The organism is Rhodospirillaceae bacterium, from assembly GCA_018662005.1.
Classification (GTDB): domain Bacteria; phylum Pseudomonadota; class Alphaproteobacteria; order Rhodospirillales; family JABHCV01; genus JACNJU01.
On record JABJHA010000019.1, the window covers coordinates 1 to 46,218 of the forward strand.

Genomic DNA, 46,218 nt, shown 5'->3' on the forward strand with positions numbered 1-46,218 from the left:
AATGTGGGGACATCGACAGAAATGATTAATACTCATTATGATCATGTTCTAAATGAACAGAAGACAGAGATACTGACGTCCACAAAAAGACAAAAGAAGTAGCCAGTTATCTCATTTGAAATGAGATAATTCGTAATTACTGAAAACCGTTAGCTTCCTAATTTCATAGAGCCCCTCTCACACCTGCATATTTTCGCTCGCCAGGAGCGCCAAATTTTTAAGCAGTACCAAACGGCATATTCCTCAATTTCAGAGCTGTGGGGAGGAATATGCTGCTGGTGAACATGGTTTGTGCGAAATATTAGGCTGCATGAGCGAGAAAAAATCACACTCACCAAAATCACCTTCCAAAATCTGAAGAAAGTGGCTGCCTCAGCGGAGAGATGGCGGTAAATGCCATTAGTAGACTAACTTTAACTGGAGATTGAAAATGGCTTATCTAAACAAACTGAAACTGACTGATACCGCTCGTAACCGTACTATAGACCCTGTCATGCGTCGGCGGGAAAAGTTGATCGAAAAACTTAATGAGCAACGTGAATCAGCAGTGCATTCCATCGATAATACGCCGTATCTGCCAACAAAACGTGCGTGGGTTACGGATGGTGTGACTGGTGAGCGCAATCTGATCGAAAAGCCCAAAAAGGTTCGTCAGTGGTTTTGGGAAGCTGGTGGCGTATGGCTTTTCCAAATCCGTTATGGCGCTAATGTGCTCGAACTGGCGAAGGGGAAACCCACCATTGAAGTTGGCGATAAAGCAAAATTGCCAGATGTGATCGAACTCTGCATCAACGCCGTTAAAGATGGCGAACTGGATGCCCAGTTAAATGAGATGGCGGTGCAAACTGGAGCCAAACTGCGAAAGTCAAAAGCCGCTTAAAACAAAACCATGTGCAGCATCAAGCTGTACATGGTCCACCTGGGTACAGAATTCTGCCCAGATCCCTATTTTAACATGTTACCCTACTGGCCAGGTCAGGCAACTAAAATGGCTAATAATATGGTTTGACCTTTAGGAAATTATCTCATTTAAAATGAGATAAAGCGGACATTAATGTCTGGATTACCCCCTAAAAACGGACATAATCGGTAGGTGGCTGGAACTTCCGCTAATAGCCAAAAGCGGACTTAAGAAAATGGTCTTTATTTGAGTTAAAAATTAGCTCTCTGTATTGAAAAAAAGGATAGTTCACATGTTAACGTGACAGTCTCGGGTGCATCCCATATTATTATTTGAACAATCAAGACTTGGGAGCCTTGAATAAAATGCCGGATAAGGCAGCGCGTTTTGTCAGTCGCCTCACTCACAACACGCTTGCCCTCGTGCTGGCTGGAGGGCGAGGCAGCCGCCTGGGTGTATTGACCGATTGGCGGACCAAGCCCGCTGTTCCTTTTGGCGGCAAGTTCCGCATCATCGACTTCACCCTTTCCAATTGCCTTAACTCCGATATCAGACGGATTTGCGTGCTGACACAGTACAAATCGCATTCCCTGATCCAACATCTGCTGAAGGGATGGACCTATCTCAATTCGGAACATGGTGATTTCCTGGATATCATACCCGCCCAGCAGTGGCTAGATGACGACCAGTGGTATCAAGGAACGGCAGATGCCGTTTACCAGTCACTCGACATTATTGAGGGTTACGGACCTGAATATGTCCTGATTTTGGCTGGTGACCATATCTACGGCATGGACTATGGGGAAATGTTGGCGGCTCACGTCGAATCCGGAGCAGCCTTCACCATCGCCTGTAATGCCGTCCCTATGGCCGAAGCCAAACATTTCGGAGTCATGCAAATTAACGATGATGGGCGCATTATCGACTTCGAGGAAAAACCCGAATCCCCCAAGGCAATGCCGGATAACCCGGACATGGCGCTGGGAAGCATGGGTATTTACGTCTTTTCCCTGGATTATCTTAACAAGCAGTTGGTGCGGGATGCCTCCGACGAATCTTCCGACCACGATTTCGGCAAGGATGTGATTCCTTACGCCCTTGCTCAAGGAGACCATGTGCAGGCCTATCAATTCCAGAGCCCGACTCAAGGGGGAAGTCCCTATTGGCGCGACGTCGGAACCATAGACGCATACCATCAAGCAAATATGGAGCTCATTTCATCGGATCCACCTTTCGATATCTATGATCGGGAATGGCGAATCATGACCGATCAGCCACAACTTCCGCCAGCCCGCTTTCTGGGTCGTGGATCGGGCTGCGGAATAGAGAATTCCATGGTCAGCGGCGGTTGCGAGATTGAAAGTTCGAAATTATATAATTCGATGCTGTTTTCCAATGTCAAAGTATACCAGGGATGTGAGCTCAATGGCGTCCTGGCGCTTCCCGGTTGTGAGATCGGTAGGGGGTCACGTCTGAAAAATGTCATCCTCGATAACCAGTGCCGGGTGCCAGAAGGAACAGTTATTGGTGAGGACCCTGAAGAAGACGCGAAGCGGTTTATTATGTCTGATGAAGGCGTGACCGTCGTCAATCGCAAGATGCTTGGTCAGGGGGAAGGCTATATTTCAGGCGTTATCCGGGAGAAACAGGACGCCAGCCCCAAATAACGGTCAGGCTTCCTCAAGGAAGAAGGGGGTGCGAACACTGGCGAGCGTTTTTTCCAGGCTGAAATAATCTATTTTGCCCGCATCCAGTAATGCCTTGTCCTCATTACTTGAAAAGACCAGTTCGCCGAGGACCTCGAGACCGCCGATCAGTCCGGACATTCCATCACCATGAGTTTTTGAGCGGTCGCGGGGGACGAAAAAGAGGCTGATGTCGTCGCCCGGGGTATTGCGCGAAACGATGAAATTTGCTGTCAAATCATGAATGCGGCTCTTGTTTTTAGCCGCCCATCCGGAAATCCATTGCGATGCCTGTTTGAGTACGGCTTTGGGTTTACCTGTCCACACGGCAACGTCCAAAGGGTAATTTTTTAGGAATTTACCCTTTTCCCCACTCTCAAATTGTTGCCTGGCGGCGCGTTCCAATGGAAATTCCGGTTCGTCTTCCGGACGTTTGAAAAACTGAAAATGAAGATGCCCGGGAATCGATGCGCCGGCGTTAACACCATTGTAAAAACCGATATAACCGGGCATACGCTCAGCAAGCTCGACGAGATCATTCAGAAGCACGGAAACTTCCAGTTTTCCCTTTTCACAAACCGGCCATTCTTGCGATGTATGTTCAGTAGTAGCAATGACGACGTGAGTCGGCGAAAGAGGAAATGGATTCATCCAGGCGTAGTAGCTGGTTTCGCCCATATGGATTTCATAACCCATCTCAGTACCCTGTTGCTGCCAGCGGATATTGTCGCGACACAGAAAACAGCCCTCATTCCTGATCTCTGTTCCCGGTGGCGGTGTGGAAATTCCGGAACCATTAAAACGCAAAGCCCTCTCGGGATTGTACTGGATACGGAAAAATCTGGATGGATATTCAGGATGTTTGAAGTTATGGCGCTCAACAGCGTCAAGACCAATCTTGATGAAACCGCTTTCCTTCTGGTGGGCCTCCAGTTCACTCAAAGCCGCATCAAGGCCACCACCACTGATTTCAATCTCGCGAAGCCGCGAGTTCAGTTTGTCCCAGGTGTGTTCGTAATTTGTATGCATCTTGATTATCGTTATGAATCTTAAGACCCGAAAGGGTGGGGATTTATCCTACTAATGACTGCTATATAATGCAGAGAGATCGATTAAGAAATAAAAAATATCCCATTGATTCATTAATTGCAGAACGGAATGAACTTATGCGCGGCGATACCATCATCGTAGAGGCACACCACCGAAAAGCGGCTGAAGAAATTATTCCCCTCATCTTGCCCGAATTAGAAGCCTCGCCCGGAAAGTACACAATAACGGTGGCCGGTGAATCGGGCAGCGGCAAGTCGGAAACGGCAACCGCCATCGCCGAAGCCCTTGCCGAGCATGACATTTCAAGCGTCATCTTCCAGCAGGATGATTATTTCGTCTATCCGCCGAAAACCAACGATGCAACGCGCCGCAAGGACATCGCCTGGGTCGGCACCCAGGAAGTAAGGCTGGACTTGCTCGACGAGCATTTGCAGGCCTTTCGAGATGGTGCCGAGAGCGTTACAAAACCGCTTGTTGTCTACGAAGACGACGCCATTACCGTCGAGAACATGGAAATTGGACAGGCGCGAGTCGCCATCGCCGAAGGCACCTACACTACGGCGTTAAACGTTGTCGATACCCACATATTCATTGACCGCAGCTATGCGGAAACCCGTGCCCATCGCGAAAAAAGAAACCGTGATGCGTCGGAACTCGACTCGTTTACAGACGGTGTGCTGAAGATAGAGCACGACATTATTTCCGCTCAGAAACCCCGTGCCAAAATTGTTATAAATACCGACTATTCCGTAAACGTGGCTGACTGACGGTTTTTTCCTCCGAACTCCACCTAGGACAGAACGTAAATGCATATCGCTTTCCTTAACCCGCAAGGCAACTTCGACACGGCCGATTCCTATCTCGCCGAACACCCGGATTTCGGCGGTCAACTCGTCTACGTCAAGGAAGTTGCCCAGGCCATGGCCGCGATGGGGCATAAGATCGATATCGTGACCCGCAAGATCGACGATCCTGAGTGGCCGGAGTTCTCGTCCGCCATCGATGCCTATCAGGGCTTTGAAGAAAACCTGCGCATCCTTCGCTTTCCTTGCGGGGGGGCGAAGTTTCTGGGCAAGGAAGAATTGTGGCCACACCTGGAAGAGTTCGTGCGCAACATGCTCGATTTTTACGGCGACGATCTGCCCGATTTCGCTACGGCTCACTACGGCGACGGCGGTTACTGCGCCGTGCTGGCAAAAAGCCTTGCCGGGATAGGTTTCACCATGACCGGTCATTCCCTGGGTGCACAGAAATTCGACAAGCTGGGTACGACCCTTGCCAATGTTGATGCGATGGAGGAACGCTATTGCTTTTCACGACGCATTGCTGCCGAACGCCTCAGCATGAGAGAAGCCTACCGCATCATTACTTCTACTGAACAGGAACGGCGCGAGCAGTATTCGCATCCGCTATATGCCGGTGCCGTAGATGTAGACGAGCCCGGAAAATTCTCTGTCATCCCCCCCGGGGTCAACACCCGCATCTTCACGACCGATAAATCGGATATCGACGCAACTGTTAAAGAAAAACTCGATACCAAGTTCAATGGTGTGGACGGTCCGGTGGTTCTCGTCTCCAGCCGTCTGGATGAAAAGAAGAACATCATCGGCGTTGTCCAGGCATATGCCCAAAGCGAAGACCTTCGAGGCGAGTTCCCCCTGGTCCTGTGCGTCCGGGGTGTAGATGATCCTTTCACCGAGATGGACCATCTGGCCGAAGAAGAACAAAAGGTGCTGAAGCCAATCCTTGATCTCATTGAAGAGATCGGTATCCGCGATCGGGTTCATTTTCTCAACATCCAGTCCCAGAAAGAACTCGCCGCTACTTACAGATATTTCGGCGAACGAGGCTCTGTCTTTGCCTTAACGGCATTTTACGAACCATTCGGCCTTGCACCGATCGAAGCTGCGGCCTGTGGCTTGACTCAAGTTGCGACGAAAAATGGAGGCCCGTCTGAAATTTTTGAAGGCGGCACCGGTATCCTCGTTGATCCCTTTGAGCCTCAGAATATTGCACAAGGATTGCTCGAAGGCCTCAAGCGGCACGCCGAATTGTCGCCAATGGCCATACGCCATGTGCATGATACCTATACATGGCAGCGAACGGCAAAATCCTACTTGGAAGCAATTTCTGACGGCTTTAAAGGCAAGCACACCCTGGGGGCTGCGGTTCCTGAGCTGGGCGATAGCGCCCGTATCGCGGATTATCTCAATACTGTAGAAACCAAAAGCCCGAGCTAGGCGTCAAGTGCTCCCATGAGCCATTCCAAATGATTGATGGTTCTGTTGGGCGGTGGTTGCCCGCTGGCCGTTTGGGGAACTTGAACTGATCAGGTAATCACCGTCGGAGCGTCACGGCCTGTTCGCCCCCGGATATCAGCAATCTCGCCGGCGATTGAAATTAGGTCAAAAAGAACCTGTTGAGTGTCTAGAGCGTGACGCGCGGGATCGGGTTCATATCGTTCCAGATAGACACGTAGCGTCGCCCCCTCGGTCCCGGTTCCCGAAAGCCGGTAAACGATGCGCGACCCATCCTCAAACATGATTCGGATTCCCTGGGCTGTACTGACGGATCCGTCGACAGGATCCGTGTACTGGAAATCGTCGGCACGGACAATGCGCTGATTACCGAAGGAGCGCCCGGCAAGGTTCTCTATGTCATCGCGCAGGTGGTCCATTAGGGATTCCGCCGCCGTCAGGTCAATGCCTTCGTAATCATGGCGCGAATAGAAATTGCGGCCGTACTTGCGCCAATGTTCGCGCATGATTTCCTCAAGCGATTCACCTCTCACCGCCAAAATATTGAGCCACAGAAGCACAGCCCATAGGCCGTCTTTCTCGCGGACGTGGCCGGAGCCGGTGCCGAAACTCTCCTCACCACAGATTGAAACCTGGCTACTGTCGAGCAGGTTGCCGAAGAATTTCCATCCGGTAGGGGTCTCGAAGCATGGAAGGCCCATATCCTCGGCGACCCGGTCGGCGGCCTGGCTCGTCGGCATGGACCGCGCAATGCCCTCAATACCTGAGACATAACCAGGGGCGAGGTGGGCGTTGGCGGCCAATACCGCCAGACTGTCGCTGGGGGTGGCGAAAAAACACCGCCCAAGGATCATGTTGCGATCGCCGTCACCGTCCGAGGCCGCCCCGAAATCCGGTGCATCACCTCCGTACATGATCGCCACCAATTCCTTGGCGTGGGCAAGATTGGGATCGGGATGACAACCGCCGAAATCGGGTAAAGGTTCGCCATTGATGACTGTGCCTTTCGGCGCACCCAGGCGGTCTTCAAGTATATGGCGGGCATAGGGGCCGTTTACGGCGTGCATGGCATCAAAACAGACCCGGAATCCGCCCCCACTGAGCAGCGCGGTCAGACGCGGGAAATCGAATAACGTCTCCATTAATTCGGCATAATCGGAGACAGGATCGATAACTTCCACCTCCATTTCGGCCGTCATCGTTCGTCCGATGGTAGCCAGATCGACATCATCGGCATCGAGGATTTGATACGCCTCTATCGTCTTGCTGTGGGCGTAGATTAGATCGGTCAATTGTTCCGGTGCCGGCCCCCCGTTGGCGATGTTGTACTTGACGCCAAAATCGCCGTTTGGCCCACCGGGATTATGGCTGGCCGACAGGATAATACCGCCCATAGCGCCATGTTTACGGATGATGCAGGATGCGGCCGGCGTCGACAAGATGCCGTCACGGCCGACGATTATTCGGCCAAAACCATTTGCAGAGGCCATCTTGATGATGATCTGAATGGCGCGGCGGTTATAGAAACGCCCGTCGCCGCCGACCACTAGCGTCTTACCCTTGTAATCCTCAAGGGCGTCGAAGATTGATTGGATGAAGTTTTCCAGATAGTGCGGGCGGCGAAATTCCGAAACCTTCTTGCGTAATCCCGAGGTGCCGGGCTTCTGGTCATCGAAGGATGCGGTGGCGATCGATTTCTTGGTCATTGGCCTTCGTAGCCCTAGGAGGATTTGTACAGGCTCATAACTGAATATGTAACACAGCCATGCAACATTCCTCAGCCCATTTTGAATATTGTATAGGTTCAGGAAAAGGGACGTATGCCGCCGCCCTGGTTTTCAGTATTGATTCGATCAGATTAATGTCCGCTTTGAGTCAAAAGCAGACCTAATTACCCATCCAGAATGATGTCCGCTTTGCCCCCAATAGCGGACATGAAATTCCAGAAATTGGATTTAGTGATTTTGACTTCCGCTTTCCGTAGAAAAGCAGACATAATCATGCAGCCGAATTAATGTCTGCTAATAGCCAAAAGGAGACTATTACAAATACGTTATTGTAAGCTGTGTAGTTTTCTTGCATTCCTGGTGAAATTCGCGCTTGCTTTGACTGACGCATAATCAGGATCGGTTTGAACGACATGACGATTGAGGTGCAAAAATCTGATTGGGCGATTGTGGCTCTTTCCATCCTTGCTGGAATTATAGCAGCCGCCCATATTGGGAAAGCAACGGCATCCTTGCCTCTGCTTCGGAGCGAACTGGGCCTTACCATTATTCAAGCAGGATGGGTCGTTTCCATTATCGCTGCCATGGGGATGGCGAGCGGAATGATTGCTGGCATGGTCGCCGATCGTGTGGGTCACAGAAGGCAAATGATCATCGGCTTATTGACCATAGCGATAAGTAGCGCCATCGGCTCCATGGCAACCGGTTCAGGTTTGCTTTTAGCCTCCCGGTTTATGGAAGGTGTTGGTTTCATTGCCATTGTGGTTTCCGCTCCACCACTGATCATCACGTCGATCCTGTCCCGACATCGTTCAGTGGTGCTGGGGGTATGGAGTGTATGGCTTCCGAGTGGGATGGCGCTGTCCATGTTGATTTCGTCCCCAATACTGGGATCCTATGGATGGCGGTCCCTATGGCTCTTCTGGACAATTTTGAGTTTGATACTGGTGGCGTTGTTGCTGACAAAAACGGATAAGGGGCAGGGTCATGTTGCGTCACCTGAGCAACACCATTCCTTCGTGGGTAGCTTGCGATTGATATTGAGTCGTCCGGGACCGATGTTAATGGCACTTAACTTCGCCGTTTTTGCAGCCCAGTGGGGATCGATGGTGGTTTGGATACCCAGTTTCCTGGTGGAACAACGCTCAACGGAAGTCTCGACAGCGGCCCTCCTGGGCGCATTGGTTGTCGTTTTCAATGTGCCGGGAAATTTGATGGGAAGCTGGCTGTTACACCGGGGAGTGGCGCGCTGTCATTTAATCAGCGGTACGCATCTGATGATGGGCTTATGTGCTGTTGGTGTTTTTTCTGACACCTTGCCTGATGGGGCACGTTATGGACTGGTGCTGTTGTTCTCGCACGCTGCCGGATACCTGGCGGCGGCCATGTTCGCTTCGGTGCCTGTGCATGCACCCTCCCCGCAACAATTCGGTGCCACCAATGGTTTGCTTATACAGGGTGCCAATTTTGGCAATTTTTTCGGGCCGCCTGCCGCGGCGGCTATTGTCGCCGCCCTAGGTAATTGGAACGGGGTTCTTTGGCTTATACTGGCGTGCGCTGGGACGGGATTCGTTTTGTCCCTTTGGCTGACGTTGATCGAAAAGAAAAGGCTCACGGGTGAGAGTGTCGGTTAATTACAGAAACCCAAACCCCGAAAACCCCGTTAAATGAGCCCTTTTCGCTTCAGCGAATTTCATTCATCAGTTCGCAGCGCATTAATCACTTTTTCCGGTGTGATCGGCAAGTCGCAGATCCTTACACCAATTGCGTTGGCGACGGCGTTGGCGATGGCCGCGGGTGTCGGCGTCAGGCCTACTTCGGCGGCTCCCTTGGCCCCGAACGGGCCAAGGCCACTACGTGATTCTAAGATGATGGTCTGAATGTGGCACAGATCCATGGAGGTCGGACACAGGAATTCACTTAAGGAAGGCGTCATTAGTTGCCCTTCCCGATAGACCATTTCCTCGCTGAGAGCGTAGCCGTGTCCTTGCGCAGCCGCTCCTTCGATCTGGCCTTCCACGGCCTGCATATTGATGGCCTGTCCGACGTCGTGGGCGCCAACATTCTTGGTGACTGTGATTTCGCCGGTTTCCGTATCAACCGCAACTTCAACCGCGTGAGCGCCGAAGGTGTAATCGGGATGAACTTGTCCCTGGCCCGTTTCCGGGTTCAGGCGTTCGCCGGTCGGGGCCCTGTAAACGGCCAGTTCCGAACGGTGAATGCCATCGGCGGCGCACATTCCGGCCAGATCGGCCAGGGTCATTGAGCGCTGCTGATCGCCGATGACGAACACCCGCGCAGCGGCTATGTCGATTTGTTCGGCGGGCACATCTAATTCCTGTGCTGCCCGGCTCGTGAGACGTTGGCGCACCGCGTGCGCGGCAAGTTTTACGGCGTTACCGCTCATGAACACGCCGCGCACTGCCGTGCATGTGCCGGCATATGGCGTGGTCGATGAATCGCCATTATGGACGCTCACGCTATCCAAGGAGACACCGAGAACTTCCGCGGCTATCTGCGCCAGGGTGGAAATCTGCCCGGCCCCGATATCCGGCATGCCGCACCTCACCAGCACCGTGCCGTCCAATTCGATGCTGACCCATGCCTCGGCCGTATCATTCAGCCACACGAGGCGCCCGTAGGGCTGTTGGTATACGGCGACGCCGTGGCCGAATTTAATAGGCCCGGCATTGGCAGGACATTGCCCCAAAGCCGCGAGCGCACGGGTAGCGCACTCGTCGGTCCATACCGCGCTTTCAATGCGATAGCCCGTTGTGATGGGGTCACCTGTATTGAAAAAGTTACGGCGTCGCAATGTCATGGGGTCAATGCCAAGGGCTTTGGCGGCCTCGTCCATTTGTTGCTCATAGGCTATGCAGGCCTGGGCCGCGCCGAAGCCACGAAAGGACCCGGTGTACATGTTGTTGGTGGCGACGCATCGGGAATCAATTTGCAGGTTTTCCACCCTGTACGGCCCGGGCGCAGTTTCGGTCGCATACATCAAGACATACGGCGAGGTATATATATAGGGCCCACTATCCGACGTGATATCAATTTTGGCGGCGGTGATCATGCCGTCCTTGGTGAAACCCGTTTTGTGGCTGATGGCGAAGGGGTGGCGCTTGGCGTGCCCGAAGAAAGACTCCTCCCGGGTGTAACACATGCGCACCGGCCGGCCGGTGGCTTTGGTCAAAAGCGCAATGAAAATTTCCACCGTGACATCGACTTTACCGCCGAAGCCGCCACCGACCATGGCCCCCCGGATACGGACCTTGGCGTGGGGAATTCCGAGCGCCTCGGCGACATCGCGGAAACGCTCGATATTTTGCGTCGAGACCCTGATATTGATGACATCGCGTTCGTCGACCCAGGCCAGTCCCACCTCGGGTTCGAGGAACGCATGTTCGACGAACTGGGTGCTAAAGGTGTTTTCGATGATCACCTCAGCGGCGCTGAAACCGGCTTCCAGGTCTCCCTTGCGGACCTTGTATTGGGCGACGATGTTGTCGGTACCAAAAACGATTGGAGCGTCCGGTTTCAGGGCCTCAAACGGATCGTAGACACCGGCCACTGGCTCCAGATCGAATTCAATCAGGTCGATGGCTTTTTGGGCGATAGCCGAAGTTTCCGCAGCCACCAGGGCAATCGGCTCACCGTGATAGCGTACGATGTCGTCGATCAGGATCGGTTGGTCGGTTTGCTGTGATTTGGCGGTGGCCCGGCCGTGAAGGTCCGTTGAAACGGAATTGTTGATCAAGTCATCAGAGGTCAGGACGCTGGCGACGCCCGGCAGTTCCAGCGCCCGCGAAACATCAAGACGTGTCAGCCGGGCGCTGGCTAGTGGACTTCGAAGCACCTTGGCATGCAGCATGTCGGGCATCGAATAATCGCCTGCATAAAGCGTCTTGCCGAATACCTTGTCCGGCGCGTCGATGCGCGCAAGCGGCTTGCCCACTTGTCGAAATTCGGCGTTGGCTTTCGGAAGCTTGTGATCGACGATATCGTTCATTCGGCTTGCCCCTGCCTGCGCACCACCCTGGCCGCTTTGGATACGGCCTCAATGATCTTGGTGTATCCCGTGCATCGACACAGATTACCGCTTAAGGCGAAGCGGATATCGTCTTCGCTGGGATTGTCGGTGGCGTTTTGCAGCATCGAGTGGGCGGCGATGATGAAGCCCGGCGTGCAATAACCGCACTGGGCGGCTCCGCCGTCGATAAAGGCGCTGTGTAACGGATGCGGGGCGTCGGGACAGCCCAGACCGGACACCGTAGTGATAGCCTTGCTGTCAACAGTCCAGGTCAGGGTCAGGCAACTGTCCATGGCGACGCCGTCGATGAGCACAGCACAGGCGCCGCAATCGCCTTTTTCACAGCCGCACTTTACGTCCGTTTGCTCCAGATGGCGCAGCGTCTCAAGTAATGTTTCGTTGCTGGCGACTTCGGCGGGCTGGATTTCGTCGTTGATAAGCAGGGAAACGGTCTTTGTTCGTTTCATCGGGGCTGTCCTCCTTCCTACAGGCTGACCCAGGCCTTTTTGAGCAAGCGCCGGGTCAGCGTGTGAACCGTATGTCGCCGGTAGGCCGCCGTGGCTCGAATATCGTCTATCGGATCGCAGGCGCTAACAGCCGTCTGCGCGGCCATCTCTATAAGGTCGGTTGTCAGGATTTGATTTTCCAGCATTTTTTCGGCTTCAACCGCCCGCAGGACGACCGGGGCCACGGCGCCAAGGGCGATACGCGCCTTAGTGCAGCGCCCGTCTTTGCGCTGCAGGGCCACGGCGACGCCGGTCACGGTGATGGCGTCGCCCTTGCGCCGCGCCAGTTTGCGGAATTGATTGGCGAAATTGACGCCGGGTCGCGGCCACCAGATGTCGGTAATCAATTCATCGGCGCGGCGCTGGTTTTGCTTATAGCCAACAAAGAACTCATGCAACGCGACATCGCGTGATCCGGTCATACTGCCAAGCGTCACGACGGCGTCCAGCGACAGCAAGGGCGGAACCAGATCGGCGGCCGGCGAGCCGCAAGCGATGTTACCGGCGACGGTGGCGCAGTTACGCACCATCTGGCCGGCGAAAACCCGGGCCGCGTCAACCAGCGACGGCCCCAATTGCTGAATGACTGAGGACTGCAAAAGCTCGCTGACGGTGGTCGATGCGCCTATGCGCACGCGCTGCTCATCGGCCTCGATACCGCGCATTTGGTTGATGTTGACGAGGCTGATCAGCCGCTCGCTGGCCACCCGGTGGGCCCGCAGATCGACCAGCAGGCTGGTGCCGCCGGCCAGTGGCAAAGCGTCGCCTTTCGACAACTGCGCAAGCGCAAGGTCCAGGTTCTCGGGCAGCTCTAGGTCAAATTCAGGTAGCATAAGACGATAATAAGTACGTTTTCTCGTCGCCGTAAATGGACAATAAAATTTGTCTGAAGGAATAATTATTTCACGGCAATTTCGCCCTGCGCAATAGGATCAGTGACATTAGCCTTGGCGCGGGCGTAGAATTGGTCTCTGGTCAATCTGGGTAATATATTAACGTGCAAAAACTTCGATACAGACTTCCTCCACTGAACTCTCTGATCGCCTTCGAGGCGTCGGCCCGCCATCTCAGTTTTACGGCGGCCAGCGAGGAATTGATGGTTTGTCGCGAAGCGGTCAGCCGCCAGGTTCGACTCCTTGAAAAGCATCTCGAGGTCAAACTTTTTAACCGGCTTTATCGGACCCTGGAGTTGACCGAAGCGGGGCTTGCCTTCAGGTCCGGAACCGAGCAAGGCCTGGAAACCATCGCCCTCGCGGCGATGGATGTCAAACATCTAAACGAAACGGCCAAAATATCGGTCAGCGCGACTATCGCCATCACCTCATTCTGGCTGAGGCCGCGATTGCCGCAATTTCGCGTCGATAATCCGGGTCTGGAAATACGGGTGCGGGCAGCCGACATGCCGCCCGACATTGTCGCCGAAGACATTGACGTGTGTCTGTTGTACGGCGATGGCAACTGGTCCGACCTCAAGGACATGGTCCGGCTTTATGAAGTCGATATCTTTCCCGTTTGCTCGCCGGAATATTTGCACGACAATGGCCCCATCAACTCGCCGAATGATCTTCGCGGCCAAACCTTGCTTGACATGTACTACAAGGCGACCCGCTTCTCTGTAGATTGGGCGTGGTGGCTGGGCGAATGGGGAAACCAGCTGCCGCCTTCCTACCATAAACTGGGATTTGACAGCTACGTCAACGTTGTTCACGCCGCCTGGGATGGACAGGGAGTCGCCCTCGCTTTCAGTCATGTCGCTGACGAATTGTTATCCAAAGGCCGTCTGGTTCGCCCCATTGAACATACATGTAAAGGCCAAGGCATGTACCTGGGCGTTCCCAAAAACAAGAAGCCGTCAAAGTACGCCCAGACGTTCATTGACTGGGTGGTTAGCGAAGCCCGCGACTAGCGAATTAATATCAAACCCAAACGATGACCGACGGGGACATCTTCGGGTGCGGTGCTGCCGCCGATTGGAAAAATATCCCAACCGGCGTTGGCGGCCATGATGAACACATCCATCCCCATGCTTTCCATGGAAGCCCTTGCCCGCAGGGGATGCTTGCATCCTTCTCCGACTTCCAGGGCGATGCATTTGTCATTTTGACAAAAATAAGGCTTGCACGGACCGACCCCGAAACCCAGCGCCAGATGGTAGCCATCGTAAAAGGCGTCGGCTTCTATCTTTCCGACAATCTTGTAAGCATTCAGGCCACTTGGCACGTAGGCCCTATCTTTCAGGGTATTGGGCCCGGCCAGAACATCGGTCGTGACTTCAATATCAATAAAGATGCCGTGCTCGTATTTTCCAAGCAGCAGCCTGACGTCCGGCAGTTCCATGGCGTAAGGCGGGCAATGGACATTGGTGCCGTGGAACCTGCATTTGGGGTATGTGCATTTGGCCCTGACGCGCTCATCAATGATAATATCCGAACTGGCGATTATCTTGGTCCTCGTCGCCCCCATTTCCATGGCGCTGTCACAGTATTTGGTCAAATCTTTTTCAAATTGAGCCTTCGGAATCCTTGCAACAATTTTCCTGTGCGGCTGGGCGGCATTTTTTTTGGCCATTGGATTTCTCCGATATTAAACAGGTGATTTTTTGCCTAAGGCATTAAAATTCCCGGCAAAAACGTGATGAGTTGGGGAAAAGCCACCATCACCAGGATGACAGCCAGAAGAACAAAGAAGAAGGGGGCGCAGCCCCTGACAATTTCATTAAATGGTAAATCAGGGCGCAGGCCCTGCAAAATAAACAGGTTAACGCCAACCGGGGGAGTTAGCAGGCCGACCTCGATAAGCATGGTCTGAATAACCCCAAACCAGACGGGATCGAACCCCAACGCCATAACGATAGGAAATGTGATTGGCAGGGTCATGACAGTCATCGAAAGCCCGTCCATCAGCATCCCCAAGATCAGATACATGATCATGATACCGACAAGAGTGGCCATGGCCGGCAAGCCCATGTCGATAACCGACGCCGACAGATCGCGAATAATTCCTGCGTTGCTCAAATAGATCTGCATAAGTTTGCCGCTCAGGTAGATCACCAAAATCATGCTGCTTGTGCCGATGGTCTTTTTTATGGCCCTGCGCAGCGCATCGAAACTGAGCAGGCGATGGCTGGCGGCCAATAAAAAAACCAGGGAGCAGCCAATAGCCGCCGCCTCGGTGGCTGTTGCTATACCTGCGTAAATGGAGCCCAGCACACCGATGATCAGGACCAGAACAGGCCAGATTTTCAGGAGGGCGACGATGGCCTCACCCGTCGATGGTTTAGGACCGGCGCTGGCATCAGTTGCGATCAGAGCGGGTTGAATTTTGATCCTGACGGCAATGTAGGTCATATAGGCGCCGACCAGAACAAGGCCAGGAATAATGCCGCCAATGAACAGTTTGCCGATTGAAACCTCTGTCATGATTCCGAAGATAATTAGGGTTATGCTGGGTGGAATCAGTATCCCCAGGGTGCTGCCGGCGGCCACGGAACCAACGGCTATGTTTCGATCGTAACCACGGGCCTCCATTTCCGGCAGCGCCACCGAGCCAATGGTCGCGCAGGAAGCCAGACTTGAACCGCTACAGGCGGCGAAGGCGGCTCCAATGACAATATTGGAATGAAGCAATCCACCAGGCAGCAGGCGATCCATAAGCGGGTATATTCCGCTATAAATTCGTTTGCTTAAGCCGGTTTCAAAGAGCAGATAACCCATGAAAACGAATAGCGGGATGGAGACAATAATGAAATTGGCCAGGCTGCTCCAGGCGATAAAGGCAAGCGATAACGCCATGTCAGTGCCAAAAGACAGAAATAACGAGCCGACGGCAAGTAATCCCAGTCCAAACGCAATAGGCATACCGCTAAAAATGAGGATAAAAAGCGCGAGTATATATAAGGCTATAGTCGTGAATAAATCCATATTACCTCATGCCAAGCAAAATCATTTATTGGTTATTGGTTTTGCCTTTTGCGTTGTTTTTATTGATTATTTTTTTAGTCATTCTGGTAATTTCAATGACCAGCTGAATGGAAAACAAAGAAAAGCCTGCGCCCATCACCAGTTGGGGATATCCTAGGGGGGTCAGGGTCGGATACAAGGCAAGGGCCTTCGTTTCGATATTGCCAAAAGCCATGATAAAGCTTTGCTGGGCCAGCAGCAGTATCAGGCCCAGGCCTAATACATAGCCAATCAATACGACGATTTGTCTTGGCCCGTGGGGTATCTTGGTAAGCACAAGATCGGCCTTGACGTGGTAGCCATTATTCAAGGCGTAGGCGGCTCCGGCCAGGCCAATAATGGGCACCGCGTATTCGGAATATTCAACCGCGAAGGGAAAGCCAAAATGAAATAAATTACGGGCGATCACCTCGGCCAACACCAAGACGCCCATCAGACACAAGGCGACGCCGGCGATAAAAACGCTCAATTTCGGTACAAAGTCAGCTATTTTTTGTGACAGACTCATGAATTTTCCAGCAAAAAGCACAGGTTCCCATGAACAATCAGGGAGCCTGCGCTTTCACCTTTATACTGAATCACCCGTTATTTGCCTAAGGCATCACGGACTCGTTTCGCCATTACCTGAACTTCAGGCGGAGCAGCCTCTAACCACTCGTCACGGATCTGTTTGTCCACCGCTCCCGCTTTGGCCAAATCCGCCGCTGACGGTTGAATGATGGTCATGCCCAGCTCCTGCATCTTTTTAATGGCAGGGGCGCCTGCAGCCGCCTGTTGTTTCCATTCCTCAATCTCGACCTTGTTGGCTTCTTCGACCAGGATGTTTTGCACATTGGCTGGCAGGGCGTTGAATTTTTCCAGGTTTACGAAGGTCGCGAAGACCACTATTCCCGACGGCCACCAGTTGTAATACTTGGTTACTTCATGCAATTTCGCTTCAAGTACGGAAACCGGTGAACTGGAATTGGCTTCCACGACCCCGGAGGCAAGCGCCGTATAAAGTTCGGAATACGGAATAGAGTGCGGAACACCCCCCAAACGTTCAATCCATTTGGACAAGGGCAAATTCCAGGTCCGTGCCTTTATGCCCTTAAAATCGTCGACCGTCTTTATCGGGGTTTTGGAAATCCAGCCGGCCACGGGCTTGCCCGCGCCCTTAAGCAGCTTCAGGCCCATTTTTTCCTGGGCCGCTTTATCGAGGTCGGATTTGATCAGATACCAGCCCTTTTTGGCTTCCGCTAGATTAGTAAAAAACGGTTGGTCAAAAATACCGAAAGCAGGTATTTCTGTAATTGCTGCGGTTATCCCTTCGGCGGCTTCAAGTTGTTTTTTGCTGACAACACGATGAACGCCCCATCCGCTGTAGCCTAGTACTTTTGGCTGAAAAATCGTAATATCCAGGTCACCACCGGTGCGTTTCCTGACCGCGTCGGCCATCTTCGCAAGAAGTGTAGTGGTAATTGAACTTGCTGGTTCGTACGCCTGCAGGCGCCATTTCTCAGCGGCCACCGCAGTGCTCGCCATTACTGAAAGTCCGAACAGGGCGGCTAAACCCAAAGAAATTATTTTTTTCATTACAGTGCCTTCCTTTCCGTCATTATCCTGTTGCACGAAAAATCTTCGTTTGTTTATCTATTTTCTGTAAAGGCAAAAAGAGGTTGAGGTGGGGCAACTTTTTATTCATGCGGTGGTTTTATTTATCTTGGGGCGAAAGATTATAACTCAAATCAAGGACCGAGGATTAGTAATCTTGCGGCCAAACCATTGGCAAGCTATGAAATGAACAGGCCAACAGGATCGCACGAATAATTTGTTGCCTTACTCCAATTCTTTGTCGGGTTTACCACAACGGGCTTTATTGATTAGTACCAATCATAACAAACATGCGATTGATTAGTACCAATCATAACAAATATGCCAAAAGAAGTCGAAATTTGGGCGATACAATAAGAAAGCAAATTGAATGCTGACACTGACCTCAGCGTTGCATCGGGCGTCCAAGGTGTTCGGGAGCGAACCCGCTGTTATTGACCCGGAAGGTGAATATACCTGGGCCGAATTCGTTGATCGCATCGCCCGTGCCGCAAGCATCCTGCAATCGCTGGGGGTCAAACGCGGAGAGCGCTTCGGGATTATCAGCCGAAACAGTTTTCGCAAAGCCGAAATCATGCATGCAGGGTACTGGATGGGCGCCATACCTGTACCCGCCAACCATCGCCTGGCCCCCCCCGAAATAGCCGCCATCTTCGAGGACGCCGAATGCAGGGTTATCGCGGTGGAAGACCATTTCCGCTCTGTGCTTGGGCACCAGGCGCTGAAGGCATGGGCCGGCGATCCCATCTGGCTTGTTCCGCAGACGACGGAAATCGACGGAAACAACTACGAGAGCTTGCTGGCAACCGCCGTCCCTGCCCCCATGGGCGCTGTGGATGAAGACGACGACGCGGTGCTGCAGTACACCGGCGGCACCACTGGCCGTTCTAAAGGCGTAAGGTTGACTCACCGAAATGTCATTACCAACGCCCTGCAGATCGCCAGCGCCATTCACCCCAAGATGGGTGATGTACATTTGCACATAAATCCCATGTTTCACTCCGGGGATTTGCTAACCACCATGTTTACCCTGGTCGGCGCGACGCACGTCTATGTTCCGGAATTTTCCGGCCCAAAGCTCTTCGAGGCTATCCAGAAATACCGCATTTCCTTCGCCATGCTTATACCCGGAATGATCATCAAGGCCTTGCAGGAAGCCGATCCGACCCAATATGACCTTTCTTCGTTGCAAAAAATTTGGTACGGCGGGTCTTCCCTTTCCGTGGAATGGATACTGAAAACCCTTGATGCCTTTAAGAACGTACAGCTCGTACAATGCTACGGCCAAACCGAGTCCGCGCCAGCCGTGACATTGCTTTTGCCCGCCGATCACGCCGAAGCGCTCGAAACCGGAAACACCGAAATCCTCAGTAGCGCCGGTCGCTTGCTGCCGGGCATGACTATCAACATTGTTGACGCCAATGGTCAGGACGTGGCGCTGGGCCAGCCTGGTGAAATAGTGTTAAGCGGGCCCAACCTTTCCCCAGGCTACGTCAACCGCCCCGAAGAAACAGCTGCAGTGTTTAGGGATGATCGCTTCTATAGCGGCGATATCGGACGCATGGATGAACGGGGTTACCTGTATGTCCTCGACCGCAAGGTCGACATGGTGGTGACTGGCGGCGAGAACGTTTATTCCTCAGAGGTCGAGATCGCCCTCAGCCAGCACCCGGATGTCCTGGAGTGCGCCGTAACCGGGGTCCCTGACGACACCTTCGGCGAAGCACTGCTGGCCGGCATCGTCGCCGCGCCCGGGAAAAATCCCACTGAACAGGAGCTGATCGCGCACTGCCGTGAATTTATCGGCGGCTTCAAAATTCCAAGGCGTTATATCTTCCTGGACAACTTACCTAAAAGCACCTTGCACAAGGTCCTTAAGCACGAACTTAGCGCCCTCTACATCAATGCCCTTGATGCCCAGACAGGTGAACACTTAATTGAAAGTGCGCGTGAGTAGCACCAAGTATACGATATTGGATCAGAATATGGCTAAGGCGAACAAATCAAAGAAAACAGTCCCCATTTACTGCTCGCAGTGCAGTGCTGGGCCCGATCTGATGAAAGTCGAGGTCGAGGATGGCGTCGCCACCCGCGTCGTCTCCAACTTTGATATCGAGGAAGAGCATCCGGGCGGCGGGCGCGTCTGTGTCAAGGCCTACGGCCTCATTCAAAAGACCTACAATCCGAACCGCGTCAAGCAACCCATGAAGCGGACCAACCCCAACAAAGGACGCCACGAAGACCCCGGCTTCGTTCCAATCACCTGGGATGAGGCGTTCGGCATTGTCGGCGAAAAGATGCGAAAACTGCGCAGCAAGGGTCTGCTCAATGAGGAAGGTTTTCCGCGTCTGGCCATCACCACAGGTGGCGGCGGCACCCCGGTTCAGTACATGGGAAGCTTTCCCGCCTTCATGGGCGCCTGGGGCAAAATTGATCAGGGATATGGGGCCGGACAAGGCGTCAAGTGCGCCCATTCGGAACACTTGTACGGTGAATTGTGGCATCGCGGATTTATCGTCACGGCGGATGTGCCAAAGACCAACTATATTATTAGCTGCGGCTTGAATTCCGATGCCTCCGGCGGCGTCGTCGGACTATGGCGCGAGGCCGACGCCCGCGACCGCGGGGTCAGGCGAGTCCAGGTCGAACCGAATATGTCGATTACCGGTGCCGTCGCCGCCGAGTGGGTGCCGATCAAACCGAAAACCGACGCGGCCTTCCTGTACGCCCTCATCAACCGGATAATTGTCGAGCGGCCGATTGAAGAAACATGCGATCTTCCTTTCCTCAAAAAGCGCACCAACTCACCCTATCTGATCGGTCCCAACGGCTGGTTCCTGCGCGACCCGGAAAGCGGCAAACCGCTGATCTGGGATCTTGCCGATGGCAAGGCCAAGCCCTTTGATAGTGACATCGGTGACGCGGCCATTCACGGTCAATACAACGTTTCGGGGGTCGAGCACGGCCCCGAGGATGAAAAGATTTTTCATCAGGATGTAGAAGTCAAACCGTCGTTTCAAGTTCTCACGGATGAAATGCAAAGCTTCAGCGCTAACTGGGCTGAATCAGAATGTGAGATTCCAGCCGAAACCATTCGCCGCATCGCCGACGACTATGTGGCTAATGCCTGCATCGGCGAATTCACTGAAGTCGATGGCCAGAAGGTTCCCTTCCGGCCGGTCGCCGTGGTTCTTGGCAAGGGAACCAATAATGGCTGGGGCGCCTATAGCTGTTGTTGGGCACGCACTATGCTGGCCAGCCTTGTCGGCGCACTTGAGGTTCCTGGGGGCACCCTTGGCACCGCGGTCAAGATGTTTCGCCCGGCCCGAACCCGTATCGGATCAGTTGTCGCCGGCGAGGATGGATTCCTGAAGTACGTCTTCAACCCGACCTCGGCCAAAGACTGGAAGCGCAATCCGAGCATCAGAAACGCTTACGAAACCCTGATTCCGCACCTTACAGAATCTCCCTGGGCGCCAGCCCTTGGGCCCGCCCATCTGCCCTGGTTATTCCAGAAAGAAACCCCGAAAAACTGGTTGCGCACGGCCCCGCCCGACATCTGGATTTGCTACAGAACAAATCCGTCTATCAGTTCGTGGAACGCCCACGAGGTTGGCCAGCGCATCGCCGAATTTCCGTTCACCGTCGCCATCGCTTACACCATGGACGAAACCAACCACTACGCGGACATTCTGCTGCCCGAGTCGACCGATCTTGAAAGCACTCAATTAATCCGTATCGGCGGCACCAAATTTTCGCAAAACTTCTGGCATCATGAAGGATGGGCGATCCGCCAGAAAGTGGTCGAACCGCTTTACGACACCATGGACATGTCGGATATCAGCTTGCGCCTGGCCCAGGAGGTCGGCATCGTCGAAGACTACATCGAAGCCATCAACAACGGAGCCGCCGGATCGCGCCTGGCGCGTGAAGGAAAGTACGATTTCTCGTTGCCCAAGGATGACCCCCCTTCCAGCGACCAGGTGTGGGACAGTTTATGCAAGGCGGTAAGTTGGGATATGAGCGAGGGCAAGGAAGTTCACGATCTTGCCTGGTTCCAGGAACACGGCTTCATGTTGACAGATTTCGATGAAATCAACTGGTACATCTATCCGGAAATGGAACGCCAGGATTTGCGTTTTGAAATGCCTTATCAGGAACGCCTCACTCGTCACGGTCGCCAACTGGCTCACCGCTTGAAGGAAATCGGCGTTGACTGGTGGCAGGAACAGCTTAAGGAATATGAATTCCTGCCCGCCTATTACAGCTTTAGCGATATATGGGAAAATTACGCCGCCGAATTCGGCCAGGACCCGAAAGACTACCCCTTCTGGGCCCTGACATCACGCTCCATGCAGTACTCCTGGGGGGCAAATGTCGGCATTCCGATGATCAATGAAATGGCCCAAAATATCGTCGGCCATAATGGTGTCATCCTCAATCGCTCCAGTGCACGTGAGCTTGGCATCACCGACGGAGACGACATCGTCGTCGAGTCGGTGGTCGGGACGACCGAGGGAAAAGCGGTCCTGAGAGAAGGTATCCGCCCCGACTCAATATTGATGATTGGTCAATTCGGCCATTGGAAAACGCCTGTGGCCAAGGATTTCGGTTTGGCCAATCTTAATTTTGTCACCGATATTTCCCTGAAGCTGACGGACAATACGGGCAGCGGCGCAGACCTTATGCGGGTACGCGTATACAAAGCGTCCGAACGTAGCCGTTATGAAAACAAGGTGGCCCAGTGATGCAAACCGGCACTCCTCAAACTCCGCGATGGGGCATGGTCATCAATCTCAATCGCTGTGTCGGTTGTCAAACCTGCACCATCGCCTGCAAACAGGCCAACGACACCCAGCCGGATGTTCAGTGGCGTAGAGTTATCGATGCCGAATTCGGAACCTATCCGGATGTCGAGCGTCTGTTCCTGGTCGTAGGCTGCCAGCATTGCGCCAATCCGCCGTGCGTTCCCGTATGTCCGACCGGGGCCACCCGGCAACGCGCCGATGGTCTTGTGACAATGGATTACGTGACCTGCATCGGCTGCGCTTCCTGCGCCGCCGCCTGTCCCTATCAGGCCCGCACCATTGTTCATCAGCACAAATGGTACTATGGCGTTGAAACCCCGCAGGAAGCCCACACCCGCCACCGCGAGCGCGAGGGAGTGGCGCAAAAATGCACCTTCTGTGTTGATCGCATCGACGAAGCGATGGAGGTCGGATTGAAGCCGGGCGTCGATTGGGACGTGACCCCGGCCTGCGCGGCCAGTTGCCCAACCCAGGCCATCGCGTTCGGCGACTTCAATGACGCCGCCAGTAATGTCTCGGTGCTGGCCCGCGAAAAACCCAATTTTCAGATGCATGACGAATTGGGTACCGACCCGCAAATTCGATATCTGTATTCGACGCCGGCGGTGCCCGGACGCAGCCCTGATGACGACGACGAACGACTGGCTGACCCGTCCAATTGCCTGGTCGGTAAGCTGCAAAAATTCTGGGATTGGCGTGCCTCCATGAACTGGTGCTTCGGCGGCCTGGCTACGGGCTTCGCCATAACCGGCTGGCTGGCTTACCTGTTGGGGGCCATGCCCGCACAGGCGTTGACCACCGTCTATGCTGGGGCGGCGATTTTAATGGCGATTGGTCTGTTTTTCGTATCCATGAAGATCGGTCGGCCCCTGCGCGCCTGGCGGGCCATCATGCGACCGCAAACCTCGTGGATGTCACGCGAACTTTATATGGCGGCTGTCTTCTATGCGGCGGTTCTGGCCGCCCTGATTTGGCGCCACCCGCTGGCTTTCAACATTGCCGGGTTGGCGGCCGTAGCTTTCCTGATTTGCCAGTCGAAGATATTGCATATGGCCAAGGGCGTTCCGGCCTGGCGGGCGCCACTGGTGCCGTCGATGATCATCGCCACGGGACTTTTGGAAGGCTTTGGTCTGGTCGCCATGGGGGCATATTTCTGGCAGCCGTTGCAGGCCATACCAACAGCCGCATTGGGTATTGTGCTGGTGGTCATAAATGCGGCGATATGGCTGTCCTACGCCAAATCCGCAAAAAAAGAAGGCATTCCGCCACTGGCCCGCCAGGCCATTAGTCGCATTGGCTTGCGCCTGCACGCCGTCGGTCATGTCCTTGCTTTGATCTTTTTCGTAATCGGGGCGACCAGCGACGCCGGTAACCTGTTTTTGGCAGTGGCTGGCGCTTGCGCCATCGCCGGTGGTATGCTTTTGAAATACTCACTGATCATGCGCGCCGGTTACCAGCAGGGATATCGGTTCGGGGCATTGCCCCAGCGTGGATCGGGGACCAGGGCGGCCCCCCACCCGATGGTGGGCAGGGTTGATAACCCATTGGTGGAGCAACATGGCTGAACGCTCTTTTGCGAAGGAAATTCAATCCCTTAAACTGGGCGACGGCGACAATTTCGAGGGCGAGGGTATTCTGGCCGTCGCCAAAGCGGCCTTGCAGGCCGGTGTTTCCTATGTCGGTGGTTATCCCGGATCACCGGTCTCGCAATTGATTGATGTTTTGTCCGAAGCCCGGGACATAAGGGACGAATACGGCATCCATCTGGAAATCTGCACCAGTGAAGCAAGCGCTGCGGCCATGCTGGGGGCTTCCAACAACTACCCGGCTCGAGGCCTCGTCGTCTGGAAATCGGTGGCCGGGTCGAATGTCGCATCCGACGCTCTGACCTACCTGTCTTCGCCGGGCGTCACCGGCGGCACGGTCATCGTCATCGGCGAGGATTATGGCGAAGGCGCGGCGGCAGTCCAGGAACGCAGCCACGCTTTCGCCCTGAAGTCCTCAATCTGGCTGCTCGACCCCCGCCCCGACCTTACGACCATCGTCGACACGGTCGAGAAAGCTTTTGATTTGTCGGAATATTCGCACTCCCCGGTGATGGTCATGCTGCGCATTTTCGCCTGTCACGTTCAGGGCAGTTTCACTGCCAGAGACAACACGAAACCCGCCTTTTCCCGCCATAACAAGTTTAGCCACTCAATCCGCGATTACGACCGAATTCCCGGCGGGCCGAGCCTTTTCGTACAGGAGAAAGCCAAGGTCGAGGAACGTCTGCCGGCGGCCAAAAAATTTATCATGGATCACGCCATGAACGAGACTTTCGAGGGTGACCTCAAACAGATCGGCATCATCACGCAGGGCGGTTTGTACAACAGCCTGATGCGCGCCCTTGAGCGGTTGGGACTGGCCGATGCCTACGGTGCCACCAGGGTGCCGGTCCACGTTTTGAACGTAACCCATCCGCTGGTCGACGAGCAACTTGCTGAATTCTGCTCCCATAAACAGCGGGTGCTGATGGTCGAAGAAGGCCACCCGGAATATATTGAGCAGGCCCTCAACGCCATTCTGCGCAAGGCCGATGTCAACGCAACCATTCACGGCAAGGACGTTCTGCCATTGGTCGGACAATACACGCCCGAAGAACTGCTGGCCGGTTTAGCACGTTTCATGGAATTGGCGTCGATCAGCACGGTTGATACAAGCGCCCCTGAAGTCGCCTTGAACCTGCAGAGTATGGCCGATCAGCATCTGGTTGAAACCATCCCACCGCGACCGCCAACCTTCTGCACGGGCTGCCCCGAGCGTCCCATCTTCAGCGCCATAAAGTTGGTCGAGGAAAAACTTGGGACCACCTACATCAGTTGCGACATCGGTTGTTTGACCTATTCCACCTTGCCTCCCTTCAACTTAAGCAACTCGTTATCCAGCTACGGGCTTGGCCTGGCCAGTTCCAGCGCCATGGCACCGATGTTCGATAAAAGGGTCATCTCGATCATGGGAGATGGTGGTTTTTGGCATAACGGTCTTTCTTCCGGTGTCGCCAACGCGGTTTTCAATGAGGACGACTCGATCCTGATCATCGTCAACAACGGCTACATTTCGGCCACCGGATGGCAACCCCTGCCTTCAAGCCCCAAGAATGGCAGCTTCAAGGATTCGCAGATGTCGATCCAGCGTACGTTGCAGGGTGTTGGCGTCAAATGGCTGCACACGGTTCGCACCTACGACGTCGCCAAGATGATGCGCACCCTGAGTGAGGCCGTGACGACGACAACCAAGGGGTTGAAGGTGATCGTCGCCGAAAGCGAATGCATGCTGGCCAAGCAGCGCCGGGTCCGGGCCCAGCGCTCCGAGCGTCTGAAAAAAGGCCAGCGCGATGTTCGCCCGCGCTTTGGGATTGACGATGACGTCTGTACGGGCGATCATTCCTGTATTCGCCTTTCCGGCTGTCCCTCGCTGACCATCAAGCAATCGAGCGATGTTCTGCGCACAGACCCCATCGCCCATGTCAACAATGACTGCGTTGGCTGCGGCCTGTGTGGCGAGTTGGCCCATGCGGCGGTTCTGTGCCCGTCGTTCTACAAGGCCCAGATCATCTCCAATCCGTCTCTGTACGAGCGTCTGTTGGGCAAAGTGCGGACCTGGGTGATCGACCGGCTTGCGACACCTGAACCCTTAAAGGTCTGACGCCATGGCTGCCAATGAAACGCCGATCAAAATCCTGATCGCCGCCCTGGGTGGTGATGGCGGCGGAACGTTGACCAACTGGATCGTCAACGCGGCCCGTTTGCAGGACCTGCCGGTACAGGCGACATCGGTTCCCGGCGTCGCCCAGCGGACCGGCGCCACCTCCTACTACATCGAGATTTTTCCAACCGCCAATTCCGAATTGAATGACCGGAAACCTGTCTTCGACCTGTATCCGGGGCCCGGCGATGTCGATCTGGTGATCGCCACGGAACTTCTTGAAATCGGCCGCGCCATCAAGCGGGGCTTTGTCAGCTCGACCAGAACAACCGTCGTCGCTTCCAACCACCGTGTCTACGCGCTGGCCGAAAAAATGATCATGGGCGATGGCCGTTTCGGGGACGAGGCCATCATCAAGGCCGTGGACAAAATGTCAAAGGCGTCGATCATGCTCGATGTGAAGCAATTGGCAGAGCAGGCGGGCAGCGCCCTGAACGCCGTCCTTCTCGGCGTCGTGGCGGCCAGTGGCGTGCTTCCAATAAAGCTCGAGACCTTTGAGCGCGGCATATCGCAAGCCGGAAAAGCCGTCGACGCCAACCTGGCGGGATTCGTCGCCGGCCTGTCAAGCTCGGCGCAAAAAGAGCCCGATCCTGGCCCGACCGCCGCCCCTGCGCCGAAGGGAAAAGCCGAGGGCCTGAAAACCCGCATCGAGCGCGATTTCCCCCAAGCGGCCCATGCAATCATGTTCGAGGCGGCCATGCGCTGCCTTGATTATCAGGACCCAGCCCACGCCGACGCCTTCGTTGATCGTCTGGACGGGGTGTGCAAGTTACCGCAAGTCAACCCGGAAATTATGATCGAAACGGCGCGCCATCTGGGCCGCCGCATGACCTACGAAGACATCATGCGGGTCGCCCAGTTAAAAACCCGCGCTTCGCGCTTTGCCCGTGTGCGCCGCGAAGTTGGGGCTGAACCTGAGCAAATTGTCCAAGTCAGTGAATTTTTAAAACCGGGGCCCGAAGAAATCGCTGACGCCTTGCCGCGTTTCTTGGGCCGCCCGCTGACCCTGTGGGCGCGGGCCAATCCCGAAAAAGCGCGTAAAATTCAGTTCGGCTTGCGGGTACGAACCGACACCATACTGGGTTTCGCCATGGTTCGCATGATTGCCGCATTCAGACGTTTTCGGCGCATCAATTACCGCTTTGGGGAAGAACAGGCATGGACCGATCACTGGCTGCATCTGGTTGGCAAGGCGATTTCCACAGACCCGGCGTTGGCCTTTGAAGTGGTCAAGTGTGCGGGTTTGGTGAAGGGATACGGCGATACCTATAAGCGCGGGGCCGGTAATTTCACCTTGATCGCCGATACCCTGATCATTCCGGCTGTCAATGGCGCTCAGGTTAGCGCCGACGATGTCGCCAGGGCCCGCCAAGCCGCCCAAACAGATTCTCAGGGTTTGGCGCTTAAGACCATTCTCGATGATATTTCGACTGCTCGGTCTGACATATAAGCATAACTATACAGTCAGGGACGCAAGCAGTTTAATCGCCCCCGGATGCCAACTTCAAATCAGGAATTCTTTCCGTCGATTAACTCGATCCAGTCCCCACCTGCGAACTCGCGTTTCCGATGCTCAAGCGCTGACAGGTGGTTGCAAACCCCAGGGTCCGTTTGACAGTCGGAAAAACCCGCGCGCTGGCTATGGCAAGGCCCAGATCAACGAGCGCCGCGGCCCCCAACTGATCTTTGACCTGTTCTCTCAGGCCGTCCTGCTCGAGCACATTGTCGAGCGTTGCCTGAACAAAATCATAAACCAGCCTGACCTCGTCACTCAGATCCTCTCTGCGTCCCTGAATGACTGAATTGATGAACTCTCCGTCCACGCCGTCATCAATGGACCTGTTAACCGCTATTTGGGCACAGGTGCCGCAATCCTCCTTAATTGTCGCCAGGATACGAGCGACAAAATTAGCTTCCTTGGAAATAACCTCCCGATGGCCGGCAAGTGGAAAAACATTGGCAAACTTCTCGAATCCGCCTTCCGAGTGTCGCTTGATTTCACGCATGTATTCCATCGATACACCCAGGTGAGCTTCCATATCATTAATTAATTGATCCGACATTTTTCCAGTCCTTATATAGGGTTACGTTCTCTTCAGGATATCCAGTCAGCGTCTTGTCGGGGGCGACTCCGATGACCTGTTCAGGGGTTCGACACTGAGCTACGGCAAAATCAAGACTGTGCTTGACAAGTAACTCTCGCTCGAGGCTGATATCCGCTCGGCGGTGGTCGGTTATCAATACTTTCATCAGGCGTTTATCCTCTCCACCTGCACCGCTTAAATAAGTATTCTGACATCCACGATGAGGGCGCCTTGTTCGTTGACAATGACAGGATTGATATCGAGTTCCTGAATGTCCGGGTTGTCGCAAACCATTTGTGACACCCGTTCAAGGATATCCACAATGGCGTGCAGATTGCACGGCTCTTCACCACGCACCCCTTTTAAAATTTTTGCGAAGGCGATCTCGTCGATCATCTGATAGGCGTCGCGGCGGCTAATCGGGGCCAGGCGGAATGAAAAATCGTTCAGTGTTTCGGCGTAAACACCGCCCGCCCCGAATATCAGACAATGTCCGAACACAGGGTCTTTCTTGACGCCGATCATTACTTCCTTGCCCTTGGGCGCCATTTCCTGAATTAAAACGCCGTCAATTTTGGCGTCTAAAGCGCTGAAGCTTTCATAACCATTAACCAGTTCGTGCTGATCCATGATGTTAAGGACAACGCCCCCGACATCGGATTTATGCAGAATTTCGCCAGACACGACTTTCATGCAGACGGGAAATTCAATGTCGTCGGATAGGTCCCACAGACCATCCGTGAGAAACTGCCATTTTGCGGTTTCGACGCCGTAAGCCTGCAGCATTTGGAAGCCTTCGGTGAACAGATAGTCCCGCCCGGCGGTTTTCGCCTTGCCCAGAATGTCTTTCACCGTGCCGATTTTGGCATCGATGACGCCCGGTTCATCAACCGGTTTTAAGCGGCTGTCGCCATACTGGCCCAATTTGACAAGTGTGTTGGCAACATCGTTTAAGGACGGAAAGACCATACAGTTACCATCGGTCTCGATGCTTTCGGTGAATCCCTCGACGTCGATACCGTAGCTCCAGCACAGTACGGGCTTTTCAGGATAGGCCTTTGCAAGGGTCCGGATATGGCCGGAACAATCGTAAGCCGCGTACTTGGGCAGGCTGAACGATGGATAGATACAGATAACGCTGTCGACGCCATCATCTTGCATCAGTAGTTCCAGTATCTGCGGGTAGGTCTGATGAAAATTCCTGGCAACCGCCATCCAGATATCAAGCGGGTTATCAACTTCCATCCACGGCGGGTACAAGGGTCGCACGGCGTCGATCGTGGTTTGCGACAGTTGGGCAAGCTCAAGGCCCGCGTTCTCCAGAGCATCGATGGCCATTATCGCGGCGCCGCCGGAAAAACTCATGATCGCGACGCGTTTTCCTTTCGGCGGAGAATAGGTCGCAAAAGCCTTTGTCAGCACCCACAATTCCTCGGCGCTAGAGGCGCTGATCAGTCCGGCCCTACTGAATGCCGCCTGATAGACTTCGTTCTCACCTGCAACAGCGCCACTGTGCGATGCGACGGCGTTACGACCCGTATCGCTGACGCCTGACTTGAACATAATGATCGGCTTTTCGCGGGAAATGCGGGATGCCGCGTTCAGGAATCCCGGGCCGTCCCTGATGCCTTCCACATGACAGTGGATGACCCGGATGTTGTCATCGTTTTCGTAATATTCCAGGATTTCAACAAGGCTGACATCGCAGGCGTTGCCCAGATCAACGGCCACGCCGAACCCGGCGGGCTGGTTGTTGATGATATGATGGCCCATCATGAAAAGTCCTGACTGCGAAATAATGCCGACCGGTATTTTGCTGTTATGGACCTGGATAAAAGACGACGTGAAATCGGCGAAGGCGTTGCTTAATCCGATGGTGTTGGGGCCCAGCACCCGAATGTCGTAGGTACGGCAAATTTCGATGATCTCGAGTTGCAGCCGGGCCCCTTCCTGGTCGGCGTCGGCGAATCCCTGGGTAATGATGATGGCCGCACGGATACCGCTTTGTGCGCAGTCGCGCAGCGTTCCCGGCACCAGCGAACGACCGACCACAATAATCGCCAAATCGGCGGGCTCGGGCATATCCCCGACGCCAGGGTAGACGACTTCGTCCACCGGTTCGCTGATGTTTGGATTGATGATCGATACGGACCCTTGATATCCGTAGCCGCGCAAAGTGTTCAAAACACTGACCGGTCCGCTAAGGGCTTCTCGTGACAATCCGATGATGGCGATTGACCGGGGATTGAAAAACAGTTCCAGGGAAGGTGTGGGCATCGTTCATATGACCTTGCCGGGTGTCAGCTTCCTCAATTGCGGCAGCACCTCTTTGGCGAAGCGTTCAAGATAAGGCATGCGCTGATCGGGCGGCATGATCAAACCGGTCAGAATCTTTGTCGCCCCCGCTTCCACATATCGCGACAGGGTTTCGACGATCTTGTCCGGCGGACCAAAAGCCACGTATTTATCGACGATTTTTTCGAACGGCTGGTCATAGCGGTAACTCAGAACTTCGATAGCTTTTTGGCGGGCTTCCTCGACATCATCATACATGGAGCAATAGGTGAAACAGGCCCAGCCGAAATCATCGGGCAGGGTGCGTCCGGCCTCCAGGGCCATGGCCTTGACGGCTGAAAAGGATTCCCCGGTTTGCTCAGGCGTATACATATAGGGGTTCCAGCCGTCGCCCAGAGTGGCGGCCCGGCGCATGGCCCCTTCGGCGCGCCCGGATACCCAGATCGGCGGCCCGCCGGGTTGAACCGGAAGCGGCAGCATATCAACGTCTTCAAGCTGGAAAATTTTCCCCTGATAATCGAAGCGCTCGCCGGCCCAGTATTTGCGGATGATTTCGATGGCTTCGGTGGCCCGCTGCCCGCGTTCGCTCATGGGCACGCCGCAGGCCTGAAATTCTCGTGGATAATCGCCACCGACCCCGACCGTCAGGATAATGCGTCCCTTGGACAACACGTCCAGTGATCCGTACTCCTTAGCCACCATGGTTGGGTGGCGAAGCGGCAACAGCAGGGTCGAAGGGGCCAGCTTGATGGACTTTGTGGACGCCGCCGCATATCCAAGAATCGATACGGAATCAAGAATGGGGCGATGAAAGACGATGTGCTCGCCGGTCGTCAAAATATCGAAGCCGACGTCCTCCACGCACTTGAAGTGTTCGGGCTCCCACGGGTCCCCGTCACAATGCATGCCGATGACAATGTCAGACATGCTGCCTCCAACCGACGAACACTTCAGGCGACACGATATTTTTCAATTTTGTCCATATCCAGTTCAATCCCCAGCCCCGGTTTGTCGGGGATGGTCAGGAAACCATCAGCATACGCGAAAGGTTCGGTGATGATATCATCGGTGTAAAATACCGCCCCGACTTTACAAACTTCACGGCCCTTCAGGGTGGTGACCGGAATCACGTTGGGCTTCACCTCGCCGCGCAGGGCGGCGATCAGGTGCAGGTTGCCGGCGTTGCCAACTCCGGTTTCAAGGGCCCCGTTCAGATTAACCGGCATTCCGGCGGTCGCCGCGATGACGCCAATCTCCATAGCCCGCTGCAAACCGCCGGACTTGGTGTAGTAGATGGAAATCGCATCGGCGCTTTGCTGGCGCACAACCTCCATGGCGTCATAAGGGGTCCACACCCCTTCATCGGTCCAGACGATGACGTCGACCGCTTCGGTCACCCGGGCCATTGGGCGGCGGCCTTCCAGGGGCTGCTCGACACCGCAGATGCCGAATTTCTGCATCGCCCGGATGGCGGCAATGGCCTGTTTTGGATTTTTGTATCCCTGGTTGATATCGGGAAAGATATCAACCCGGTCGCCAACCGCTTCGCGAATGGCGGTGATGATGGCGCAATCGGTTTCAGGATCGCCGGGGACTTTGATCTGCATGGTCTTGATGCCGTCGGCTACCGTGCCGGCGGCTTCCTGGGCGGCAAATTCAGGGGTCGCGATGCCGACACTGTGACAGACCTCAGCCCTTTCGCGCATGGCCCCGCCAAGCAGTTGGTAAACCGGCACCCCGGCGGCTTTACCGGCAAGATCGTGGAGAGCAAGATCAACGGCGGACTTGGCGCACATGTGGCCGCGCACGGGAACATCGATTTGGGCCAACAGGGAAGATATATTACGCGGATCAGCGCCCAGTAAAATGGGCTTGAAATATTTATCGATCATATGGGCGGCGGTATACGGATCCTCGCCATAATAGCGGTGATGCTCACCACCCCAGTCAGGCAAGGTCGGCGCTTCGCCCAGCCCGACCAGACCATTATCGGTCTCGATCAGCAGAATCAGATAATTACCAATGGGAATCTGCAGGCCATGCCAGCCGTAGCCTTCCCACCTGTTGGGCAGTTGAACTTCGATGGTTTCAACTTTTGTAATTTTCATGGTTCGCTATTCCTTTGGGCCAACGCCGTGATTTTGTTGGGCGCATTGTGGTGATACTTTCCCTTCACGAAGATCGCGCCGGACCATTTGCTCGTCGCGTTTGGAAGGGTCGCCAAATCCACCACCGCCTTGCGTCTGCATGCTAATGATATCCCCTTTGCGCAGGTCCTGGTTAACGGTCTTGGAGGCCAGATTAACAACCTCGCCCTGCCTTTCCAGGGTCAAGCTACCACAAGCCCCGTCGGCGCCGCCAAACAAGCCGAAGGGGGCCACCTTGAATTTGTCAAACTGGGTATTGAGCATGCCGCTTTGATCAAGGAATTGAATGTCGCGGGCGACGCCCATGCCGCCTCGGAACTGACCTGCGCCGCCCGTATCGGCAAGAAATTCGTAGCGAGTGTAGCGCAACGGATACGTCGCCTCGACCATTTCGATGGGCGTATTGGCCAGATTGTGAATACCTTGCGAATAGCAATCCGGGCCATCCTTGGTTGGCCGGGCTCCCCAGCCGCCGACTTCGATATCAAAAAATATCCAGCCCTTGCCGCCCTCTTCCTCGCTATCACCTGAAAGAATATGAACGTTTGACATGCCGTAATAAGCGGCCGGAATTTTGTCGGGCATGGCTTTCGAGAAAGCGGCGTACAGGACATTGGCGATGGTATGGGTGATGGCGTTCCTGCCAACCACCGGAGACGGCGATTGGGCATTGACAACCGAGCCTTCCGGGGCCGAAATTCGGATCGGCTTGTAACATCCGTAGTTAGGCGGAATGGTGGCGTCCGCTATGGACATGATGACATAATAAATCGCCGATTCCGTCGACGAGATGGTGGCATTGATGGGGCCTTTTCTCTGCGGGTCGGTACCTTCGAAGTCGATGGCGATCTCACCGCCGCCGATGGTCACCTTGACGGCGACCCGGATGCGCTCGTCGATGACGCCGTCATCATCGACAAAATACTCGGCCTCGTAGACGCCTTCGGGTATTTCCTTCAGGCAGGCGCGCATGCGGCGCTCCGATGAATCGATGGCTTCGTCCGAAAGCTCGCAGAACTGTTCAACGCCAAAGTGATCGACAATTTCGTGCACCGACTTCTCGCCAATTTCCAGGGCCGCCGTCTGGGCCCTGAGGTCGCCCAGGGTCTTGTCCGGTTGACGGATGTTGGCGGCGAATAAATCGAGGAAACGCGGATCAAGCTGATAGTTTCTGGCGACCTTCATAGGCGGAATGCGCAGGCCTTCCTGAAAAATTTCGGTGGCATCGCCAGCGTAACTGCCCGGACGCATGCCGCCTACATCCAGATGATGGCCAAGGGTGCCGACGATAGCGACCATCTGCCCTTCCGCAAAAACCGGCATGAACGTTTGGATATCAGGCAGATGCTGTCCACCCCAATAAGGATCGTTCATGAGAACGATGTCACCCTCTTCCCAAGTTTCCGGCGGATATGCACGTTCCATGGTCGTAAGCAAAGAGCGTGACATAGAATTCAGATGCATGGGAATGCGCGAGGCCTGCGCCACGATCCGTCCATTACGGTCGAAAACAGCCGTAGAATAATCGAGCATTTCGCGGATAACGGTAGAATAAGACGTCCGCCAGATAATCGCCGACATCTGTTCTGCAACGCCGACGAGGGCGTTTTGAAAGACGCTGAAACTGATTTGATCGATTGCCACGGCTAATCTCCCACACTGATGATCAAGTTGCCCCATTCATCGACGCAAACCCCTTGTCCTGGGTGGACGACCGTTGTGCAATCAAGCTGCTCAAGAATAGCAGGGCCATTGATTTCAGTTCCTGTTTTCAACGCATATCGCTCATAAATCGGACAGCTAACAAAGCCGTCAGACTCCTCAAAGTACACCTCGCGATGGCTAACAGGGGCACTGTCGCCGGAAGCCGTTTCATTCTTGCTGAGTTCCAGAGCTTCAACGCGTCCCATGGCGATCATTCGAAGATTAACCAATTCCACCGGATCGCTCATTGATGAATGGGCAAACTGCCGTTGATGTTCATCATGGAAACGCAACACAATAGCGGCAATCAATTCTTTGTTCACCGGCCCATCGGGAACCGGCACATTGACTTCATAGGCTTGGCCAACGTAACGCATATCCGCCGTTCTCAAATATTCACGCTGTTCGTCTGCGATGGCGTCCTCGTTAAGAGCTTGCTCGCTGAGCGTCTTCATTGAATCAAAAATGTCAGAGACAGCCTCCAGCGACACCAGATCGGCGCGGGAAATGTAGCTTTGAGCGTAATCATGTCGAATATCGGCGATCAGCAATCCGAAGGCTGAGAACACCCCGGGTACGCTGGGAACAAGAACTGACGGAAATCCGATTTCTCTGGCCAAAGCGGCGCCGTGGGCCGGCCCGCCACCACCGAATGCAATCAGGGTGAAGTCGCGCGGATCGTAACCCCGTTCGGCCGAACTTACCTTCAGCGCGCGTTCCATATTTGCGTTTGAAACCCGTAAAATTCCTGCAGCAGCCGCTATCGGATCGAGCCCCAACGGGTCGGCTATTTTTTCCTTGATCGCCGCTAACGAGGCTTCGCGATCCAGCGCCAGTTCCCCACCCAGAAAACGATCAGGGCTGTAGCGTCCCAGCACCAAATTGGCATCCGAGACCGTCGGCTCTGTGCCGCCCCGTCCATATGCCACAGGTCCAGGGTCTGCCCCGGCACTTCTCGGGCCGACCTGAAGGCCACCACCGGAATTGATAAAGGCGATACTGCCGCCGCCTGCACCAATCGTGTTGATGTCCAATACGGGTAGCTTAACTGGATACCCCCCAACATCCGCTTCGGTCGTCATAAGCGGTTCGCCACGGTAAACCAGTGAAATATCCGTACTGGTTCCACCCATGTCGAAACCAAGCACGTTTGGCTGATTGGTCAACCGTCCAACGAATTGACAGGCCAGAACGCCCGCGGCAGGCCCGGAATATATCAACTGGGCAGGGCTGCGCCGCGCCGCGTTTACCGTCATCGAGCCACCGTTGGATTGCATAAACAAAACCTGGGCCTCGGGCACCACTGTGGATGTGCGCTCCTTTAAAACCTCCAGATAGCGCGACACCACCGGCGTCGCGGCAGCATTCAGAACCACTGTGCTGGTCCGTTCAAACTCCCGGATTTCCCGGCATATATCCGTTGATACCGTTATATCGATGTCTGGCAGCGCCTTGCTCAATGCTTCCTTAACCATCGCTTCGTGCTCGGGATTGGCATAGGCGTGCAGGAAACTGACGGCGACCGCGCTGACATCCGTGGCCTTCAACGCCGCAATCGCCGCTGTCACGGTTTCCGCATTCAGGGGGGTCACAACCGTTCCATCGGGCGCCATGCGTTCTTCAACTTCAAAACGCAAATCACGCGGAACGATAGGTTTAGGCTTGTCCTGATTAAGATCATACATGTCTGGGCGAAGGTGTCGGCCAATCTCCAGCACATCTCGAAACCCTTTGGTAACGATCAGCGCCGTCGGGGCCAAGTTTCCTTCAAGCACGGCATTGGTTACGATCGTTGTTCCATGATTCAGCATGGCGACTGACTCGGGCGCTACCGATGCTTCTGATATGCTGCGCGTGGTGGCTTCCACCAAAGCGCCAGCAGGGTCCGTTGGGCGGCTTGGAACTTTGACTACCAAATAATGGCCAGTATCCTCATCGAGTAGAATCAGGTCGGTAAATGTACCGCCGATGTCCACACCAAGTCGCACCGTTCCCATCTTCTGTCCCTCGGCTTGTAATGTCTCTCACCCTTCCTTAGGGCGTAAAGCTCAGTTTTGGTGATGAAGGAAAATGATCTCCAGAGTGTTGATTAAGGAGAAGGTCAAACGACTTTCCCCCTGAATATTCAAGATTAAAAATTAGCCGGTATTAAAAGTCAATACCTATTTGTTACTATCTTTAAAAATTGTATAAGAAACATATAGTTACTAACATTTTCTATTTAATAAATGCGAATATCAGGAACGATTTTCGGGATTATGGCCACCGGCATCACCCTGTACCGGTTCATTAAAACGACCGCCGAATTTGAACTTGCAGCGATCAATACGGTAACACATGATACCCGTCTCAATCGCCGAACCGTCATTGAGATAATACGTAAATGTGTTCTCTACGATTAATGTACCCGGGGCAATTCCCAACGCTGATGCGGGATCGCCCGCCGAGGGAATAATCTCACTTTCCCAGTCTGTCGTTGCTATTCTTTGGCCCTGCAAATCTTCAAGAACACGCGACATGTTGCCATGCTGAATTAATTCAGGCGATAATTTTCTAGCTATATCCGGCGGAAAATAACGACGGTCATGGCAGATGATTCTGTCATTCACTAGACGCACCAGGGAGAGAAATCCCGCCATGCTATCTTCTGAAAGGTTCAGGCATTTACGGATATTTTCGGGGGGATTTGCCTCCATATCATGTACCAGAACCCGGGTCTCAAACTCGATTCCCTGGTCATGCAGATCATGTTCGAATGTGTACAGAGGAGAAAATCGCCGCGTAACCTTCGGCGGACAAACAATCGTTCCACGCCCCCTTTGGCGAGTAATAAGTCCGCTGCGTTCCAGCATATCCATCGCCCGGCGCACCGTAACGCGGCTGGTATCGAAACGCTTGGCATATTGAAGTTCTGTGGGAAGCACCGTATTGGCCGGAAGCAAAAGAATCTCCTCCCGCAAAACGGATTCAACATGAAGATAGATCGGGGATTTCGCCTCGGATTTACTCATGGATGACTCTTTATTAGGTTTCGGTGCCCTTATCAAATGTCGGCACCTTTGGATTAACACGGTGATTAGCGTTCAAGAACAACTAATTTCCTAAGATCAGCTTCTTGAAAAGACGATTCGAAATCCTTAACCCAACTTATACGAGCGCCACTGGGTCAGCGTATACTACATTTATGCCCGGCAAGGCGATTATCGTGCGGCAGAACTCTCAATGTGAATGACCAGTTCAAGGGGATAGGTCAACTTGACCTTCTTGATAGTTCCGGAAAGGGTCAAAAACAAAAGTTAACTCCACCCCAAAATCATGTCCGCTTAGCCTCCTCAAAGCGGACATTTAATCTGAAATCTGGATTTAGTGATTTTGACTTCCGCTTTCCGTAAAAAAGCAGACATAATTGGGTAGCGGAAATAAGGTCAGCTTTTAGCCATGACCAGACATTTCTTATCCATCATCAATATCAGAAATTCGGCATATTATGATGCCAATAAAGTGTCGACCGACCACCTGTTTATCGCGAGAATTTGACCTGGCGCTATGTCAAAGCAGCGTATACTGGGCGACAATGTCTATAGAGTAGTAGATGGTGAAGTCACCGCGTGAATGGAGACGTTCAGCTTGTACATTATCTCGCGTTTAAGTACCAAGATCTCATTGATCATCAGCTTAATTCTGGTGATGCTGTTGCTCTTCAGCGCGAGCGCCTTCATTTATTATGAAACTTATGAATTTGAGGAAGCCATCGACAAAAGGGCTCACCAAGTACTGACGGTTCTCGAATCCGTCCATACCCAAGCCATGATCAGCCGTGGCAGCTTAGGAGACGACAGTCCCGCCATCCAAACCCTCAATCAGACATTTGATCAGCTCTCCAAGACCACAAAAGATATGTCTCTGTGGATGGTGATGGGGCCAAAGGTATTAGCCTTCCAGGAGAGGAAAAAATCATCTTATGGAATCGAACCCCCCAAGGACGAGATTGACCAAGAGGCGATCAGGACGGGTGTGCCCGTCACCCGCATGGTGGGGAGCGATTTTTTCCGTTACACCAAGCCGGTGATCCTTGGTAAGGGCTCTGGCGCACTGGAGTCTTGCCTTTCGTGTCACCTCGATATGGGGATGAAGGAAGGCGATATCCTGGGGGCCTTTTCCATTTCCTTGAACGTCAAGGAAAGAAGGAAAGAATATCTTACGACTGCTTGGGCCGCCGCCATGATCGCAATTTTTGTTTCAATAGTCGTATCTGCCTTCAGTATTTTTCTACTCAACCGCATGGCTATTAGCCCTGTCGCCCGAATGACCGAAACCATGACAAGGTTGGCCAGGGGTGATCTTCAAGTCAAAATTCCTGAAGGAGGGCGGGGCGACGAAATAGGTGAAATGGCGCAGGCCGTCGAGGTATTCAGGGAGAACGCCGTCGAGCGCAAGCAGGCCGAGGTGAAGCTACGTGAAGCCCACGACGAACTGGAAAGACGGGTTGAGGAAAGGACTCGGGAACTGAGAGAGGAAATCAGCGAACGCAAGCAGGCTGAGAACGAAGCCCAACGACATAGGAACGTGCTGGCGCATTTCGGGGGCGTCAGCATCATGGGGGAAATGGCTTCCAGCCTTGCCCATGAACTCAACCAGCCCCTAACCGTTATTTCCTGCTACGCCCAGGTTTGCATAGACAATTTGCGTAAGTCCGAAGAGAAGCCGGAAGAAATGCTGACCGACATGGAACATATGAAAGAGCAAGCCGAACGGGCAACCGGCATCATCCGCCGCATCCGGAGTCAAATCCACAAAGGGGAACCGGTTAGGAAGAAAATTGACATTAACTACACCATCAACGATGTGGCTGATTTGATTCGTTTCGACGCCCATGAACACAGGAAGAAAATCAACTTGGATATCGGTGGGAGCTTGCCCGTGGTGGTCGCTGACCCCATTCAGATTCAGCAAGTCATCCTTAACCTCGCTCATAACGGCATGGAGGCGATGAGTGAAAATCTTGCGTCTCCGAATACTCTTACGATTAGAACTTCAATGAGCGGGGATTAAGCGAGCCGATTCGGGCAATTTCAGATCACCCCCCGATAATTGGAGGGGCTCATGCCCATGCTGGCGCGAAAATCGCGACTGAAATGGGCGCTGTCGGAAAATCCTGCGCAGAAGGCGATGGTGGTAATCGGGGCTTCGCTTTCTTTCAGAAGACGGCAGGCCTCATGAATGCGAACGATGCGAACAAGGTGTGAGAAACTGAGATCCGCATCGCTGAGTTTTCGCTGCAGGGAACGGGCCGACAGGCCTGCTTCCCGCGCCAGGTCGCTGACTTTCCATTGCCGGCCAACATCGAGCATCAAGAGCCGGATCACGCGCATGATTGTGCTCCGTGTAGTCGCATTGCAGGACTCCGGAAATGCTATTTGTGGGAGATTAGACTCTGAGGTTGGCTCTTTACCGCGGGGCAAGAATGATTTCCACTCAATCGTCCAAGAGGCTGTCTCCAGGGAATTTATGTCATCAGGGAGGGAGAAACGATCGCCCTCGCGGATGCAATAACCCGGACCATCCCCAAGCGGCATCTCACAGCGCAGGTCGAGGCAGCCGATTTTTTCCAGCAACGAGATAATCAAACCGCATATCAGAAGATTTTCAGGCGCCGACGGTGTTCCGCCATCGATGGTGTATCGGCCAAACGTGGCGCGATTGTCATCAGTTTGCTCGATCCGCAACCTGTTTTGGGAATGGGCGAACACCTCAAAGCGTTTCCATTTATCGAACAGCAAGGCCGGGCTTGCCGAACGCACAGCGGCGAACCAGATCGGGTCATAACCTACGCTCAGGATTTCCTGCCCGGTTACCAATAATGTTTTAGGTCCTGCCGTTCGCCAGACAAATTTAACCAGGTCCTTTTTCTGATCAGTTGAAATGCTCGCTTGCCGGATCGCATCAACAGCTTTCAGTTGCGTGGAGACTAATTCCGGATGCGCCTTTTTAAGATGGAACATGATTAAATCGGCAATACTCGCCTTGGCAAAATTTCGAATAGGAACCTCCCTTCTGATGATTTGGCAGAACGGTTTCTTTTGGAATGATCCGCTATTAAAGCTTATCTAGACACAGGGGTTCAATGGGCGTAATCCCCTCTGCCCGACGCCGGAAAGTCCACAGGCGTGCGGGAGGCAGGTTCCATAGGATGGTATCCAAATGGGCCACATCAAAATTCCGGGAACGAGCGGGAACCGGTGCGTTTGGTCCGTATGAGAACTGCACGATCGGCTGACCCGGCTCGAGAAACCTGAGCATCAATCGAATGAAACGAAACCGCTGAAGAAGTGAAAAATTCAGCAGGGGAAGGGCGGAAATAATTACATCAAATTTCTTGATCCCGAAATTCCTGGTGATTTGAGAAATATTGAACGCATCTCCGTGCACAAACCTGACCCCAGGATAGCGGTGTTTCAATCCGGGAATAAAGCTCTTGGAAAATTCGACGGAAATCAAATTTTCCGGGGCGATACCCCGTTCCAGAATTGATCTGGTGATGCTTCCGCTTCCGGGCCCCAACTCCAATATCGGCAGCCGGCTGCCCGGACGGATCACGCTCGCCATTTTTCTGGCCAGTGCAATGCTTGTCGGGGCAATAGCTCCGATCATTTTTGGCCTGTTGGCCCAGGCCTTGTAGAACTCAAGGTGTTGATTGAGTTTGTCCAAGAATCCATGATGCAGCGGTGAATGCACTTTAAAATCTCCAAATTATGAATGCTGATATTTTCGGGTTCCCCGAAGGACACGACTAGGCGTCACCGTTTGAAAAAAGGCTGTCGTAGCTGATGGGGAGGTTTCGAATTCGCCGCCCCGTAGCCGCGAAGACGGCATTGGCAATGGCCGGGGCGACAGGGCCGAATGCGGATTCACCGACCGCGACCGGCGGCTGTTCAGGCGCATCGATAAGGGCCACTGTCATTTCCGGCGTTTCGTCGTGGCGAAGAATTTCATAGGTGTCGAAATTGCTCTCCTCGACTTCGCCGGCGGTGATCGTAATGCGCTCCTTCAGGGCCATGCTGCATCCCCAGACGATGTTTCCCATAATCTGGTTTTCGACCTGGCTCGGGTTGATAACCAACCCGCAATCTTGGGCGCACCAGATTCGGTTGATGCGAACATCTTCCGCCGCGTGGTCGATTTTGACTTCGGCCACGACGGCCACGGCGGTTTGTCCCTTGTAGACTGCACACGCTATTCCCAGACCGTGATCTATTAGTGGGCGTTGGTGCCAACCACTCATTTGAGCGGCCCGACGCAAAACCCTCGCAAGCCTGTTGCTTGTCGGCGACAGGTTCTGCAATCTAAATTCCAGCGGATCCAGCCTCGCCGTGCTCGCCAATTCATCCATCATACTTTCGATCGCGAAAGTATTGGGCGCAGCGCCCAGCCCGCGCCATGCCCCGATGGGAACGTCGGTGCGAATATCGGCGTAACGAACGAGCATATTCGCCACACGGTATTGGGGCTCGCTTCCGCGCGCCGTGCCCTCATCGGCCATCACCTTGTCCAGTATCCAGGCGATGTTCCGGGGAACCAACCCGGTGATAATGGGGGAGGAAACGAAGTCGTGTTGCCAATGGCTGAGCAGCCCGTCAGCGGTTACCCCGGCATCGATAAAGTGGGAGAAGCTGGGTTGAAAGTAGTTATTTTGACATTCCGTTTCTCGGTCCCATTGCACACGGACCGGATAACCGACAACGGCAGAGAGGATCGCGGCCTCTTCCGAGGCCTGACACGGAACGCGCCCGCCAAATCCGCCACCCATCCGATGGGTATGGACGACCACGTCGCCAACATTGCGACCAATGGCCTGGGCAACCCGCTTTTGAACGAAAAAGGGATCCTGACAGCCGCACCAGATCTCCACACGATCTTCCTTCACCCAGGCCAGCCCGGCCCTAGGCTCCATTGCGGCATGTAAGGCGAAAGATGTGCCATAGTGGGCCGTAGCCCGGTGTTTTGCGGCGCGGCGACCCTTAGAAATGTCGCCCGAGTTTTTCAAGGTGTGCTCAAAGTCATCACGGACTCGCAGCGTTTTGACATTGAGCTGGGCGTCGATTTGCTCTTGATTCAGATTTTCAGGTAACTCCCACTGCACATCCAGGGCATCAATGGCGGTTGACAACAGGAAAGGGTCACTGGAAACGACACCGACAAAATTATCATCCGTGTTGATAATGACCGAAACCGTGTGCGACATCGCCTTTGCAGCGCGACCGTCAGCGCTTTTAAGTATGGCCCCGAAGGCGGGGGGGCGAACAACTTGTCCGTACAGCATGTTTTCAAGAGTCGTGTCGCGGCTGAAGACGGTCTGACCCGTCACGATCGCTTCCATTTCGGGGGGTTTCCAGCGGTGGCCGATGGCGTTGTATTCACCAATATGCCTGAAGGCGTATTGTCGCGGCACCTCATCCGTTTTTTCTGAGGCGTCCGCCGATACGATCATTGGCTCCGATGGTACCAGCGCGCCGTAGTCCAACTTGCCGCCATCCGGCAGGATAAACCCTCTGCGGTCCTCAGTAATCTGGTTTGTCGGAAAGCCCGACTTCTCGGCAGCCAACAGGCGAAGGACTTCGCGCATCCGTGCCGCGCCATAAGAAACCGGTTTGAAAAACTCGAAGATGCCTTCGCTGCCGACGGTCATCTTGAAGGGTGGGGTCTGATTGGTATCGGGAAGGACGCATTCTATATCCTGAGGACCGATATTCAGTTCTTCGGCAACGACTTGGGTCAACCCAAGGGAGGTCGCTTGTCCCATCTCCATTCGCGGGCAATAGAAGCGGACTTTTCCACCCGGCAGAACCTGGATCCATGACAATGAATCTTCCAGTTCCGGATCCGTGGTCGATGGAAGCGCAATCATGATCGAATTGCAGGACGAAAGAACGGTCACGCCGGCGGACAGCCATCCGCATTTCATTAGGAAATCACGGCGGTTGATGACGTACGCGTTGGAGGGGGAGGTCATTTTCCCACCTCTTTGCTTGCCCGGCTGATGGCTCTTTGGATTCGATCATATGTCCCACAGCGACAAAGGTTGCCGGCCATCTCGTCGCGAATTTCTTCGATTGTCGGGTCTGGGTTACGCCTTAGCAGGGCGGCGGCCGTCATGATTTGGCCGGACTGACAATATCCACACTGGGGAACATCGTCTTCAATCCATGCCTTCTGAACGGGATGGAGAGACCCCGTCGTCGTGGTTCCCGAGAGTCCTTCAATGGTCGTGATATTTCGGCCTTCGGTCTGGGCTAGGGGCGTGATACAGGAACGAGTCGCAACACCGTCAATGTGAACCGTGCAGGCGCCACATAGGCCTTTACCGCAGCCATACTTGGTGCCCTTGAGGCCGATGTAGTCGCGAATGAAATCAAGCAATCTGACATCCCGGTACTCCTTCGGTATGGTTGTGGTTTTGCCGTTTACCACAATCTTCATGTCGTCTTCCTTTCCTGACGGCGTCTCAATTGATGGCGCCACCATAGAAGGGGAAATTTTGCAGGACTTTGATAATCGCGCCAAAGTCGGTGGGTTGAAATTTGCTCCCGGGGGTCGCTTCGGAATCGAGAATTCCCAGTTGATCGACATCCAGCGTTCAGGGAGTTGAGCAATGTTTGGCGTGATCATCAAATTTCCGCTGATACCCCCCCCTTATTATGACCTCCACACTAAATATTGGAATTTGAACTCCACGGCCTCTTGAAGAGGTTCTGCCATATGAAAAGGTCCTTATGATGTTGCGAATACTAATTGCCCCACTCCTATTCCTCTCACTCGTTTTTCCGGGTGTCGCTTTCGCCAACACGGGCAAGGTCAACGGGTTCATAGCTATCGGGCCGGCTTTGGCCCCCGACTATGAGGGCTCCTCAGATTACAGCGCCATTCCGCTTGTGGTCGCCCGAGTCCAATCCAATGGGTACTTTGTTGAACTCCAGGGGACGCGGGCGCGGGCGAACCTGCTGCCGATAGAAATTCTATCCGATAGCTTGTCTTTGTCTGTTATGGCCGGTCCGAGCGTAAATTTCCGTCCGGGCAGAGGCAGCGTCGAAAACGCACGTGTAGACAGTTTGCGAGATGTTGATACGGCGATTGAGGCCGGTGCTTTTATCGCTCTCCGGAAAAATGGAATATTGGGGGAGCGGGATGCTTTGATGGGCCGTATTGAACTCGTCAATGACGTATCGGGAACTCATGAAGGCAGATTACTGACGCTACGCGGTTCCTATGCAAAACCCTTGAGCAAAAAACTCAGGTTCGCAGCAGGGATGGATGCGACCTACGCCTCTAATGACTACATGGAAACTTACTTCAGCATTGATGCCGACAATGCGGGGCGTAGTGGCTTGACAGCTTTCAAGTCCGGCCACGGCCTAAAGGATGTGGGCCTCGATCTTTCGCTCCTGTACAGCTTGACGGAACGCTGGGGAATCATGGGTCTGGTCCGCACGTCGTACTTACTGGGCGATGCTTCCGACAGCCCCATCGCCGGTGAGGGCTCGAGCAAGCAGTTTTTGGGCGGCATTGCCGTCAACTATCGATTCTGATGCACCAATAGGCCCCACCCCCAATAACATCCACCCAGGCAAACCCAAGCATCCTCGAACGTCGAACAACGTTGCGTACATGTGTGGTCGTGGCGCAAGTCCGGTTTATTTTTGCCGCCTGTATATATTTCAAGTTTGGGGCGATTTAATTGACAATTTGGCTTAGTATGCGCACCGGCGTTGAAAGGCCTGGCAATGGAACCCCGTGAATTCAAAGGCCAAATACCCTGCCTTACCCCCCAGTTTACAAAAGGGACGGAATGGTCGGTGTTGTCGCAGGAAGAAATTCAACACTTCAACGACAGCGCCATTTGTAAAACTTACAAAGAGGGTGAAGCCATTTTCTATGAAGAAGATGTCTGCAAGGGCCTCTATCTTGTTAAAAGCGGGCTTGTCGGTGTTAGAAAAATTGACGCAGAAGGAAGCCATGTCCTTTTACGTTTGGCCAATCCCGGCGATACCCTGGGCTACCGGCCACTGCTCGCCGGAGAGAAGCACAGGGCCGGTGCGGAAGTTCTGAAAGCGGCCGCCATTTGCTTCCTGCCAAAGATAACCATGCGTCAATTGCTGATCAGCAACCCGGAACTGGGTGCAGGATTCCTTCGGCGCACGGCGCAAGCCCTTGGCGCCGCCGATGACCGTTTTTTTAAAACCGTCACCCTGCCAGCCCGCATTCGGTTTATCCATTTGCTAATGATCCTCCGCGAAAGGTGTGGCCAAATTGTCGAAGATGGCAGTTTGTCTATGGAACTTCCCCTGACCCGTCGCGACATTGCTTCCATGCTGGGAATCAGAGCCGAATCCCTTTCCCGTCTGGTCCACGAAATTGAAGCTGAAGGGCTTATTCACTTTTCCGGAAGTCACGTAACGGTGAATAATCCCGACCAACTGCTCGAAGAATTAGACGCCGGGCTTCAATAAGTGATGTTTTTTTAAAAATTCCTCCCGTGTTAACATAGGTCATCGCACCTTTCGTTATTCCTGATTAAGAATATTCCTGATAAATCGGTAAAATTCTTTCTGAGACGGAGGGCTCTCCATGACGGTTCTATCGCCCACAATTTCACGCAGAGACATCATCAATAATCTTGGCAAAGGCGCCGCCGTCATCGCGACGGCCAGCGCGTTGCCGGTCTCGGCA

Annotated in this window: 36 protein-coding genes; 15 read left to right on the forward strand and 21 right to left on the reverse strand. The window is 54.0% G+C overall.

Going from position 1 to position 46,218, the window contains the following annotated elements; all coding sequences use genetic code 11:
* The first annotated feature begins 430 nt into the window (after positions 1 to 430).
* Together HOL66_09290 and glgC are read left to right on the forward strand one after the other, a co-directional pair.
* On the forward strand, positions 431 to 880 hold the full coding sequence (locus tag HOL66_09290; protein ID MBT5244429.1) for a hypothetical protein: 450 nt from the start codon (positions 431 to 433) through the stop codon (positions 878 to 880).
* 386 nt (positions 881 to 1,266) lie between these two features.
* The gene (glgC, locus tag HOL66_09295) at positions 1,267 to 2,568 is read left to right on the forward strand and encodes a glucose-1-phosphate adenylyltransferase (protein MBT5244430.1); all 1,302 of its coding nucleotides are present in this window, start codon (positions 1,267 to 1,269) and stop codon (positions 2,566 to 2,568) included.
* Positions 2,569 to 2,571: 3 nt separating this feature from the next.
* On the opposite strand, the gene HOL66_09300 is transcribed toward glgC, so the two are convergent.
* Entirely contained in the window at positions 2,572 to 3,615 is a 1,044-nt protein-coding gene (locus tag HOL66_09300; protein MBT5244431.1) for a DUF4922 domain-containing protein, read from the reverse strand.
* 137 nt (positions 3,616 to 3,752) lie between these two features.
* Between HOL66_09300 and HOL66_09305 the strand changes: the two genes are divergently transcribed.
* Entirely contained in the window at positions 3,753 to 4,403 is a 651-nt protein-coding gene (locus tag HOL66_09305; protein MBT5244432.1) for a hypothetical protein, read from the forward strand.
* Between the two features lie 39 nt (positions 4,404 to 4,442).
* Positions 4,443 to 5,876 (forward strand): glycosyltransferase, encoded by a 1,434-nt coding sequence (locus HOL66_09310; GenBank protein ID MBT5244433.1) that lies wholly within the window; start codon positions 4,443 to 4,445, stop codon positions 5,874 to 5,876.
* Between the two features lie 89 nt (positions 5,877 to 5,965).
* On the opposite strand, the gene HOL66_09315 is transcribed toward HOL66_09310, so the two are convergent.
* Positions 5,966 to 7,600 carry an alpha-D-glucose phosphate-specific phosphoglucomutase gene (locus HOL66_09315; GenBank protein MBT5244434.1) on the reverse strand — a complete coding sequence of 545 codons (1,635 nt, stop codon included), beginning with the start codon at positions 7,598 to 7,600 and terminating at the stop codon, positions 5,966 to 5,968.
* Positions 7,601 to 8,025: 425 nt separating this feature from the next.
* Between HOL66_09315 and HOL66_09320 the strand changes: the two genes are divergently transcribed.
* On the forward strand, positions 8,026 to 9,255 hold the full coding sequence (locus HOL66_09320) for an MFS transporter (protein ID MBT5244435.1): 1,230 nt from the start codon (positions 8,026 to 8,028) through the stop codon (positions 9,253 to 9,255).
* A gap of 59 nt (positions 9,256 to 9,314) precedes the next feature.
* Here the strand turns inward: HOL66_09320 and HOL66_09325 are convergent, their stop codons facing one another.
* From HOL66_09325 to HOL66_09335, 3 genes are read right to left on the reverse strand one after another with little or no spacing between them, the layout of a single operon-like run.
* The gene (locus HOL66_09325) at positions 9,315 to 11,630 is read right to left on the reverse strand and encodes a xanthine dehydrogenase family protein (protein MBT5244436.1); all 2,316 of its coding nucleotides are present in this window, start codon (positions 11,628 to 11,630) and stop codon (positions 9,315 to 9,317) included.
* The gene (locus HOL66_09330) at positions 11,627 to 12,118 is read right to left on the reverse strand and encodes a (2Fe-2S)-binding protein (protein MBT5244437.1); all 492 of its coding nucleotides are present in this window, start codon (positions 12,116 to 12,118) and stop codon (positions 11,627 to 11,629) included. Before HOL66_09330 ends, HOL66_09325 begins: the two co-directional genes overlap by 4 nt.
* Before the next feature lie 17 nt (positions 12,119 to 12,135).
* Positions 12,136 to 12,990 carry a xanthine dehydrogenase family protein subunit M gene (locus HOL66_09335; GenBank protein ID MBT5244438.1) on the reverse strand — a complete coding sequence of 285 codons (855 nt, stop codon included), beginning with the start codon at positions 12,988 to 12,990 and terminating at the stop codon, positions 12,136 to 12,138.
* Positions 12,991 to 13,154: 164 nt separating this feature from the next.
* Here HOL66_09335 and HOL66_09340 point away from each other — a divergent pair, with 164 nt between their 5' ends.
* Positions 13,155 to 14,063, forward strand: a complete 909-nt coding sequence (locus tag HOL66_09340; protein ID MBT5244439.1) for a LysR family transcriptional regulator — start codon at positions 13,155 to 13,157, stop codon at positions 14,061 to 14,063.
* Here HOL66_09340 and HOL66_09345 read toward each other — a convergent pair.
* From HOL66_09345 to dctP, 4 genes are all read right to left on the reverse strand, one after another.
* Positions 14,060 to 14,725, reverse strand: coding sequence for a DUF2284 domain-containing protein (locus HOL66_09345; protein MBT5244440.1), 666 nt, complete (start codon positions 14,723 to 14,725; stop codon positions 14,060 to 14,062). The two genes, HOL66_09340 and HOL66_09345, sit on opposite strands and share 4 nt — an antisense overlap.
* A 35-nt stretch (positions 14,726 to 14,760) precedes the next feature.
* A complete protein-coding gene (locus HOL66_09350) occupies positions 14,761 to 16,014 on the reverse strand; it encodes a TRAP transporter large permease (protein ID MBT5244441.1) in 1,254 nt (417 codons plus the stop codon).
* Positions 16,015 to 16,102: 88 nt separating this feature from the next.
* Positions 16,103 to 16,624: a TRAP transporter small permease gene (locus HOL66_09355; GenBank protein ID MBT5244442.1), complete on the reverse strand. Its 522-nt coding sequence runs from the start codon at positions 16,622 to 16,624 to the stop codon at positions 16,103 to 16,105.
* Between the two features lie 77 nt (positions 16,625 to 16,701).
* Complete coding sequence (dctP, locus tag HOL66_09360; GenBank protein MBT5244443.1) at positions 16,702 to 17,691, reverse strand: TRAP transporter substrate-binding protein DctP; 990 nt, start codon at positions 17,689 to 17,691, stop codon at positions 16,702 to 16,704.
* A 388-nt stretch (positions 17,692 to 18,079) separates the two neighbouring features.
* Here dctP and HOL66_09365 point away from each other — a divergent pair, with 388 nt between their 5' ends.
* From HOL66_09365 to HOL66_09385, 5 genes are read left to right on the forward strand one after another with little or no spacing between them, the layout of a single operon-like run.
* Positions 18,080 to 19,666 (forward strand): AMP-binding protein, encoded by a 1,587-nt coding sequence (locus HOL66_09365; GenBank protein MBT5244444.1) that lies wholly within the window; start codon positions 18,080 to 18,082, stop codon positions 19,664 to 19,666.
* 28 nt (positions 19,667 to 19,694) lie between these two features.
* Positions 19,695 to 22,457 carry a molybdopterin-dependent oxidoreductase gene (locus HOL66_09370; GenBank protein ID MBT5244445.1) on the forward strand — a complete coding sequence of 921 codons (2,763 nt, stop codon included), beginning with the start codon at positions 19,695 to 19,697 and terminating at the stop codon, positions 22,455 to 22,457.
* The gene (locus HOL66_09375) at positions 22,457 to 24,082 is read left to right on the forward strand and encodes a 4Fe-4S dicluster domain-containing protein (protein ID MBT5244446.1); all 1,626 of its coding nucleotides are present in this window, start codon (positions 22,457 to 22,459) and stop codon (positions 24,080 to 24,082) included. The genes HOL66_09370 and HOL66_09375 overlap by 1 nt, the downstream gene beginning before the upstream one ends.
* Positions 24,075 to 26,204 carry an indolepyruvate ferredoxin oxidoreductase subunit alpha gene (locus HOL66_09380; protein ID MBT5244447.1) on the forward strand — a complete coding sequence of 710 codons (2,130 nt, stop codon included), beginning with the start codon at positions 24,075 to 24,077 and terminating at the stop codon, positions 26,202 to 26,204. The genes HOL66_09375 and HOL66_09380 overlap by 8 nt, the downstream gene beginning before the upstream one ends.
* A 4-nt stretch (positions 26,205 to 26,208) precedes the next feature.
* Complete coding sequence (locus tag HOL66_09385) at positions 26,209 to 27,714, forward strand: indolepyruvate oxidoreductase subunit beta family protein (protein ID MBT5244448.1); 1,506 nt, start codon at positions 26,209 to 26,211, stop codon at positions 27,712 to 27,714.
* A gap of 79 nt (positions 27,715 to 27,793) precedes the next feature.
* Here HOL66_09385 and HOL66_09390 read toward each other — a convergent pair whose 3' ends face one another.
* The 8 genes from HOL66_09390 to HOL66_09425 all read right to left on the reverse strand — a co-directional run bounded on the left by HOL66_09390 (position 27,794) and on the right by HOL66_09425 (position 37,505).
* Positions 27,794 to 28,327: a hypothetical protein gene (locus HOL66_09390; protein MBT5244449.1), complete on the reverse strand. Its 534-nt coding sequence runs from the start codon at positions 28,325 to 28,327 to the stop codon at positions 27,794 to 27,796.
* Positions 28,308 to 28,514, reverse strand: coding sequence for a hypothetical protein (locus tag HOL66_09395; GenBank protein ID MBT5244450.1), 207 nt, complete (start codon positions 28,512 to 28,514; stop codon positions 28,308 to 28,310). The genes HOL66_09390 and HOL66_09395 overlap by 20 nt, the downstream gene beginning before the upstream one ends.
* A 29-nt stretch (positions 28,515 to 28,543) precedes the next feature.
* Positions 28,544 to 30,625 (reverse strand): acetate--CoA ligase family protein, encoded by a 2,082-nt coding sequence (locus HOL66_09400; protein MBT5244451.1) that lies wholly within the window; start codon positions 30,623 to 30,625, stop codon positions 28,544 to 28,546.
* A 3-nt stretch (positions 30,626 to 30,628) separates the two neighbouring features.
* Positions 30,629 to 31,570: a TIGR03619 family F420-dependent LLM class oxidoreductase gene (locus HOL66_09405; protein ID MBT5244452.1), complete on the reverse strand. Its 942-nt coding sequence runs from the start codon at positions 31,568 to 31,570 to the stop codon at positions 30,629 to 30,631.
* A 23-nt stretch (positions 31,571 to 31,593) separates the two neighbouring features.
* Positions 31,594 to 32,751, reverse strand: a complete 1,158-nt coding sequence (locus HOL66_09410) for a mandelate racemase (protein MBT5244453.1) — start codon at positions 32,749 to 32,751, stop codon at positions 31,594 to 31,596.
* A 6-nt stretch (positions 32,752 to 32,757) separates the two neighbouring features.
* Complete coding sequence (locus HOL66_09415; protein MBT5244454.1) at positions 32,758 to 34,434, reverse strand: hydantoinase B/oxoprolinase family protein; 1,677 nt, start codon at positions 34,432 to 34,434, stop codon at positions 32,758 to 32,760.
* 2 nt (positions 34,435 to 34,436) lie between these two features.
* A complete protein-coding gene (locus HOL66_09420; protein MBT5244455.1) occupies positions 34,437 to 36,491 on the reverse strand; it encodes a hydantoinase/oxoprolinase family protein in 2,055 nt (684 codons plus the stop codon).
* 240 nt (positions 36,492 to 36,731) lie between these two features.
* Positions 36,732 to 37,505: a GntR family transcriptional regulator gene (locus HOL66_09425; protein ID MBT5244456.1), complete on the reverse strand. Its 774-nt coding sequence runs from the start codon at positions 37,503 to 37,505 to the stop codon at positions 36,732 to 36,734.
* A 601-nt stretch (positions 37,506 to 38,106) separates the two neighbouring features.
* Here HOL66_09425 and HOL66_09430 point away from each other — a divergent pair.
* On the forward strand, positions 38,107 to 39,546 hold the full coding sequence (locus HOL66_09430; GenBank protein MBT5244457.1) for a HAMP domain-containing protein: 1,440 nt from the start codon (positions 38,107 to 38,109) through the stop codon (positions 39,544 to 39,546).
* 20 nt (positions 39,547 to 39,566) lie between these two features.
* Here the strand turns inward: HOL66_09430 and HOL66_09435 are convergent, their stop codons facing one another.
* From HOL66_09435 to HOL66_09450, 4 genes are all read right to left on the reverse strand, one after another.
* Complete coding sequence (locus HOL66_09435) at positions 39,567 to 40,496, reverse strand: helix-turn-helix transcriptional regulator (GenBank protein MBT5244458.1); 930 nt, start codon at positions 40,494 to 40,496, stop codon at positions 39,567 to 39,569.
* 94 nt (positions 40,497 to 40,590) lie between these two features.
* A complete protein-coding gene (locus HOL66_09440; protein ID MBT5244459.1) occupies positions 40,591 to 41,229 on the reverse strand; it encodes a methyltransferase domain-containing protein in 639 nt (212 codons plus the stop codon).
* A 55-nt stretch (positions 41,230 to 41,284) separates the two neighbouring features.
* The gene (locus HOL66_09445; GenBank protein ID MBT5244460.1) at positions 41,285 to 43,504 is read right to left on the reverse strand and encodes a xanthine dehydrogenase family protein molybdopterin-binding subunit; all 2,220 of its coding nucleotides are present in this window, start codon (positions 43,502 to 43,504) and stop codon (positions 41,285 to 41,287) included.
* Complete coding sequence (locus tag HOL66_09450) at positions 43,501 to 43,971, reverse strand: (2Fe-2S)-binding protein (protein MBT5244461.1); 471 nt, start codon at positions 43,969 to 43,971, stop codon at positions 43,501 to 43,503. The genes HOL66_09445 and HOL66_09450 overlap by 4 nt, the downstream gene beginning before the upstream one ends.
* Here HOL66_09450 and HOL66_09455 point away from each other — a divergent pair.
* The 3 genes from HOL66_09455 (at position 43,970) to HOL66_09465 (ending at position 45,998) form a co-directional block, all read left to right on the forward strand.
* The gene (locus HOL66_09455) at positions 43,970 to 44,140 is read left to right on the forward strand and encodes a hypothetical protein (GenBank protein ID MBT5244462.1); all 171 of its coding nucleotides are present in this window, start codon (positions 43,970 to 43,972) and stop codon (positions 44,138 to 44,140) included. The two genes, HOL66_09450 and HOL66_09455, sit on opposite strands and share 2 nt — an antisense overlap.
* 124 nt (positions 44,141 to 44,264) lie before the next feature.
* The gene (locus tag HOL66_09460; GenBank protein MBT5244463.1) at positions 44,265 to 45,077 is read left to right on the forward strand and encodes a MipA/OmpV family protein; all 813 of its coding nucleotides are present in this window, start codon (positions 44,265 to 44,267) and stop codon (positions 45,075 to 45,077) included.
* A gap of 267 nt (positions 45,078 to 45,344) precedes the next feature.
* A complete protein-coding gene (locus HOL66_09465) occupies positions 45,345 to 45,998 on the forward strand; it encodes a Crp/Fnr family transcriptional regulator (protein ID MBT5244464.1) in 654 nt (217 codons plus the stop codon).
* The last annotated feature ends 220 nt before the right edge of the window (positions 45,999 to 46,218 follow it).

What these genes read in the sequence shown, in the direction of transcription:
- HOL66_09290 (MBT5244429.1), top strand. Translation starts at nt 431, where the DNA reads ATGGCTTATCTAAACAAACTGAAACTGACTGATACCGCTCGTAACCGT.
- glgC (MBT5244430.1), top strand. Translation starts at nt 1,267, where the DNA reads ATGCCGGATAAGGCAGCGCGTTTTGTCAGTCGCCTCACTCACAACACG.
- HOL66_09300 (MBT5244431.1), bottom strand. Translation starts at nt 3,615, where the DNA reads ATGCATACAAATTACGAACACACCTGGGACAAACTGAACTCGCGGCTT.
- HOL66_09305 (MBT5244432.1), top strand. Translation starts at nt 3,753, where the DNA reads ATGCGCGGCGATACCATCATCGTAGAGGCACACCACCGAAAAGCGGCT.
- HOL66_09310 (MBT5244433.1), top strand. Translation starts at nt 4,443, where the DNA reads ATGCATATCGCTTTCCTTAACCCGCAAGGCAACTTCGACACGGCCGAT.
- HOL66_09315 (MBT5244434.1), bottom strand. Translation starts at nt 7,600, where the DNA reads ATGACCAAGAAATCGATCGCCACCGCATCCTTCGATGACCAGAAGCCC.
- HOL66_09325 (MBT5244436.1), bottom strand. Translation starts at nt 11,630, where the DNA reads ATGAACGATATCGTCGATCACAAGCTTCCGAAAGCCAACGCCGAATTT.
- HOL66_09330 (MBT5244437.1), bottom strand. Translation starts at nt 12,118, where the DNA reads ATGAAACGAACAAAGACCGTTTCCCTGCTTATCAACGACGAAATCCAG.
- HOL66_09335 (MBT5244438.1), bottom strand. Translation starts at nt 12,990, where the DNA reads ATGCTACCTGAATTTGACCTAGAGCTGCCCGAGAACCTGGACCTTGCG.
- HOL66_09345 (MBT5244440.1), bottom strand. Translation starts at nt 14,725, where the DNA reads ATGGCCAAAAAAAATGCCGCCCAGCCGCACAGGAAAATTGTTGCAAGG.
- HOL66_09350 (MBT5244441.1), bottom strand. Translation starts at nt 16,014, where the DNA reads ATGCCTATTGCGTTTGGACTGGGATTACTTGCCGTCGGCTCGTTATTT.
- HOL66_09355 (MBT5244442.1), bottom strand. Translation starts at nt 16,624, where the DNA reads ATGAGTCTGTCACAAAAAATAGCTGACTTTGTACCGAAATTGAGCGTT.
- dctP (MBT5244443.1), bottom strand. Translation starts at nt 17,691, where the DNA reads ATGAAAAAAATAATTTCTTTGGGTTTAGCCGCCCTGTTCGGACTTTCA.
- HOL66_09365 (MBT5244444.1), top strand. Translation starts at nt 18,080, where the DNA reads ATGCTGACACTGACCTCAGCGTTGCATCGGGCGTCCAAGGTGTTCGGG.
- HOL66_09370 (MBT5244445.1), top strand. Translation starts at nt 19,695, where the DNA reads ATGGCTAAGGCGAACAAATCAAAGAAAACAGTCCCCATTTACTGCTCG.
- HOL66_09375 (MBT5244446.1), top strand. Translation starts at nt 22,457, where the DNA reads ATGCAAACCGGCACTCCTCAAACTCCGCGATGGGGCATGGTCATCAAT.
- HOL66_09380 (MBT5244447.1), top strand. Translation starts at nt 24,075, where the DNA reads ATGGCTGAACGCTCTTTTGCGAAGGAAATTCAATCCCTTAAACTGGGC.
- HOL66_09385 (MBT5244448.1), top strand. Translation starts at nt 26,209, where the DNA reads ATGGCTGCCAATGAAACGCCGATCAAAATCCTGATCGCCGCCCTGGGT.
- HOL66_09390 (MBT5244449.1), bottom strand. Translation starts at nt 28,327, where the DNA reads ATGTCGGATCAATTAATTAATGATATGGAAGCTCACCTGGGTGTATCG.
- HOL66_09395 (MBT5244450.1), bottom strand. Translation starts at nt 28,514, where the DNA reads ATGAAAGTATTGATAACCGACCACCGCCGAGCGGATATCAGCCTCGAG.
- HOL66_09400 (MBT5244451.1), bottom strand. Translation starts at nt 30,625, where the DNA reads ATGCCCACACCTTCCCTGGAACTGTTTTTCAATCCCCGGTCAATCGCC.
- HOL66_09405 (MBT5244452.1), bottom strand. Translation starts at nt 31,570, where the DNA reads ATGTCTGACATTGTCATCGGCATGCATTGTGACGGGGACCCGTGGGAG.
- HOL66_09410 (MBT5244453.1), bottom strand. Translation starts at nt 32,751, where the DNA reads ATGAAAATTACAAAAGTTGAAACCATCGAAGTTCAACTGCCCAACAGG.
- HOL66_09420 (MBT5244455.1), bottom strand. Translation starts at nt 36,491, where the DNA reads ATGGGAACGGTGCGACTTGGTGTGGACATCGGCGGTACATTTACCGAC.
- HOL66_09425 (MBT5244456.1), bottom strand. Translation starts at nt 37,505, where the DNA reads ATGAGTAAATCCGAGGCGAAATCCCCGATCTATCTTCATGTTGAATCC.
- HOL66_09430 (MBT5244457.1), top strand. Translation starts at nt 38,107, where the DNA reads ATGGAGACGTTCAGCTTGTACATTATCTCGCGTTTAAGTACCAAGATC.
- HOL66_09435 (MBT5244458.1), bottom strand. Translation starts at nt 40,496, where the DNA reads ATGTTCCATCTTAAAAAGGCGCATCCGGAATTAGTCTCCACGCAACTG.
- HOL66_09445 (MBT5244460.1), bottom strand. Translation starts at nt 43,504, where the DNA reads ATGACCTCCCCCTCCAACGCGTACGTCATCAACCGCCGTGATTTCCTA.
- HOL66_09455 (MBT5244462.1), top strand. Translation starts at nt 43,970, where the DNA reads ATGTCGTCTTCCTTTCCTGACGGCGTCTCAATTGATGGCGCCACCATA.
- HOL66_09450 (MBT5244461.1), bottom strand. Translation starts at nt 43,971, where the DNA reads ATGAAGATTGTGGTAAACGGCAAAACCACAACCATACCGAAGGAGTAC.
- HOL66_09460 (MBT5244463.1), top strand. Translation starts at nt 44,265, where the DNA reads ATGATGTTGCGAATACTAATTGCCCCACTCCTATTCCTCTCACTCGTT.